Annotated in this window: 57 protein-coding genes and 3 pseudogenes (1 of these 60 cut by a window edge); 33 read left to right on the top strand and 27 right to left on the bottom strand. The window is 59.1% G+C overall.

Annotated features, from left to right (window positions below; genetic code table 11):
- Positions 1-134 precede the first annotated feature (134 nt).
- Positions 135-1250, top strand: a pseudogene (locus tag QQL78_RS19560) (tyrosine-type recombinase/integrase).
- 12 nt (positions 1251-1262) lie between these two features.
- On the opposite strand, the gene repC reads toward QQL78_RS19560, so the two are convergent.
- The 4 genes from repC to QQL78_RS19580 form a co-directional block, all read right to left on the bottom strand.
- Positions 1263-2543, bottom strand: a complete 1281-nt coding sequence (gene repC / locus QQL78_RS19565) for a plasmid replication protein RepC (protein WP_284376324.1) — start codon at positions 2541-2543, stop codon at positions 1263-1265.
- Positions 2544-2703: 160 nt separating this feature from the next.
- Positions 2704-3699 carry a plasmid partitioning protein RepB gene (gene repB, locus QQL78_RS19570; RefSeq protein ID WP_284376325.1) on the bottom strand — a complete coding sequence of 332 codons (996 nt, stop codon included), beginning with the start codon at positions 3697-3699 and terminating at the stop codon, positions 2704-2706.
- A 103-nt stretch (positions 3700-3802) separates the two neighbouring features.
- Complete coding sequence (gene repA, locus QQL78_RS19575; protein WP_284376326.1) at positions 3803-5014, bottom strand: plasmid partitioning protein RepA; 1212 nt, start codon at positions 5012-5014, stop codon at positions 3803-3805.
- A gap of 490 nt (positions 5015-5504) precedes the next feature.
- Positions 5505-5843 (bottom strand): DUF736 domain-containing protein, encoded by a 339-nt coding sequence (locus QQL78_RS19580; protein WP_284376327.1) that lies wholly within the window; start codon positions 5841-5843, stop codon positions 5505-5507.
- Between the two features lie 639 nt (positions 5844-6482).
- On the opposite strand from QQL78_RS19580, the gene QQL78_RS19585 reads away from it, so the two are divergent.
- On the top strand, positions 6483-6824 hold the full coding sequence (locus tag QQL78_RS19585) for a type II toxin-antitoxin system RelE/ParE family toxin (protein WP_284376329.1): 342 nt from the start codon (positions 6483-6485) through the stop codon (positions 6822-6824).
- Positions 6821-7114, top strand: a complete 294-nt coding sequence (locus QQL78_RS19590; RefSeq protein WP_284376330.1) for a helix-turn-helix domain-containing protein — start codon at positions 6821-6823, stop codon at positions 7112-7114. Before QQL78_RS19585 ends, QQL78_RS19590 begins: the two co-directional genes overlap by 4 nt.
- An 8-nt stretch (positions 7115-7122) precedes the next feature.
- Here the strand turns inward: QQL78_RS19590 and QQL78_RS19595 are convergent, their stop codons facing one another.
- The 17 genes and pseudogenes from QQL78_RS19595 to pcaC form a co-directional block, all read right to left on the bottom strand.
- Positions 7123-8034 carry a DUF2493 domain-containing protein gene (locus QQL78_RS19595; RefSeq protein ID WP_284376331.1) on the bottom strand — a complete coding sequence of 304 codons (912 nt, stop codon included), beginning with the start codon at positions 8032-8034 and terminating at the stop codon, positions 7123-7125.
- A gap of 298 nt (positions 8035-8332) precedes the next feature.
- Positions 8333-9379, bottom strand: coding sequence for a DUF7146 domain-containing protein (locus tag QQL78_RS19600; protein ID WP_284376333.1), 1047 nt, complete (start codon positions 9377-9379; stop codon positions 8333-8335).
- Positions 9376-13773, bottom strand: coding sequence for a strawberry notch-like NTP hydrolase domain-containing protein (locus QQL78_RS19605; RefSeq protein ID WP_284376334.1), 4398 nt, complete (start codon positions 13771-13773; stop codon positions 9376-9378). The genes QQL78_RS19600 and QQL78_RS19605 overlap by 4 nt, the downstream gene beginning before the upstream one ends.
- A gap of 513 nt (positions 13774-14286) precedes the next feature.
- A complete protein-coding gene (locus QQL78_RS19610; protein WP_284376335.1) occupies positions 14287-14922 on the bottom strand; it encodes a hypothetical protein in 636 nt (211 codons plus the stop codon).
- Between the two features lie 105 nt (positions 14923-15027).
- Positions 15028-15502, bottom strand: a pseudogene (locus QQL78_RS19615) (DUF6915 family protein).
- 1 nt (position 15503) lies between these two features.
- Positions 15504-15887 carry a DUF6878 family protein gene (locus tag QQL78_RS19620; protein ID WP_284376336.1) on the bottom strand — a complete coding sequence of 128 codons (384 nt, stop codon included), beginning with the start codon at positions 15885-15887 and terminating at the stop codon, positions 15504-15506.
- A gap of 79 nt (positions 15888-15966) precedes the next feature.
- A complete protein-coding gene (locus QQL78_RS19625; protein WP_284376338.1) occupies positions 15967-16263 on the bottom strand; it encodes a hypothetical protein in 297 nt (98 codons plus the stop codon).
- A gap of 116 nt (positions 16264-16379) precedes the next feature.
- Complete coding sequence (locus QQL78_RS19630; protein ID WP_284376340.1) at positions 16380-16760, bottom strand: DUF3768 domain-containing protein; 381 nt, start codon at positions 16758-16760, stop codon at positions 16380-16382.
- Positions 16761-16886: 126 nt separating this feature from the next.
- Positions 16887-19058, bottom strand: a complete 2172-nt coding sequence (locus QQL78_RS19635) for a ParB/RepB/Spo0J family partition protein (RefSeq protein ID WP_284376341.1) — start codon at positions 19056-19058, stop codon at positions 16887-16889.
- Between the two features lie 153 nt (positions 19059-19211).
- On the bottom strand, positions 19212-20264 hold the full coding sequence (locus tag QQL78_RS19640; RefSeq protein ID WP_138865781.1) for a 3-carboxy-cis,cis-muconate cycloisomerase: 1053 nt from the start codon (positions 20262-20264) through the stop codon (positions 19212-19214).
- Positions 20261-21046, bottom strand: a complete 786-nt coding sequence (gene pcaD / locus QQL78_RS19645; RefSeq protein ID WP_284376344.1) for a 3-oxoadipate enol-lactonase — start codon at positions 21044-21046, stop codon at positions 20261-20263. Before pcaD ends, QQL78_RS19640 begins: the two co-directional genes overlap by 4 nt.
- Positions 21046-21684 (bottom strand): CoA transferase subunit B, encoded by a 639-nt coding sequence (locus QQL78_RS19650; RefSeq protein ID WP_138865779.1) that lies wholly within the window; start codon positions 21682-21684, stop codon positions 21046-21048. The genes pcaD and QQL78_RS19650 overlap by 1 nt, the downstream gene beginning before the upstream one ends.
- A complete protein-coding gene (locus QQL78_RS19655) occupies positions 21684-22388 on the bottom strand; it encodes a CoA transferase subunit A (protein WP_284376347.1) in 705 nt (234 codons plus the stop codon). Before QQL78_RS19655 ends, QQL78_RS19650 begins: the two co-directional genes overlap by 1 nt.
- A complete protein-coding gene (locus tag QQL78_RS19660) occupies positions 22385-23224 on the bottom strand; it encodes a 3-oxoadipate:acetyl-CoA acetyltransferase (protein WP_284376349.1) in 840 nt (279 codons plus the stop codon). Before QQL78_RS19660 ends, QQL78_RS19655 begins: the two co-directional genes overlap by 4 nt.
- Positions 23217-23837 (bottom strand): protocatechuate 3,4-dioxygenase subunit alpha, encoded by a 621-nt coding sequence (gene pcaG, locus QQL78_RS19665; RefSeq protein WP_138865869.1) that lies wholly within the window; start codon positions 23835-23837, stop codon positions 23217-23219. The genes QQL78_RS19660 and pcaG overlap by 8 nt, the downstream gene beginning before the upstream one ends.
- 64 nt (positions 23838-23901) lie before the next feature.
- Positions 23902-24630: a protocatechuate 3,4-dioxygenase subunit beta gene (pcaH, locus tag QQL78_RS19670; protein WP_284376352.1), complete on the bottom strand. Its 729-nt coding sequence runs from the start codon at positions 24628-24630 to the stop codon at positions 23902-23904.
- Positions 24627-25010 carry a 4-carboxymuconolactone decarboxylase gene (pcaC, locus tag QQL78_RS19675; RefSeq protein WP_386259504.1) on the bottom strand — a complete coding sequence of 128 codons (384 nt, stop codon included), beginning with the start codon at positions 25008-25010 and terminating at the stop codon, positions 24627-24629. Before pcaC ends, pcaH begins: the two co-directional genes overlap by 4 nt.
- A gap of 47 nt (positions 25011-25057) precedes the next feature.
- On the opposite strand from pcaC, the gene QQL78_RS19680 reads away from it, so the two are divergent.
- Positions 25058-26056, top strand: a complete 999-nt coding sequence (locus tag QQL78_RS19680) for a LysR substrate-binding domain-containing protein (protein ID WP_284376354.1) — start codon at positions 25058-25060, stop codon at positions 26054-26056.
- 181 nt (positions 26057-26237) lie between these two features.
- Here the strand turns inward: QQL78_RS19680 and QQL78_RS19685 are convergent, their stop codons facing one another.
- The 4 genes and pseudogenes from QQL78_RS19685 to QQL78_RS19700 form a co-directional block, all read right to left on the bottom strand.
- Complete coding sequence (locus QQL78_RS19685; RefSeq protein ID WP_284376356.1) at positions 26238-27560, bottom strand: TRAP transporter large permease; 1323 nt, start codon at positions 27558-27560, stop codon at positions 26238-26240.
- A complete protein-coding gene (locus tag QQL78_RS19690) occupies positions 27557-28087 on the bottom strand; it encodes a TRAP transporter small permease (RefSeq protein ID WP_284376358.1) in 531 nt (176 codons plus the stop codon). Before QQL78_RS19690 ends, QQL78_RS19685 begins: the two co-directional genes overlap by 4 nt.
- A 134-nt stretch (positions 28088-28221) precedes the next feature.
- Positions 28222-29271, bottom strand: a complete 1050-nt coding sequence (locus tag QQL78_RS19695; protein WP_284376360.1) for a TRAP transporter substrate-binding protein — start codon at positions 29269-29271, stop codon at positions 28222-28224.
- A gap of 317 nt (positions 29272-29588) precedes the next feature.
- A pseudogene (locus QQL78_RS19700) lies at positions 29589-29980 on the bottom strand (IS66 family transposase); the annotation flags it as partial.
- 465 nt (positions 29981-30445) lie between these two features.
- On the opposite strand from QQL78_RS19700, the gene QQL78_RS19705 reads away from it, so the two are divergent.
- Positions 30446-31240: an IclR family transcriptional regulator domain-containing protein gene (locus QQL78_RS19705; RefSeq protein ID WP_138865864.1), complete on the top strand. Its 795-nt coding sequence runs from the start codon at positions 30446-30448 to the stop codon at positions 31238-31240.
- Positions 31241-31436: 196 nt separating this feature from the next.
- Positions 31437-32393: an IS5 family transposase gene (locus QQL78_RS19710; RefSeq protein WP_226562414.1), complete on the top strand. Its 957-nt coding sequence runs from the start codon at positions 31437-31439 to the stop codon at positions 32391-32393.
- A gap of 150 nt (positions 32394-32543) precedes the next feature.
- Here the strand turns inward: QQL78_RS19710 and QQL78_RS19715 are convergent, their stop codons facing one another.
- Positions 32544-33107, bottom strand: coding sequence for an NADPH-dependent FMN reductase (locus tag QQL78_RS19715; RefSeq protein WP_138865862.1), 564 nt, complete (start codon positions 33105-33107; stop codon positions 32544-32546).
- 231 nt (positions 33108-33338) lie between these two features.
- Between QQL78_RS19715 and QQL78_RS19720 the strand changes: the two genes are divergently transcribed.
- From QQL78_RS19720 to QQL78_RS19770, 12 genes are all read left to right on the top strand, one after another.
- A complete protein-coding gene (locus tag QQL78_RS19720; RefSeq protein ID WP_226562413.1) occupies positions 33339-34604 on the top strand; it encodes an aromatic ring-hydroxylating oxygenase subunit alpha in 1266 nt (421 codons plus the stop codon).
- Positions 34601-35086, top strand: coding sequence for an aromatic-ring-hydroxylating dioxygenase subunit beta (locus tag QQL78_RS19725; RefSeq protein WP_210236612.1), 486 nt, complete (start codon positions 34601-34603; stop codon positions 35084-35086). Before QQL78_RS19720 ends, QQL78_RS19725 begins: the two co-directional genes overlap by 4 nt.
- A gap of 86 nt (positions 35087-35172) precedes the next feature.
- Positions 35173-36060 (top strand): PdxA family dehydrogenase, encoded by an 888-nt coding sequence (locus QQL78_RS19730; protein WP_284376364.1) that lies wholly within the window; start codon positions 35173-35175, stop codon positions 36058-36060.
- Positions 36057-37073 carry a 2Fe-2S iron-sulfur cluster-binding protein gene (locus QQL78_RS19735; protein WP_138865859.1) on the top strand — a complete coding sequence of 339 codons (1017 nt, stop codon included), beginning with the start codon at positions 36057-36059 and terminating at the stop codon, positions 37071-37073. Before QQL78_RS19730 ends, QQL78_RS19735 begins: the two co-directional genes overlap by 4 nt.
- A 71-nt stretch (positions 37074-37144) precedes the next feature.
- Entirely contained in the window at positions 37145-38389 is a 1245-nt protein-coding gene (locus QQL78_RS19740) for a cytochrome P450 (RefSeq protein ID WP_138865858.1), read from the top strand.
- A gap of 11 nt (positions 38390-38400) precedes the next feature.
- Entirely contained in the window at positions 38401-38724 is a 324-nt protein-coding gene (locus QQL78_RS19745; protein ID WP_138865857.1) for a 2Fe-2S iron-sulfur cluster-binding protein, read from the top strand.
- A 39-nt stretch (positions 38725-38763) separates the two neighbouring features.
- Complete coding sequence (locus QQL78_RS19750) at positions 38764-39519, top strand: SDR family NAD(P)-dependent oxidoreductase (protein WP_138865856.1); 756 nt, start codon at positions 38764-38766, stop codon at positions 39517-39519.
- Positions 39516-40958 (top strand): NAD-dependent succinate-semialdehyde dehydrogenase, encoded by a 1443-nt coding sequence (locus QQL78_RS19755; protein WP_246057869.1) that lies wholly within the window; start codon positions 39516-39518, stop codon positions 40956-40958. Before QQL78_RS19750 ends, QQL78_RS19755 begins: the two co-directional genes overlap by 4 nt.
- Before the next feature lie 9 nt (positions 40959-40967).
- On the top strand, positions 40968-42188 hold the full coding sequence (locus tag QQL78_RS19760; RefSeq protein ID WP_284376375.1) for an NAD(P)/FAD-dependent oxidoreductase: 1221 nt from the start codon (positions 40968-40970) through the stop codon (positions 42186-42188).
- A gap of 47 nt (positions 42189-42235) precedes the next feature.
- The gene (locus QQL78_RS21725; RefSeq protein ID WP_386259501.1) at positions 42236-42916 is read left to right on the top strand and encodes an MOSC domain-containing protein; all 681 of its coding nucleotides are present in this window, start codon (positions 42236-42238) and stop codon (positions 42914-42916) included.
- A gap of 478 nt (positions 42917-43394) precedes the next feature.
- Positions 43395-43604, top strand: a complete 210-nt coding sequence (locus QQL78_RS19765) for a helix-turn-helix domain-containing protein (RefSeq protein ID WP_284376377.1) — start codon at positions 43395-43397, stop codon at positions 43602-43604.
- A gap of 76 nt (positions 43605-43680) precedes the next feature.
- On the top strand, positions 43681-43881 hold the full coding sequence (locus QQL78_RS19770) for a hypothetical protein (protein WP_284376468.1): 201 nt from the start codon (positions 43681-43683) through the stop codon (positions 43879-43881).
- Here QQL78_RS19770 and QQL78_RS19775 read toward each other — a convergent pair.
- Complete coding sequence (locus QQL78_RS19775; RefSeq protein ID WP_284376380.1) at positions 43875-44453, bottom strand: hypothetical protein; 579 nt, start codon at positions 44451-44453, stop codon at positions 43875-43877. The genes QQL78_RS19770 and QQL78_RS19775 overlap by 7 nt on opposite strands.
- Positions 44454-44585: 132 nt before the next feature.
- On the opposite strand from QQL78_RS19775, the gene QQL78_RS19780 reads away from it, so the two are divergent.
- From QQL78_RS19780 to QQL78_RS19850, 15 genes are all read left to right on the top strand, one after another.
- Complete coding sequence (locus tag QQL78_RS19780) at positions 44586-44900, top strand: hypothetical protein (protein ID WP_284376381.1); 315 nt, start codon at positions 44586-44588, stop codon at positions 44898-44900.
- A complete protein-coding gene (locus QQL78_RS19785; RefSeq protein WP_284376383.1) occupies positions 44860-45537 on the top strand; it encodes a lytic transglycosylase domain-containing protein in 678 nt (225 codons plus the stop codon). The genes QQL78_RS19780 and QQL78_RS19785 overlap by 41 nt, the downstream gene beginning before the upstream one ends.
- Before the next feature lie 17 nt (positions 45538-45554).
- Positions 45555-45836, top strand: a complete 282-nt coding sequence (locus QQL78_RS19790; protein WP_284376385.1) for a TrbC/VirB2 family protein — start codon at positions 45555-45557, stop codon at positions 45834-45836.
- 15 nt (positions 45837-45851) lie between these two features.
- Positions 45852-46130: a VirB3 family type IV secretion system protein gene (locus tag QQL78_RS19795; RefSeq protein ID WP_284376387.1), complete on the top strand. Its 279-nt coding sequence runs from the start codon at positions 45852-45854 to the stop codon at positions 46128-46130.
- A complete protein-coding gene (locus QQL78_RS19800) occupies positions 46069-48498 on the top strand; it encodes a VirB4 family type IV secretion/conjugal transfer ATPase (RefSeq protein WP_284376388.1) in 2430 nt (809 codons plus the stop codon). Before QQL78_RS19795 ends, QQL78_RS19800 begins: the two co-directional genes overlap by 62 nt.
- Entirely contained in the window at positions 48495-48704 is a 210-nt protein-coding gene (locus QQL78_RS19805) for a hypothetical protein (RefSeq protein WP_284376390.1), read from the top strand. Before QQL78_RS19800 ends, QQL78_RS19805 begins: the two co-directional genes overlap by 4 nt.
- A complete protein-coding gene (locus QQL78_RS19810; protein WP_284376392.1) occupies positions 48701-49813 on the top strand; it encodes a lytic transglycosylase domain-containing protein in 1113 nt (370 codons plus the stop codon). The genes QQL78_RS19805 and QQL78_RS19810 overlap by 4 nt, the downstream gene beginning before the upstream one ends.
- A complete protein-coding gene (locus QQL78_RS19815) occupies positions 49810-50577 on the top strand; it encodes a type IV secretion system protein (RefSeq protein WP_284376394.1) in 768 nt (255 codons plus the stop codon). Before QQL78_RS19810 ends, QQL78_RS19815 begins: the two co-directional genes overlap by 4 nt.
- A complete protein-coding gene (locus QQL78_RS19820; protein WP_284376395.1) occupies positions 50574-51008 on the top strand; it encodes a hypothetical protein in 435 nt (144 codons plus the stop codon). Before QQL78_RS19815 ends, QQL78_RS19820 begins: the two co-directional genes overlap by 4 nt.
- Positions 51009-52022 carry a TrbL/VirB6 family protein gene (locus QQL78_RS19825; protein WP_284376397.1) on the top strand — a complete coding sequence of 338 codons (1014 nt, stop codon included), beginning with the start codon at positions 51009-51011 and terminating at the stop codon, positions 52020-52022.
- A 17-nt stretch (positions 52023-52039) separates the two neighbouring features.
- The gene (locus QQL78_RS19830; RefSeq protein WP_284376399.1) at positions 52040-52720 is read left to right on the top strand and encodes a VirB8 family type IV secretion system protein; all 681 of its coding nucleotides are present in this window, start codon (positions 52040-52042) and stop codon (positions 52718-52720) included.
- A 5-nt stretch (positions 52721-52725) separates the two neighbouring features.
- Positions 52726-53448 carry a TrbG/VirB9 family P-type conjugative transfer protein gene (locus tag QQL78_RS19835; protein WP_284376401.1) on the top strand — a complete coding sequence of 241 codons (723 nt, stop codon included), beginning with the start codon at positions 52726-52728 and terminating at the stop codon, positions 53446-53448.
- A 2-nt stretch (positions 53449-53450) separates the two neighbouring features.
- Positions 53451-54875 carry a TraB/TrbI/VirB10 family type IV secretion system protein gene (locus QQL78_RS19840; RefSeq protein ID WP_284376402.1) on the top strand — a complete coding sequence of 475 codons (1425 nt, stop codon included), beginning with the start codon at positions 53451-53453 and terminating at the stop codon, positions 54873-54875.
- A 100-nt stretch (positions 54876-54975) separates the two neighbouring features.
- Positions 54976-55950: an ATPase, T2SS/T4P/T4SS family gene (locus QQL78_RS19845; protein ID WP_284376404.1), complete on the top strand. Its 975-nt coding sequence runs from the start codon at positions 54976-54978 to the stop codon at positions 55948-55950.
- Positions 55951-56124: 174 nt separating this feature from the next.
- On the top strand, positions 56125-56311 hold the 5' portion of the coding sequence (locus tag QQL78_RS19850) for a hypothetical protein (protein WP_284376406.1). It continues 365 nt past the right edge of the window; 187 of the gene's 552 nt are visible here — the first part of the coding sequence; its start codon is at positions 56125-56127; the stop codon falls past the right edge of the window.

Genomic DNA, 56311 nt, shown 5'->3' on the forward strand with positions numbered 1-56311 from the left:
TAAGTGTCTTATGTCCGATAATGAAACTATAATCCGGGAATGAAACAAGAACATGAACACAATAATATCAATACGTTAGTGTCCACTCATGGAACAAGAACGACACTCAAAATTAGCATATTTTCGGGGAATGAATGGACTCAGACAACGAGAATTCGATGTCATCGCACTCTGGTAAGTCTGATGATGCTCAAGGCGACGAGAGCCGTCAAGACAGAAGCGATGGGATCGCCCTGCCCGCGTATGTGGCGGGCTCAGGCACGCTCGATCACCTGGTCGATAGGGCCCGCGACTATGCGCGCGCGGCAGCGTCGGACAACACCCTGAAGGCTTATGCAAAGGACTGGACGCACTTCGCGCGCTGGTGCCGGATGAAAGGCGCGGAACCGCTGCCCCCTTCACCGGAAATGATCGGGCTCTATCTTGCGAATCTGGCGTCCGGATCGGGCCCCTCCCCTTCGCAGTCGGCATCCCGACCCCTATCGGTCAGCACCATCGACCGCCGCCTGTCGGGCCTCGCCTGGAACTACGCGCAACGGGGGTTTACTCTCGATCGCAAGAACCGGCACATCGCCACAGTGCTTGCCGGGATCAAGCGCAAACATGCGCGCCCGCCGATGCAAAAGGAAGCGATCCTGGCGGAAGACATCCTCGCGATGGTGGCCACCCTGCCCTATGATTTGCGCGGGCTCCGGGATCGCACAATCCTGCTGCTCGGCTACGCCGGAGGTCTGCGCCGCTCGGAAATCGTCAGCCTTGACGCCCATAAAGACGACACGCCGGATTCCGGCGGCTGAATCGAGATCCTGGAGAAGGGCGCGCTGCTGACGCTAAATGCAAAGACCGGCTGGCGCGAAGTCGAGATTGGCCGGGGATCGAAAGATCAGACCTGCCCCGTGCACGCGCTCGAGCAATGGCTGCACTTCGCGAAGATCGACTTCGGACCGGTCTTCGTGCGGACCTCCCGCGATGGAAAGAAATCCCTGAATGCGCGGCTGAACGACAAGCACGTCGCGCGCCTGATCAAGCGCACGGTTCTGGACGCGGGTATCCGGTCGGACCTGCCCGAGAAGGATCGCCTGGCGCTGTTCTCCGGCCACTCCCTGCGCGCCGGTCTCGCCAGTTCGGCCGAGGTCGATGAGCGCTACGTCCAGAAACAGCTCGGACACGCCTCGGCCGAGCTGACCCGCCGCTACCAGCGTCGCCGCGATCGGTTCCGGGTGAACCTGACCAAGGCCGCCGGTCTCTGACCCCCTGCTCCATCACGCCGCCTGCCCGCTGAGCCTGCCGTAGAAGCTGCGCTCGAGATGCAGCTCCCCTGCCCCGGCCTTCTCGACCATGCCGCGCAGATAGCCGCCCGGCGAGGAAACCTCACCCGCGCTGTGCTTCTCGAAGACGAGCGCAAACGCGGCCGTGGCCACCTGGGTGCCCATTCGGTCCTGCGCCACATTCCAGGCATGCTCCGAAATCCCGATCATCGGCCTGAGCTGCCCCGCAACCCGGTGCAAATCGCCCCAATCCTTCAGGAACCCGCCCATATTGCGCGCCCAGGATGCGAATTCGGGGCAGGCCTGCATGATTGTCGGCAGATCGAGCGCCGTTCGTTTCTTGCGCACTTCGGCCACCCAGTCTTCCAGATCCCTGTTAACCCGCTCTTCGGGTGGGGCATTGGGTACAACGGCCGCCGCTTCCTCTTTTTCAGAGGAATTACTAATTACAGGATTAAGTTGATTTGTAATTAGTATATGAGGTTCGGAAATGGCCCTCCTGGGGTTCATTTCTTGAGTCTTCTCCATGACTTGGGCATCATTATTACCGGTGTTCTCCACAGGTTTCACCACACCAGTCGCTTTGAGGTACGCCGCCTCGACACGCCCCTGAAGCTCCTTGAACCAGGTGAACAGCCGCGCAAGCTGTTCGGAGGCTTCGTGACGGCGCGGAAGTCGGTCCAGAAGCTCCTCGAAGAGCCCCGTGAATTGGCTCCAAGGCCCACGCAGCGCGTTGCTAATAGCCGCCTCGATCCGCGCACGGATCATCCGGCGCGCCACCGTGATCTGACGCTTCAGGCGCTGGCAGCGCTCGCGCTCGGCCTGCAACTCGGCTTGGAGATCCTCGAACTCCTCGACACGGGCCGAAAGCGGGGACAGATCGAAGCCGTAGGCCTCGACGATGCGCCCCTCGGCGTCCCTCCTGCCCCACCGCTTGCCATTAGGGCTATCCTGGAAGGAGATCACGCCAATCTCTGCCAGTCGCCGCGCGTGGCGTTTGAGTGCCGACAGGGAAAAGCCCGTCTGCTCCATCAGATAGGCGTTCGACGCCCAGACGATCGGACGCTGCCCCTCCTCCCAGTCCTGGGCCTGCGTGAAGGCCCCGAGCGTATCGAGGAGCATCATGTCGCCGGCTTTCAGGCCGATATGCGCGCCAACGCGCTTGAGCGCGACAAATGCCCGTGTTTTGGGTACTGCTACCCGTTCACCGGCTTGGGCAAGCTGCTCAGCAACCCCAAGACCCGGTGTCGGCTTGCGCCAACCTGTATGTTTCATGCCTGTATCTCACCTCCGGTTATGTGGAGGCAAAAGAAAGCCGTTCGCTCGAAAGCGTTCATCGTTGACAGTGATTCGTGGGAGAGGTATCTTCTAAGCGACCAAACTTTTCAGATTAGCTCTCAGGCCACGCTGCTTGGGGGCTTTTCTTTTGCCTAGATCATTGTTCCGACTGCTCCTCTTTTGTTGCGAGGAATTCACTGTAGAGCTGATCCAGTCGACCGGAGAGGAAGTCTCCGAACTCGGTTGAATCCTGTGCTGTCAGCGAAATACTGAATGCCCTTCCGGATCGGCCGATGACCCCTTTGATGCGGCCTTTGCCGGCGGTCCAGGTACGCTTCTTGGGTGCCATGCGCGTCTTTCCGCGCTTGGGTGTCCTGCCCGCCTCTGCCAGTCTGCTGTGCAGGAGCTCGAACCTTGCATCGCTATCCAGCTCGTGAAACCCTTCGAGTTTCAAGGCACCTTCAAGGACCTTTTGGTTCGCAGGCTCCGAAGCCAGCTTCTTGAAATCCTCCCAGCGGTCACGGCCAATCTGCTTGGCGGGACCGATCCGCTCAATCACATGCCTCGGGATGTTCTGCGCGACAGACAACATGCGCGACAACAGCGTTCCATCAATGGTCAGCGCCGACTGGATCACATCCTTCGCCTGCCCCATATCAAGGAGGCTTTTTGCGAATAGCGCCTTCTCGATGAATGAGAGATCCGCGCGCGCCGTGTTCTCTTGCCCTTGGGCGAGAATGTGCGCCACATCGTCCATTGGTTTGACGACAGCGCGAACCTTCCGGCCAAGGGCTGACGCCACGCGCACACGCCGATGGCCGAAGACGATCATATAGCGACCGTCTAGATCCGGGTGTGGGCGAAGTAGTACTGGAGTGTCCTGGCGACCAGCTGCAATCGACTCCTTCAGCTCGTTGAAGGCCTCGTCGTCGTCGCTGAGACGATCCGAGACGAAGGACACATCGATCAATTGGGGATCGATTTCGACGATGGTTTCCCCTTCGAGCAAGCGCTTCGAATTTTCGGCGAGACTGTCAATCGAGACCTTCATGGACTTTGATGCGCCACGCATCGCATAGCCTGATCGGCCAGAGTCCTTCGGTTGCTCGGAAGAACTGGCCATCACACTTTTCAGGAGGTCTTTACGAGCCATCAAGCTGTCTCCTTCTGGGCAATCATAGCCGTGAACACTCTCGACAAATGGCTGTCTGCACGGCTGTCAAAACTTTCAATCTGCACGGCTGTCAAAGACGTCGTCATTCGCGCCCCCATGCTTTGTGGATCAGCTCTGAAACCTCATCGTTCACGTCGTTCAGTGAAGTGATTGCCCGGTCATAAGTTGTGCGAACAAACTGGGAGCGCTCGACCTCGTAGAGCGTCTGTTTAGTAATCCCAGCGTCGGAGATCGCCGTGGATTTCAATACAGGCGCGGTAAGCATCTGGTTCGGGAACATCGCCTGCAGAAAGCCGACCATCTGCTTCTGAGGGCCATCAGTGGGTTCAAACCTGGTGACCAGATAGCGAAACCACTTCAGTCGCATGTTTGCGCCAGCGTCTCGTATTGTCTTCATGATTCCGCCAAGCATGAGCAGAAACTGACTCATCGACATAACGTCCAGCATCTGTGGGTGGACGGTGACGATGACTGACGACGAGGCTGTCAGTGCGGTCAACGTGAGATAGCCAAGCTGCGGTGGGCAATCGATCACCACGACATCATAGCGATCATCGACTTCGTCGAGCGCCTTAGAGATCCGAGTGAAGAAAAGCCGCCCCTCGTGGGGGTCGCTGCTCGTCAACGCAACGGGGGTATCATACTCATACTCTTGAAGTTCCAAACTTGCAGGCACGATATCAAGGTTAGGAAAGTTCGTTGGTCGGATTACTTCGGTAATTGGCTTGCGTTGATCATCGTAGCGGAGCGTCTCGTAGAGCGATGGAACATTATCGAGCTCCGGCTGAATACCATGCAGAGCTGTCAGTGATGCCTGCGGGTCAAGATCGATCGCCAGTACACGATGCCCTTTCAGCGCCAAATGCTGAGCCAGATGAGCCGCAGTAGTTGTCTTTCCAGACCCGCCTTTGAAGTTGACGACAGAAACTACGTGCAGTTCCTCACCTTCACGCCGATGGGGCACATACCGCCGCTTTCCAGGCCGACCATGCTTGTCCAAATACGCCCGCAGTTCGAGCATTTGCTCGGCTGAATAACTACGCCTTCCCGACGACGAGGTTTCGGGATCGGGCCCCTTACCTTCTAGGTGGAGCTTCTTGATTGTCGACTGCGTTACACCAAGGTAGTAGGCAACTTCCGCCAAGGAAAACTGACGTAGACCTTTTTGAGCGTCCGGAGGATACTGTTCTTGCCGCAACATGTTGAGGCGATCAGAGATCAGCTCCCCCTGTTGGAGAATGATCTCATCGAAGGGTTGATCCTTCGTATCAGCCTCAAAAGACCTTTCTCTCATCTGCCCGCCCTCTAAATATCGCTTTTTCAGCGAATTCGCTCTTTAAAGTGTCATCTACACGGAAAAATGAGTCTTCACAACGATTATTGCTCTGCTCGCAACTCTGACCCGCCTAGATGTTGACGTTAGGTGGCGTCGCAAAAGGTAGTGACCTAGTCACACCATAGCCCAACATCTAGATTTCCTCGCACGCGCGTGCCCACATTTGATCATGCAGTTCGCGCGACGTATACGCTTACAGTGTTGCTATTAAAGGCATTTATCGATTTGCACGGCTGTCAAACTGCCGATACTTTTCTGTAAGTTCGCTTTCCAATCGAGACGAGGGACCCTGTGGCTTGCGTCGTAAGTTTAAAAAACGTCGGCGGGACGAAGCTCTTAAGCCGAGCCAATTGTGGCAATCAAATCGCATCGGCGGAAGGCAGCCTGAAACACAGATATTAGTAGAAAGGATGGAAATCGGCCGGAGCAACCCGGCCGATTCTTTGGCTTAGGTGGCGTCTTTCGGCCCCCAGGGGATGACGGCTTGCAGGGACAGATCGTCCTGGTTCGCGGCCTTACCGAGGTTGGCGTTGAAGCCGTGGTCGCGGATGGTCAGCATGAAGTAGTCGGCGCCGGTCTCCTTGTTCTGCTTCTTCCAGATGCCACCGCACTCGACCAGCTTGCCGCGCGGGGAGCGGCCGAGGACGCGGTGCGTGGGGGCCATCGGATTCGTGCTCGCGACGGGTTCGACCGTGATGTCGAGATCAAAAGTCAGGGTCGAGATGGAGCCTACGCCCTTGGCGGTTTCGATGTCGGCGCTGGTGAATTTGATGCAGTTCGTGGTCATTGCTCTTCTCCTTGTTTGCGTTGCAATGATGGTCACCTTGCAGCTGGCCAAGGCCCGGCCACACCAAAGGCGAAGCGCAGCGGAGAGGGGCAGACGCCGGTCTTTTTTTGCTGCGCGCGGAATGGCCCGCAGGGTCAGGGGAAAAAGACCGGCGACAACCTTTGTGGACGGGACGACAGCTGCGACCAGCATGTCATGCAGCGCAGCACATCAAGAGAAGCGCCCTGGCCATGAAGGAAGGTGGGTGAACAGCCGAGGGAGAGGCCGTGAACCTTGGCTCACTTCTAAACTCACCGGAGATAAGACATAGCCCAGACGTCAAAGCCGCATCCCCCGGGATCATTGCCGCGCCCAATGTCCTCCCTGAAGCGCCCACGATTCGGACGAGTACTCGAGATGATCAGAGCGTGGAGCGAAAGGCCGGGCCGTCACGAGACATCGCAACAGTCCAATCTCACGAAATGACAACCCGGCTGGTAGGATCAATCTGCCTATGCGACGGCACATTTGGACAGTTACGCCGATAACAACTGACCGGGCATACCGGCAGGCTCTGGCAGCAGTTGCCGACTTGCTCTTCCGGCCCGCAAGCTATACGTCATTGACACATACGTCGCCGAAACCTATATGGGACTAAAGATGACACGATTGCAGACAGTGGTTGAACTGCCCGAATTCCAACGGCGCGCCAAGGCAATCATGTCGGACCAGGAGCGTGAGGCGGCGATCAACTTCATTGCCGCCAATCCGGAAGCGGGCATTTCTCTTGGTGGAGGGTTACGCAAAGTCCGCATCCCGAGAGAGGGGAGCGGCAAGAGTAGCGGCTTCAGGACGGTGTATGTCTTTGGCGGGACCCATATGCCGATCTTCCTTATCACGGTCTTCGCCAAGAATGAGAAAGCCATCCTGTCGAAGACCGAACAGGCCGCGGCGGTAGAGATGAGCAAGGCGCTTGTCGCGAAATATGGAGACGCAACATGAGTGCATTTGAATCCGTATCCAAGGGCCTAGAAGAGGCTCTGGCCTTCGCGAATGGCGACTTAGCAAGCGCGAAAGTGCATGAAGTTTCCGTGGCGGAGGTCGATGTCGCCGAAGTTCGGCAACGGACTGGCCTGTCCCAGGCAGAGTTCGCCAAGAGCATTGGCGTCGCGAAAGGCACGCTGCTGAACTGGGAACACGGGCGCCGGCAGCCGACAGGCCCGGCACAGGTTCTGCTGGCATTGATCGCAAAGAAGCCTTCTGTCGTGCAGGACCTTTTGCGCGGGGCGTGAACCGGGGCCTAAGCCCCGATCCTCTTGATGCGGATCCCGAGCTTGCGGGCCTTGTCGACGATGTTCTCGGTGATGCCCGAACCGGGGGTGGCGATCAGACCCTGCGGCATGGTCTCGAGCATCTTGTCGTTGCGCTTGAAGGGGGCGGCCTTGCCGTGGCTCTTCCAGTCGGGTTTGAAGACCACCTGGGTGACGCCACGGGTATCTGCCCAGCGGGCCGCGATCATCTCGGCGCCTTTGGGTGTGCCGCCGTGCAGGAGCACCATGTCCGGGTATTTCGTGTGGGTGGCATCGAGTACGGACCAGATCAAATCGTAGGCCTGATAGTCCCCGCCCGAGAAGGCGATCCGTGTGCCTTCGGGGCAGTGCACCTCGGTCTCCTTGCGGCGCTTGGCCGAGAGATAGGCGCGGCTGTCCACCACGGCGGAGGTGAGGCCGCGATGCGAGACCTTGGATCCGGTGCGGGGCAGCCAGGGTGAACCGGTGGCGGCCGAGAAGTGGTCCACGGCCAGATCGCGCATCTGCTCGAAGGCGTCGCGATGGTCCCAAAGCTTGAGCCCGATCAACTGGAGGCGCTCGAGTTCGACCGAGGCGACCTCGGAGCCGTCCTGGATTGCCAGACTTTCCCGGACCTCGAACTCATTGTCGTCGAGGAGCTTCTGGATATGGGTCAGCCGGCGATGGAAAATCGAGGTGAGCGACCAAAGCATCTCTTCGAGATTGTCTTCCAACTGGCTGCCGGTGAGAAGGCCGATGGTGGTGTCGAAAAGCGTCGCCATGGCGAGCTCGACCTCGTCGGGCTGGGGCAGGGGGCGATGATCGGTCTCGCCGGGCACGGGCGTTGCGCCGTGAAGTGCGAGGTGGTCGAGGATGGCGGAGGTCACGCCGGTCTCCTCTTGGATGTCTGTCTGATGGGGCATGGTCTGGTTCCTCTGTTTGATCTGACCCGATTTGGATGGGGCGATACCAGGACCGGCGGCGACCGGGCCGCATCCGTAAGGATCGGAGCGCAGCGGAGAATGCGCCGCGGGCCGGAAAATTGTCCCCGCGAGGAATGAGCCGCAGGCTCAGGGGAATTTTCTGGTTCGGGGCGCATTGCTGCCCGGGCGAGGGGCACTCAGCACCGACCCGCTGGTCCATCGCTCCCCTTTTCCAAACGGGATCAGATCGAACTAGTGGAACCGTTGCCCTGTCGGACATCCCCAGGGAGGGTGGCGGTCACCCGTCCTTGATCTCCAGACCTTGTACTCTCATGGCCTTGAGCAGAGAACGGCGCAGCGCATCTCTGCCAAATGCCCGCAGATCGTCGTTGAAATCGCCCATGGTCGGCACGAGATCACCACAGGCAATTCCAAGCGATTCCAGTTGGTTACGCAGTCTCTTTGATGCGATACGCCCAGCTTTGTCATTGTCCCGCGCGATCCAGATATGCTGGATCCCCGGCGGCGGGATGAAGAGGCTGAGATGGGTGGCGGTGAGACAGGAGGCGAGATCGAACTCGGGGAGAGCAGTGCCGACCGAGAGGGTGTTCTCGAGACCTTCGCCGACGATGAGTTCGGTGCGAGGCGAGCCGGACCAGAAGCGGGTGGCATGGCCGTGCAGCTGCCCAAGGATCCGTTTCGGACTTTCGATCTCGGCCAGGCCGCCGGTGGACGGGTCAAGGTAGGTGCGCGCGCATCCGGTGACCTGGCCGCGATTGTCGGTGATCTTTGCGAGCAGGGCAGGGGCCCTTCGCGGTGGATCGGCGTCGTCCTCGCCCTGCCGCAGAAAGACCCGCGGGTGATAGCGCAGGGCCGGACCAAGACGTGTGATTCCGCGACCGTGCAGATAGGTGGCGGCCAAGGTGCCAAGCACCGGCTTGCCCGCGGCGAAGAGTTTGCGCGCCTGGGCGATGCGTTTGGCGGAGGCTGTATCCGGGCGCTCAGCCCTGTGGGCTTCACGAGATACGACAGGGCAGGGGGCCTCGCCGAGAAAGGACCGGGCCTCCCTCAGCGTTTCCTTGAGCGTGACAGAACCAAGTCGCTCATGCAGCAGGTCGATCAGATCGCCATATTCACCCGTCGCATAGTCGGTCCAGGACCCAGCCTTGCGGCCACCTTGCGCGTGCAGCCGGATGGCGAGACTCTGACCCTTTGCGCCCGTGGTGTCGCCAACTTGCCAATAGTTGCCCTGCTTGCGCCCCTCGGGGAAATACTGGCGGCAGAAACTCTCGGCCCGGTCTGCCAGATCGGCCGAGAGGTCCGCGATACTGCGCCGCGCGCTCATGCTGCGGCATCCGCAGCGCTGGCGCCAACCGGATGTGCGGCGAGCACCCGTGCAAGAACGTCAATGCCGTCCACCGGGATGAACACCCGCGTCTTCCACTGGATCACCTCGGTGAAACAGCCCATCGCCTTCAGACCGGGCAGGGCCGTGCCCGACGCTCCGATGAGCTCGAGCCTCGGCTGCCCCATGACCACTGATCGGCGCAACTGATAGCCGCCGAGCAGGCTCAGGGTGGTTCTAGCCTCCATCACCGCGTCGAAGACCTCTTGCGGCGTCATCTCGATCTGACAATCAAGCCCGAGCCGCGCGTAGACGTTCAAGAGCTGCTCCTGGCTGACGAGACGGCCGATGGCGCGTTCCCCATCCTCGGTCTGCAGGCGATAGATGCGCATGTTGTCGGCGGGCAGCCGGTCCCAGATCGGCAGCAGCAACCCGCAGATCAGCGTGATCTTGGAGGTGGTGAACTCCGGCACCGCCTCGACCTCGGCCTGCCAAAGCTGTTCGAACATCGCATCATCAATCTCTTCCCAGTGCGATTTCGAGAAGTCGGAAAGCGCGAGGATCTCGGTCGCCATGGGTCGCAGCAGTTTCACCCGCAGGATCGGCACGCCGTCCTCATCCATGAAGGCCGGCGCCTTCACCATCAGGCCCGCGCGTTTGGAGGTCTTGTTCCAACAGAGCGTCGCGCCTTTTGTATCAGTGCAGATCTGTTTGACCCGGGGCAGGGTGAGCGGATCGTTTCGATCAGTCCGCTCCACGGTCAGGGCGGTGGCCGTCGCCCCCGTCACCTCATGCTCGAAGATGACATTGCGATCGACGATCTCGAATTTTTCGGCGCGCAGGGTTTCGAGGCCGACATCGAGCGTGCCCGCCTGGCGCGCGTCTTCGATGATGGCCGACAGAAACCCACCGAAGGCCTCGAAGATCGCGTCCTGCATGTCGATCCGGAGTGCCAGGCAGCGGTTCAGGAACTGCTGGATCGGCGGCAGGTTTTCCTTCATCGTGCCATCCGCCTCATCGAGCGTCAGACCGGTCATCTCCTGGAATTTCGCGTAGGAGCAGGCGTCGATCTTGCCCGCGCGCAGCTTGTAGAAGAACTGCCGCAGCGCCGCCCGGGCGTAGGGACTCTCGAGGTTATCTTCGGCGCGAAACATGTTCTGCCCGCCTGTCTCGCGCTGCCCCTTGGTGATGGCACCTAGCGTGTCGAGGCGGCGCGCGATGGTGGAGAGAAAGCGCTTCTCGCCCTTCACATTGGTCGCGACGGGTCGAAAGAGCGGCGGCTGCGCCTGGTTAGTCCGATTGGTGCGTCCCAGCCCCTGGATCGCATTGTCGGCCTTCCAGCCGGGCTCCAGCAGGTAGTGCACCCGGAGGCGCTGGTTCTTTGCTCCGAGATCGGCATGGTAGCTGCGCCCCGTGCCACCCGCATCGGAGAAGATCAGGATGCGCTTGGCATCATCCATGAAGGCCTGGGTTTCGCCGAGGTTGGAGGAGGCGGGGCGGTTCTCAACCTTGAGCCGTCCCTCGCGCGTCTTCACGATGCGCCGCTTGCGCCCCGTGACCTCGGCGGCCGCCTCCCCGCCTAAATGCCAAAGGATCTGGTCGAGGGCGCCCTGCACCGGGGCAAGGGCACCCAGGTGCTCGATCAGATCATCCCGCCGCCGCTCCGCCTCACGGCAGATAATCGGATTACCGTCGCCATCGAGGGCGGGACGCGAGCGCAGATCGCCATTCTCGTCCGTATAGGGCTCGAAGAGCTGCGTCGGGAAGCTGTGCATCAGGTAGTCCATGATGTTCTCCCTCGGCGTAAAATCGACCTGCAGGTCGTCCCAGTCCGAAGGCGGGATGTCTTCGAGGCGCCGTTCCATCACCGCCTCGCTGGTCGAGACCACCTGGATCACGGCCGAATGCCCCGCCGCCAGGTCCGCCTCAACGGCGCGGATCAGCGTGGGGCATTTCATGGCGGTGATGAGATGGTTGAAAAAGCGCTGCTTGTTGCTCTCGAAAGCCGAGCGCGCGGCGGATTTCGCCTGGGCATTCAACGTGCCGGTCTCGGAGGAAATACCCGAGGCCTGAAGCGCGGCCTCAAGGTTGTTGTGGATGATCTGATAGGCATCCGCGTAGCTATCGTAGATCGCGACCTGGGCGGGCGTCAGATCATGCACCAGCATCTCGTATTCGACCCCGGCATAGGAGAGGGACCGCGCCAGATAGAGCCCGAGCGCCTTCAGGTCGCGCGAGATCATCTCCATGGCGGCAATGCCACCGGCCTCCATCGCGGCGACAAACTCAGCACGCGTCACGAAGGGGAAATCCCCGGTGCCCCAAAGCCCGAGACGCGCAGCATAGGCGAGATTGCCGACGACCGTCGCGCCGGTGGCCGAGACATAGAGCACACGCGCATCAGGCAAGACGTTCTGCAGTGCGAGACCCGCAAGACCCTGCTGCGAGGCCTTCTTGTCGCCGCGGTCGGACTTTTCGCCGGTGGCATTCGCCATGGCGTGGCTTTCATCGAAAGCGATGACCCCATCGAACCCTTCGCCGAGCCAGGACGTCACCTGATCGAGGCGGGAGGCTTTGCCCTCGCGTTCAGCGGAGCGCAGCGTGGCATAGGTGATGAAAAGGATGCCTTCGGGAAGGCGGATGTCGCTCCCCTGGCGGAACTTCGAGAGCGACACGATATCGCTTTCGCGCCCGCCGAGCGCCATCCAGTCGCGCCGCGCGTCTTCAATGAGCTTGTCGCTTTTTGAGACCCAGACCGCGCGGCGGCGTCCCTGCAGCCAATTGTCGAGGATGATGCCCGCGACCTGACGTCCTTTGCCGCAGCCCGTGCCATCGCCCAGAAACCAGCCCTTGCGCAGGCGAAAGGCGCCCTCATCACCCTCGGCCGCCGCCATGAGCTGACCTTCGATCTCGCCGCGCTTGAACCAGCCCTTGAGATGCGTCTCGTGCGCGTTGCCCGCATAGATGACACTTTCGAGCTGCGGCGCGGAGAGAAGGCCGTCTGAAACGAGGCTCTTCGGCAGTATCGGCCGATAGGTCGGGACGGGCGGTGGCACCGAGGCCATGGCGGCGGATTGCACCAACGCGGTTGGGTGTTCCGCCGCGACGTCGATCTGGATCGCCTGAAGGTCATAGGCCTCGTAGACCGTGTCCTGCAGCGCACCTTCGGGGTCGCTCCAGGCTTTCGGCAGGTAGTCGAGTGGTGCCGTTTCGATGTCGTCGAACGGGTGTCTCGCGCGTTCTTCGGCGAGCGCACGTGTTTTCTTGCGGGCGGCGTTGCGAAGGGCGTGCAAGTTGGTGCGGGTCGAAGTGGTTGGAGCCGACAGGGCCGTACTGGTGGGGCAGTGCGGAGGGCTGCGGCGCTCGGGGCAGTGGGTCAGAACTGACGCGAGTAGATCGGCTGTGGTAGCGCAGATCGGATGATAGGTGGCCTCGATGTCGCCTGGCGCGGTCTCAGCTTCGTCGACCGCGCGCTTGTCGATCACCGTCAGCCGTGTGTCGATCGTGGTGCCATGCCGCGCGAAGACCTTGCCATCGATCGCGGCGGAAAACACCACATCGGCACTTGAGGTGATCCGCTGAAACGTCGATTGGAAGGATTTCGTGGAGGGGCGGAAGCTCTCGCCGGTGATGACAACAAGCCGCCCACAAGGCGCGAGGCGCGCCAGGGCGGAGAGCACATGTTGGCTGGTTGCCTGCCGGAATTTACCCTCGACATGGTTGGCCGCAGAAAACGGTGGGTTCATCACGATGACAGAGGGCGTGATCGACCGATCCAGCCGGTCGTCGATCGACGCGGCATCGTGATCCGAAATCACGGCATCTGGAAACAGCTGTCCCAATAGGGCGCGGCGGGTCTCAGCGAGCTCGTTCAGCGCCAGGCGAGCGCCTGCGATCCGGGCGAAGATCGCCAACATGCCTGTGCCGGCCGAGGGCTCGAGCATCCGGTCGTCATCCCGAAACCCCGCCACCTGCGCGACGATGGCCGCGAGCGGCAGAGGGGTCGAAAATTGTTGCAGTCGGACACTGTCTTCAGAGCGCCGCGTGTGTGACGGGGCCAGACCGGCGAGACGTTCGGTCATGCTGAGGAAGGCGTGCGGCGTGGCCGCCTGCCGCTGCATCAGCGCACCGTATCGCGTAAGCATCAGGATCTGAGCGACCTCTGCGGCCTCATAGGCGTCCTTCCAGACCCAGGCACCACTGGTGTCTCTGGCACCGAAAGCTTCTTCCATCGCGGCGCGCAGGGCGGCGGCGTCGATGGACGTGCCCGCCTCGAACAAGGGGACGAGGGTTCTCGCAGCCTGGATCAGGTTGTGGGCGAAGCACGAGGCTTCGTGCAGGGCAGAGGATTCCGGCTCGGGCGCAAGCGGGACGGAATGGGGGTGAGCGTTCATCGGCAATCTCCGGGGTTGAGGGTTGGCCCCGAGCCCCGAGCGCACTCTCTCACCCGGGAGGGGTCACCCCTCCCGCCCTGCCTCTCGCTCTTTCATGGGATTGCTTATCTCCGCTCAGGCAGCGGAAAGTTATCCACAGAATCTGGGGATGGAGCTGTGGGCACTACTACGCAAGCCCTTGTCAGTTTGAAGGAATAGCAGCTCGCCTAAGCATTGGGCGGTTTGCGGCCGGCGCATCCGAAACGGTTCGTCGTCGACCGATCGGCGGCCGTACGTACCCGGACAACCTTCAGGAAGAGCTTTGAAAAAGAAAAAGGCGGCATCCGGGAGGAGGTGGATGCCGCCGTTTGGCTTGGATCGGCTCAGGGAGGAGGAGAGAACCGATCACATTCGAAACATAGTGGTCATGCTGCGACCGCACAATAGCCGGGCCATGATATTTCTGCATTGCAGCAATGCGAGGCCGATTGGGATTCCCGCAATAAAGGGAGCGTATACCACCTGTGCCGGTTCCTAAGGGTGAGCCCGCTCTTGAGCGGCAGCGGACTCGCGTGTTTGACTCGGCAATGGTGCTGGCACCGCCCGGCGCGCCTCGAGCAGACAGTCCAGCTCATAGTCGCCGACAAACCCCCAGCAGGCGTCGACCTCCTCGCCGTCCCACTCGATGACATAGCCATAGACCCGCCCGGCAAGGTACGCATCGTAGCTGACGATTTCTGCGCGCAGGATGTCTTCAGCCTTTTCGCGCAGAGCCTTGGTGACGCGTTTCGCGCCAAACTCCTTCCGAACCGCCTCAAGCGTCACATAGACATAACCGACCTGGCCGGAATCCCACGGGCAGTGGAACCCGATGGTGTTCATCGCGAGGCCGGAGTGGTCATAGAGAAAGACGGGCAGCAGGATCGCCTTGCGCTCGGCGCGGTCGCGCAGCTGTTCCATCGAGAGATCACTATGATCCGAGACGCCCGCGATATCGCGCAGGAACGCCTCAGGGCTGTCGAACCGGTGCCCGTCGCCAAGCCGATAACGCCGGTGCCAGCAAATCAGCGTACCGAGGTTGCACCACTCGCGCGGGCTCTCAGAATCGGGGTCGTGGTAGATCTTGATGTTGTGGCCCTGGTGGACCTCCTCGTAAACGGGGTCATGCATGTCGATTGCCTTTCTTGAAACGCAATCGACCCGCCGAGCCTTTTGCGGCTCGAGCGGGTCGATTGGGACGTGGTCTGGTGATCGGTGAGTTTGCCTCCTAGCGATTCAGGCGGCGGCGCGGTTCTGGCGATGCTGGATGTGCTCGACCGAAACCTTCAGGAGCCAATCCTCAAAGCCGAGAATGGTCTGGTGATTGGCGACTGCTTCGATCCAGGCCGTGCGTGGATCGCGGCCGATTTGCGTCGGGTCGTTGTCGATCCGGCCATTGGCCATCCAAGGCTCCGGCTGAATGCGTCCGAGCCAGTCCGCCAGCGACGGGATACGCCCCTGGCAGTCCTCGCGCACATGCTGCTCACCGATCCAGCGGATCGGGACGACCCGGCCCGCGCTGTTGGTCAGGCTGTGGCCGAAGTGACGTTCGGCATCATAGATCCCGGCCGTATGATGGCGGTAGGCTCGGTGGACAAAGAGGGCCAGGTGCTCTTTCGATGAGTCACCAGTCGTGCACGAACTGATAGTCATCTGGAACACCGCCGAATTTTCGGGCCGAGCTTTCGGCGTGGTGGAGGGGGTGTGCCATGTCAGAGCCCCTCGTGTTCGGTGGTGTCGGTCACGATATAGCGGTTCGAGTGGCGGACATCGATCTTGTCCGCCTCAATCGCCCAGGTCAGTTCGCCATAGCCACCTTCGTTGTTCTCGAAGCCGGGGCTCAGCGCATAGGCGAAGTCCCAGCCGAAGTCTTCGACCCGGCGTCGCAGGCCTTCTGGCAGGGTGATCGTGTCAGGGCTCACGACGACATCCTCGACATTGCCGGAATCGCCGTAGCCTTCGTATTGCACCTCGATGCTCGTAACACCGAGCGCGCGCAGTTCTGTGAGAAGGGCTGCACGGGTCTCGACCCGCTGTTCGGCAGCACGTCTCTGAGATTCGAGCATCTGCGCGTAGAAATCAGTCTCTTGTGTCATGTCTTTGGTCCTTTGGAATTGAGGGAAGGGGAGGGCGACCGCTCAGCCAGGCCGCCCCGGAGGCTTCCTTTGGGGGGCTTCAGGCCGCCGCGGTGCCGCGTTTCTCGTTCGTGCGATCAACGAGGTTGAAATAGAGGTTCTCGGTCGCGCGCTTGAACCCGGGCGGTTTGCGAGGGGCGAGGCAGCGCACCGAGGCGCTGCAACTCTCGCCGTGCTCCATGGCGAACTGCGTCACCTGGTCGATCAGGTCATCCATGCCAGCGGCCTGGATGCGCTTTTCGGGGTAGCTCCCCAGCATCTGGAACTGGGTAACAACGAATGCGCCATCGCGATGCGCGGGATAGAGGGTGATCAGGTAGTCGAGTGTCTTGGCCATCTGAGGTCTCCTGTTGCGGGGGGGACGCGGGTATCGCGCCCCTTGAAACCCGCCAGCCCGAAAGGACCGCCCTTTGTGCAAGGGCGATCCGGGGCCGTGAGTAGGGATTGGAGGCGTCAGTACTCCGACGGGAGAAGCAGGGTCAGCACGCGACGCGTCTGTTCGGGATCGGAGGGCTCGGGCGAACCGTACGGATAATCGACGTCATACAAGTCGATCTTGAACCAGACCGTCGTGTCCTCAAACTCGATGACGCCCATCTCGTGCCATCCCTGCGGATCACTGTCGGCATTGAACCTGTCGAAGGCGGCGACACGTCGGGTCAATTCCAGTTGCGCATTGATCCCAAGCGCCGCGACTCCACGTGTCATCACGAACTGGCCCTGCGAGGCATCGGCGACCGGGGTAGTGCCGAGGATGGAGCGGCGAAACGCGTCATTCTGGGCGGCGATGAGTGCGGCTTCCCGAACGGGATCGAGGTCGAGTGTGGTGGTCATGGGGTGTCTCCGGGACGGGCCAGCCGATTTGATATCGGCTGTAGTCAACCCGCCAGTCGGAAAGGGCAGCCCTCGATGTGAGGACGGCCCTAGTTTCACGACGTAATCAGATCGGTGTTTGCTTCGTCAGGCCGCATCCCCGCTGAGAAAGGCGGGCAAGGACGACGGTTCATCGTTCTCCGCCTCGGCCAGACCGTCTGCGGCGGGCACGTCGTCTTCCTCCGCCTCGGACGCATCGCCAATCATTTTGGCTTCGGCCTCCGTCGCACCGGCAAACACCATCCCCTCGGGCAGCCAACGCGTAGTCTTTGCAGCCGTCGCGGCTTCGAAGCCTTCCGTTTCGCCCGCCGTTTCCGCGAAAGCCCGCTCCATCGCAGCCGCGATATCGCCCTTGCGCTCGCGATTGCGATCCTCGGCGTAGTCGTCTCCGATCAGCTTGCGTGCCGTGGCCACCGCATGACCCTTGTTGACCCGACCCCAGTAGTTTTGTGCCGTCGGGCGCCAGCAAGCCGCCACATCGACGTCGAGCCGCGCGCCGAACTCCTCGATGATCGGGGAGGGGCGATTGTCGGAGGAGAGCTGCGGCTTGACCGCGAGACCCGCCGCCCAGGCGAAAAGCGCCTGCTTGTCCGCGATAGGCAGCGCCGACATCGCCTGGAAGTCCTTGGGTTTCTCCAGCTTCATCCAGTCGGTGGCGAGGTCCTGTTCCAGCGCCTCGAGCATCTTCTGGGCAACGGTGTCCGCATGCAGCACCTCGCGGTTTTGCGCCTGGAAAGGCCGGATCGAGATGTCGAGCGCCTCGTTGTTGTAGGACCGCCCCAAAGCCTGTTCGCAGAGCGCGTAGAGCATCGCATCGAACGCCACCTCGAAATCCGCCGCCAGATGTGCCCTGAGGATGTGCTGGCGCGTCGCGCGCAGATCGTCGGCGAGGCTCGCCGAAATCCCGTCCGCTTTGCGCAAAGTCGCGGCCGGGTCGGAGCTCGGCACCGGCGTGGAGGAGGTCGGCGGCGTTACGTGTGGGCGGGCAGGGGAGGGCGCGCCATCTGCATCTGCGGTGGTCTCGTCGGGCTCGGGCGCGGCTGGAATATCCTCGGGCCGCACCAGACCCTTCTCGACACGCAGAGCCCCATCGTGACCGATGGTCAGAACCACGCCAGCGATAGCGCGATCTTCGTCCGCGTAAGGCAGCCGTTCGCGCTGCAGGGCTTCGATCTCGCGGAGGCGCGGCTCAATGGCGTAGTATTCTTCCGTTTCAGCGTCAGTCCAATCCTCGCCGTCATTCTGCGCCGCCAGTTCTTCCTCGCGCGCGATGAGACGTTCCTCCTCGGCCAGCAAATCCGGATCCGGCTCGACATCCTGCGGATAGACCCGCCCGAAACTACGAAACGCGCCGTAATCCACCGAGAGATGCACCTCGACCCATTTCCACGCCGTCTCGAAGGGTTTGGCCGCTGTCTGCAGCTTCTCGATGGCGAGGCGCTCCAGAAGGTCGGGGTTTTCCATATGGGCGCTGGCACGATCGTCGAAGAGATCGCGCAGCAAAACACCGCCCGCCGCCTCGTATGCTTCGATGCCGACAAAGCGCCCCAGGGCCGAATTCGCCGAATGCGCGGACTCAGTCAGCTGGCGTTTGATGCTTTGCGGATGGATGTGATAGCCGCCCTTTACCACGTTCCAGACCGCAAGTTGGCGATCATGATCGTCCGTCAGCGTGAAGGCCATGACGCATTCGAGGGTCAGATCACCGGCACGAAACTGCTCAATGATTTCGGGCGCGACACGGGCGAGTTTGAGCCGACGGCGCACCAGGTCGACGGAGACGCCGAATTTCAGGGCGATCTCGTCTTCGCTGCGCCCCTCGCCGATCATCTTGTCGAAAGCCTCGAACTGATCAGCGGGATGCATCGCCGCGCGCTGGAGGTTTTCCGTTGCGGAGGTGAGGACAGCATTGCGCTCGTCCTCGACGAGGCAGGGCACAGGATGATCGGCCGGGATGACGCCGTGATCGGCGAGCTGCTTCAACGCCTTGAGGCGACGGCCGCCAGCATCGACCGCAAAACGTGTCTCTGACAGCGCATGAACCACCAGGTTCTGCTTGATGCCGGTCTCGCGGATGCTGGCGAGGAGCTCTGCATCATCGCTGGCGCTTGCCGCAACCTTGCGGACGTTGAGCGGGCTCGGCTCCAGCTGGTTGAGCGGGATCATCCGGATGTCGGCAGCGCCGTCAGGCGTTGCCGGCCCGGCGGCATTGGTCTTCTTCGAGTTGGCGGGTTTCGGTCGGGTTGCGGTCTTGGCCATGGTCGGGATCCTTGTCACGCCGGACCCGGAAGAGACTCTCTCTATCCTTTCAAGCCCGGCACCCGGGCTTCCCTTTCTCTGGCTCTTTATTCGGCCTGGATGCTTTTTGTGTAAACTCTCGATACCCGCATAGGGTTTGAAATTTAGTTTGTTTCATGCCTTCCCAACAGCTCTGATTTGCGCGCATAATGCCTGTGAGGCTGTGAGCGCGCGGGCGGTTGTTACAGACATCTGCGGCAAGATCATCCATTCGAGCATCCATGCCGCACCGGAGCGTTCCTGTTCATGCACCAGCGCGTGATGCACCCCTGAAAGCTGGGTCGCGTTGAAACGCGCCAGCGTCATCAGAAGCTCTGCCAGAACTGGATTGGACTTATGCGGCATGGCCGAGGAGCCACCGCCTACCGTCAGCGTGACATCGTCGATGCCCTGTTGCGCCATCAGCGCCACGTCCTGTCCGATCTTGCCAAGGCTGCCAGTGATCAGCGACAGGCAACCGGCATAGGCCGCAACGCCCGAGCGGTCCGTGTGCCACACAGGGCCATCGATAAGCGTAAGTTCCTTTGCGATCTGCGCGGCAATTTGTGGCCCCGCTTCACCGAAATCGCCACGCGTTCCGACTGCGCCACCAAGCTGCAATCGCTCAACTTGTGGCCGCAAGCCCTCCAGAGCGGCGACATGGGATGCCAGCGGTTGCCGCCAGGACGCAAGGCGATCCGCGACGGTGATGGGCAGGGCAGCCTGCATACGAGTGCGGCCCATCAGGGCGTTTGTGCCTTGGGTTTGAGTCAGTCCGCCAAGCGTTGCATCGAGCTCTTTCAACCGGAGTTGCAACAGGTCGGTCAAGGTTTTTAGCGTTAGCGAGAGCGCGGTATCCATGACATCCTGCGAGGTGGCTCCGGTGTGAACGGCGGCACGATAATCGCCTGCCACAGCGCGCAGTTGCTTGACCAGATTTGGGATTGGCAAGCCATCGGTACCAGTACCCCGTGCGAGGCCTTGCAGGTCGATATCTGCGGTCTCGATGACCGAGGCCGCCGCCGCTCCGTGCCCTGACGGAACCAGTCCGCTCTGCTCCAGCGCACGTGCGAGGGCCGCTTCGAATGCGCGGAAATGATCCAATTGCGCCTCTGGCGACCAGAGGGCGGCAGCCTCGTCATCCCCAAACAGCCCACCCAGCCATGGGTGTTCGAACACCGAGATCATGGCAGGGCCGCCATATGGGTCTGGATGTCCCGTGCGAGCCTATCAGGGGCCTCAATGCAGGGCAGGTGGCCCACATTGTCGTAGCAGGTGAAACCTGCAGTGGGGATAAGCTGCGACAATGCCTGAACGAGATCGGGCGGGGTTGCCCGATCGTCAGTCCCCGCGACGCAGAGCGTCGGACAGGTGAGGCGCTGCGTCGCCTCCGTGAGGTCCGCGTCCCGGATGGCCGCACAGACCGCGCGATAGCCTGCCAACGGGGTGCGGGCCAGCATCATCCGGTACCCGGCTGTCGCCTGCGGATGATCGCGGCGGAAGGTTGGCGAGAACCAGCGTTCGATGATGCCGTCAGCCATCGCCTCCAGGCCGGTGGTGTCCAGCGCGGCGATCCTCTCCTCCCAACTCTCTGGCGTGCCGATCCGATGTGCGGTGTTGCAGAGCACCAATCCAGCGACCAGGTCCGACCGGGACGCTGCCAACGCCTGTGCGATCATGCCACCCACAGACACACCGCAGACCATTGCGCCTTCAAGAGAATTTGCTTCCATCAGTGCCGCAAGATCGGATGCGAATTCTTCCATGGTTCGCGCGCCGCCCTGAGACAGGCCATGCCCGGATTTGTCATAGGTCAGAACGGTCCACTCTGCAGGGAGGGCGGCAATCACGCGGTCCCAGATGCGCAGATCGGTGCCAAGCGAGTTGACAAACACGATCGGCACGCGCGCGGTCCCTGGGCGCAGGTCGAAATGGTGCACGCGGCCCTGGATCGTCAGAAAGTCAGACATCAGACAATGGTTGCCTCGGTCGCTGCGATCATGTCTTCGCGAGTCACGCCGGGGGCGAGTTCGACGATGTGAAGGCCCTTGTGCTCCACCTCGAGGACTCCAAGATTCGTGATGATCAGATCGACGACACCTTTTCCGGTGAGGGGCAGGGTACATTCCTTGAGCACCTTTGACTCGCCATGTTTGTTGGTGTGGTCCATCACGACGATGACGCGGCCTACGCCTGCGACAAGATCCATGGCGCCGCCCATGCCCTTGACCAGCTTTCCGGGGATCATCCAGTTCGCCAGGTCGCCGTTTTCGGCCACTTCCATGGCACCCAGCACGGCCGCCGCGATCTTGCCGCCGCGGATCATGCCGAAGGAGGTCGCACTGTCGAAATAGGACGTGCGCGCCAGTTCGGTGATGGTCTGTTTGCCAGCGTTGATCAGATCGGGGTCTTCCTCGCCCTCAAAGGGGAAGGGGCCCATGCCCAGCATGCCGTTTTCTGACTGAAGAGTGATGTCCTTGTCGCCGACGTAATTGGCGACCAGCGTCGGGATGCCGATGCCGAGATTCACATACATTCCGTCTTCGAGTTCCTGAGCCGCACGGGCGGCCATCTGGTTGCGGTCCCAACCTTTGACTTCACTCTGCATTATGCGTCCTCCCGCTTGCGCGTGGTTCGTTGTTCGATGCGTTTTTCATGCGCGCCCTGCACGATCCGGTGCACATAGATACCGGGCAGGTGGATATTGTCGGGGTCGAGGCTGCCGCGCGGCACGATCTCTTCCACCTCTGCGACACAGACACGTCCGCACATGGCGGCCGGCGGATTGAAGTTGCGCGCGGTCTTGCGGAAGACGAGGTTGCCGGTGTCGTCGGCCTTCCATGCTTTGACGATCGAAAGGTCGGCAAAAATGCCTTCCTCAAGGATGTAGTCCTCGCCGCCCCAGGTTTTTACTTCCTTGCCTTCGGCGATCACGGTGCCGACACCGGTCTTGGTGTAGAAGCCAGGGATGCCGCAACCGCCAGCACGCATGCGCTCGGCCAGGGTGCCCTGCGGGTTGAACTCAAGCTCCAGCTCGCCGCTGAGGTATTGGCGCATGAACTCGGCGTTCTCGCCGACATAGGAAGAGATCATCTTCCTGACTTGTCGGGTCTGCAAAAGGATTCCGATCCCGAAATCGTCGACGCCAGCGTTGTTGGAGGCGAAGGTGAGATCCTTCACGCCGCTCTCCTTGATGGCCTCCAACAGCAGTTCGGGGATGCCACAAAGGCCAAAGCCCCCAGCGGCAATCAGCATGTCATCGCGCAAAAGCCCGTCGAGGGCCTCGGATGCGGTGGCGTAGACTTTCTTCATGCGGCGACCTCCTTCAGTCCCAGTATCCTTCTGGCCTGGCTCCATGTGGCCACTGGGCGTTCGTATGTCTCGCAGAGCTCGACCACCCGGCGCACCAACGCTGCGTTAGATGGTGCCAGCGTGTTGCGATCAAGCCGTACATTGTCCTCAAGCCCCGTACGGGCATGACCGCCGGAGGACACGGCCCAGTCGTTCAGCGTCGATTGCTGGGCACCTATCCCGGCCGCGCACCAAGGTGTGGCTTCTCCAAAAAGTCGCTTGACGGTCTTGATGTAGAAATCGAACACGTCGCGGTCGACCGGCATGGCGTTTTTTACGCCCATGACGAACTGCACATAGGGTGTGTCCTTGATCCGCCCGTCGGCATGCATCTTCGCCGCCTGAAAGATGTGGCTCAGATCGAAGGCCTCGATCTCCGGCTTCACATCGTGCGCCTTCATCTCGGACGCGAGCCAGTCGACCAGATCGGGCGGGTTTTCATAGACCCGCGTGGGGAAGTTGTTCGACCCTACCGACAGGGACGCCATATCAGGTGCTAGCGGCAGCATGCCGCCGCGTGTGTGGCCTGCACCTGACCGACCGCCAGTGGAAAACTGGATGATCATGCCGGGGCAGTGTTTCTCCAACCCTTCTTTCAGGCGTGCGAACTTCTCGGGGTCGGAGGACGGCGTCTCGTCATCGTTGCGCACATGGGCATGAACGATGGAGGCACCGGCCTCGAAGGCTTCATGGGTGCTTTCGACTTGCTCGGCGACGGTTATGGGGACCGCCGGGTTGTTGGCCTTTGTCGGCAACGACCCGGTGATGGCGACACAGATGATGCAGGGATCAGACATCAAAGAACACCGTTTCGTTCTCACCCTGAAGCTGAATGTCAAAGCGGTAAGTGGGCAGGCCGTCCGTTTCACTGCGTTCGGCGATCAGGGTGGCGCGGCGGTGTTTCCATTCGATTAGATTTAAGACCGGGTCGGCGGTATTGGCTTGTGCCTCGTCTCCGAAGTACATTCGGGTGTTGAGCCCGATATTGATGCCGCGCGCGACAATCCAGAAGTTCAGGTGCGGGGCCTGTGTGCCCACGTTGCGGCCCTTGGTTGTCCCGGGCTTTACCGTTTCGAATGACCACTCACCCGTCTCGAAATCGGAAATGACCCGACCCCAGCCACGGAAGCCATCTTCGACGTCGCCACCGCCTTCGGGGTGGGCGTAGTGCCCCTCGGCATTGGCCTGCCATACTTCGAGCAGTACGTCTTTGATCGGTGCGCCCATGCCGTCGATCACGCGGCCTTCGACGCGGATGCGTTCGCCCTTCGCGTTCCGGCCGGTGATGTCGTGACCCAACTCCTGGCGGTAGATGTCAAATCCTGCGGCACCTGGTGCCAAGCCGATATGGACGTAGGGACCGGCGGTTTGGGAGGCGGATTCTTTCAGGTAGGCGAGTTCTTGAGGCATGTTTTTTCTCCTGTTGACGCGTTTCCGAACCGGAAAACCGGTTCCGACTTTTTCTGGAAACGCTTCAGTTCCCCTCCAGACGATTTTCAAAGAGTGTCGAGCGGCGACCGCGCAGCACGATGTCGAATTTGTAGGCAATACTGTCGAGCGGCACGGTCGCGTTCAGGTCGAGCTTGGCGGTGAGCTGCTCGACGGCGTCCGGGTCCGGGATCGTCTGCACGATTGGGCAGATTGGGATCAGTGGATCGCCTTCGAAATAGCACTGGGTGATGAGCCGCTGCACAAAGCCCGAGCCGAATACCGACACGTGAATGTGGGCGGGACGCCAGTTGTTGACCATGTTGCGCCAGGGGTAGGCACCGGGCTTGACCGTGCGGAAGAAGAAATATCCGTTCTCGTCGGTCAACGTGCGTCCGCAGCCGCCAAAGTTGGGATCGATCGGGGCAAGATAGGTGTCCTTCTTGTGGCGGTAGCGCCCGCCTGCATTGGCCTGCCAGATCTCGACCAGCGTGTAGGGGATGGGGCGGGCGTTCTCGTCCAGAACCCGGCCGTGCAGAATGATCCGCTCGCCGATCGGGCTTTCGCCGGCCTTTGCGTAGTTGGTCAGCAGGTCGTTGTCGCCGGCGTCGATGTCATTGTGGCCGAAGCGCGGTCCGGTGATTTCAGAGACGGAATTCTGCAACGAGATCATTGAGTAGCGCGGGCTGCGTGCCACGGACGTCTTGTAGTCCGGTGTAAAGGCCGGGGGCTGAATGCTCCGGTCGCGTTGGTAGAATTCTCCGGGCTGGGTCATGTCGTCTCCTCCATTTCGGCATAGGTCGCCTTGGCAAGCTTGATCGCGTGATTGGCTTTGGGCACACCGGCATAGATGGCGACATGCAGAAAGGCCTGGATGACGTCCTGCTTGCTCGCGCCGGTGTTGGCCGTCGCACGGATGTGCATCGGGATTTCCTCAAAATTGCCAGTCGCCGCCAGAAGCGCCAGCGTAAGCATCGAGCGTTCCCGGCGTGAGATCGTGTCATCGGCCCAGACCGTTCCCCAGGCCCCTTCGGTGATCAGGGTCTGAAACGGCAGATCGAAGGGCGTTTTGGTGGCCTCAGCACGGTCGACATGGGCATCGCCAAGCACAGAACGGCGGGTTTGCATGCCTCGATCAAAACGGTCGTCCAACATGTAATGCTCCTGTGCGTCAACTGTGGGGTCCAATTTACTTATAATTTTTGTTTTCGAATATTGATATTATTCGCCAAACTGATACCATTTTGATTATGAATTGGGATGCTCATCTCAGGCTGCGACACGTGCGTTGTTTTCTTGAAATCGCGCGCGCCGAAAGCGTTTCGGTTGCGGCAGACCGGCTCAACATCACACAACCAGCTGTCTCGCGGAGCTTGAGGGAGTTGGAGGATATTCTCGGGGCGCAATTGTTTGATCGCGCCGGACGGGGCTTGCGATTGAACGAAGCCGGACGGATGTTTCAAAGCCATGCAGCGGCCTCAATGACGGAACTCATGCGTGGGTATGATCGGCTGGTAAAGGAAGGGGGTGCGACGATCCGGCTTTCGGTGGGAGCCTTGCCGACCGCATCCACAGATCTGCTTCCCCGGGCGGCCCTTCGATTTCGCGAGGAAGCTCCGAATGTCCGGCTCCACATCCTGACCGGGCCAAACTGGCTGCTATTCAACCAGCTGCGCGACGGAACACTCGATCTTGTCGTAGGACGAATGCCGGAAGGCGAAACGTCATCAGGCGTGACATTCCAGCAGCTTTATATCGAAGATGTCGTGCTGGTTTGCCGCCCGGACCACCCAATCATTGCCGCGAGCAACCCCGAAGTGGAAATCAGACGATTCCCTCTTATTCTTCCGCCCAAGGGTGCCGTGATTTTCAGTACAGTTGACCGATATCTGTCCAGCATCGGTTTGCCCGAGATGCGCGGTGATATTGAAACCGTCGCGCTGCCTGCAGGAAGAAAGATTGTCCAGTCCTCCAACATGCTCTGGTTCATTTCGCGTGGGGTAGTGGCAGAGGAAGTGAGGCTGGGAACACTGATTACTGTGGACCTTGCCTCACCGCTCTTATCCGGGCCTGTGGGCATCAGCGTTTCGCGCTTCGCCCCGCTTAAGGTTGAACGGAATGTGCTCGCAGATTGCCTTAGAGCATCCACCGACGAGCTTGTCGCCCTCCAGATGCGCCCCGGATCGCAGCGTCACTGTTGATGCTGTGGCTTCGCGACGACGTTGAGGGGTCAATTGTGTCCGCCTTCCAAAGAGGACACAATCTATCACTAATAATGCGGTGCCGTTCAGTCAGATCGGACGCCTAAGAACTGCCTCGGAAACGCAAAGCGCGGTTGGGAAAAACAGTTTGCAGCAGTCCAACTTCAATCAGAGCTTCACGTCAGTATAGCAATCGCAAGAGAACCAACGTGATCGATGGGAACATGACCAAGATCGCTGTCCGAATCAAATCGGACATAATGAATGGGACGACACCCTTGAACGTCGACGAAAGTGGCGTCTCTTTCGCCATTGAATTGATCACAAAAAGGTTCATACCTACCGGCGGCGTTATCAACCCCACTTCGACAACAATGAGGACTAAGATTCCGAACCACAAAGCAAATTCCTCGGAACCCAATCCATAGTCGAGCACTGTAACAATCGGGAAAAAGATCGGGATGGTAAGTAGAATCATGGACAAGGAATCCATGACGCATCCTAGTACCAGGTAAATACACAGAATCAGAACCAGCACTGCCCACGGGTTTAATCCCAATTCTACGACCCAGTTTGCGAGCTCTACAGGAACATGGCTCAGCGCCAAGAAGCCATTATAGATACTAGCGCCGAAAACAATAAAGAAAATCATTGCGGTAGCTGACGCAGTCGAGAGAATTGATTCAATAAGAGTCTTCCAAGTAAGCCCACCATTAACGAGTGCAAGTAGCCCTGTTCCGGCTGCTCCGACCGCTGCCCCCTCAGTCGGCGTAAACCAACCGGAATAGATACCCCCTACAACTGCAAGAAATATTACAAGAACCGGCCAAACATCTAAAAGAGAACGAAACCTTTCTTTGTAGGGCGCACGTTCACGCGACCCTGCGGAATCGGGAAAGATCCGAACATAGATTGAGATAGCGATAATATAGCCAACCGCTGCAAGTAGCCCTGGTACAAACGCCGCGACGAATAGTTTTGCAATATTTTGCTCAGTCAGGATGGCATAAATAACAAGGACAAACGACGGAGGGATGAGAATTCCTAGTGTTCCGCCAGCCGCCAACGTACCAGTGGCCAGCTTTCCAGAGTATCCATATCGGCGTAGCTCTGGCAGGGCCACTTGACTCATTGTGGCTGCGGTGGCCAAAGACGATCCACAGATCGAACCAAAACCGGCACAAGCCCCGATAGCAGCCATCGCAACCCCGCCCTTCTTATGCCCCATCCAGGTTCCAGCCGCTTTGAACAGCGCTTGTGACATGCCGCCCAAAGTGGCGAACTGTCCCATAAGCAAAAACAAAGGCACAATCGATAGTGAATAACTGGAAAAAGTCGAGTACGTCTCATTTTTCATCTTGGACATGATGGGTAGCCAACTTCCGGTGACCAAGTATGATCCGACAAATCCAGCTATCAACATCGACAAGCCGATGGGAATACGTAGAAAAATCATGATCAGCAGAACAGGAAACGACCATATTCCGATTTCAAGGATACTCAATGAACTGCTCCTGAACCAAGGTTGGTGTTAGTTTTTCCGGTCAGCAACTCGACAGATCTGACTATCACGAGGTAAATCGCCACGACGCAGGCCACGACCATTGCGGAAAAACAGGCCGCATAAGGCCACCACGTTGGCATTTCAAGGATAAAGGTGGTGTCGCCATACTGGAGCTTGCTGGCCATTCCGTCCCATAGTTTCCAGGTCATAACGAATATGGCCAAAGCCATAAGTGTCTCAGCAATAAGATTGATCCAACGATTTATCCTTGCTGACAGAATATTGGTGAACAGATCGACGGTCGCATGCCCTCGTTGGACCTGACACCACGGGAGAAAAGCACACACAGCAAAGCCGACACCGGCCTCGACAAGCTCAAAATCTCCTTTGATAGGGCCCAGTCCGACACCAATCAGCGAGCGCCCAATAATGGACGTACATGTCAAAACAGTAATACCGAGCAAAACAATGCCACCTAGTATCGCCACTGTTTTCGCCAGTTGCTTAAAAAATCGATCTTTCGTCATTTACACCCCTCCCATCGGCGTAAATCTGAATTTCAAGAACCGGTTCACGGAGAAGGTCCGGTCGATCTCATATGCCGAGCGGCTGGAAACAGGTGCGGCGACGCACCTGTTTCCAATGCAACAGCTCATTGCTATTATTGCGCAGCGGAGTATTTCGCGATGAGCGCTTCCGCCTCGGCGATCAAGGCCTTCCCGTCATAGCCCCGTGCGTCCATATCCGCCGCCCAATTGTCATAGACAGGTTGTGCGGCGTTTCTCCAAATCGAGGTCTGCTCTTCATCAAGTACAATAATATTGTTTCCCATTTCGCGTGCAACTTCCCGGCTCGGAGCTGCATATTCTTCTTGAGTGACACCGGCCCAAGCAGAAAATTCAAACCCAGAGTTTTCATCGATCACTTTTTTTAGGTCATCGGGCAAGCTATCGTATGTCGCATTATTCATCGCGAATACAAAAGTTGCGGTGTAAAGTGCGTTGCCAGTGAACTCTGTATGATTATGTACAAGCTCGGGGACTTTCAAACTCAGCACGACCTCCCATGGCAGAGTTGCTGCATCAATGACGCCCTTAGATAGCGATTCTGGAACAGCCGGGACCGGCATTCCCACCGGCGTCGCACCCAACTCTTCAAGGAGCATGTTAACTGTCCGAGAAGCGCCACGAATCTTCATACCATTCAAATCGTCTAGAGTTTTGATAGGTTTGGAAGAATGAAACGACCCCGGTCCATGTGTCCAAACCCCCAAGACATGCATGTCTTTGAACTCTTCGTCCTTCATCTGGTTTTCGAACATTTCGTAGAAGGCGCGCGACCCGACTTCCGCATTTGGCAGAATAAAGGGCAATTCAAATACCTCGGTGCGCGGGAAACGACCTGGCGTATAACCGATTACTGTCCAGACAATATCGACTGCACCGTCTGTGACTTGTTCTATCAACTCAGGTGGTCGGCCTCCGAGTTGCATTGAAGGATAGCGTTCAATCTTGATTCGACCGCCAGAGTCCCTCTCCACGTTGTCAGCCCATACGTCCAGCACGTTTTTGGGCACGTGGGCCTGGGCAGGTAAAAACTGGTGCAATTTGAGGGTGAACTCTTGCGCCACAGCGCCAGTACCTGACACCAACGCTCCAGCCACCCCCACAACAGCCGCAAGTACAGCCGTCCTAAACGAAATTTTCTTCATGGTTCCTCCCAGTTTAACTTTGCACTTCGGCGACTGCCATTCGTGTCGACAACGCTCCGAGCGCCTTTTGCTATTGTTCGCTTTTCGAACACAGTATCTATACCGAACATTATTGATTCCGAGAACGGTTGTCAATGCAGTCAACCTGACAGGGATGTGGCTCAGTGATACGCTAAAGTGAGGACATGCTAAGCATTGCTGTACGGCTCTGGTATGCTTGGCAGAAGTGACTTCTAATATTAATAGTAAACTATTGATAAATAATATATAATTATCCGATTCAGTCCGCGGATCTAGACGTCGATGCGGTAGAGTTAGGCGTTCCGGCGCAGGCTCCCGGCTGCGATCTCAGATCCACCACGACCGAAAACCCTCAGCTTACAGCACGCGTGTGCCCAACTGTGCGCGACCGTGATCGGCGCGCCGCCCTTGCGCGAGGGGCGAGTCAGTCGGTCGTAGCCTGCATATCCGTCAAGCTCGGCATGGACCCCGAGGCGGCGTAGCTGTAAAGTGAAGATCCCGCTATGCGGGTTGTCGTCGCCTCGTTCCCTGTCATCACGCGCCAAGGCCCAGAAGTAGCCAGTCTTGGCCCGGTCACGGCCCGGGTTCAGGACAGGTGCCGCGGTCTCGCCATGAAGGGCTTTCCGGATGGCATAAGATGCTCGATTAGTCGATCAATCACAGGGCCGAGGTAGAAGGTTGCGGTGCCGTGCCCGAGTTGGATCACGACCGCGCTTTGAGTGATCGGGATCACCACCTCCTGCGCCGGCATCTCCGGCTTTGTCCTTTCTTGGCGGCCTTACGGACGACGAGGGGTGCGAAGACCTGATCGTCACTTTCGGCGGCGGGCAGAATCAGCTTGCTTTGATCGACCAGACACCACCATCTTGAAAGTGGGTTCGGATAAGTGGCATACCATTCTACCACGGAACACTTGCTTGCGGCCGGCTCCAACGTCCCGGCCTACGCGCGAGCCTTGGCGGCATCGGTCCACCGCCAATGACCCGGCGCGTAAAACTCGACGCCTAACGAGATGGGAACATCGCCTACTTTGCCATAGAGATGACGGAGAAGATGTGTTACTCCCCAAAAGCTTGGCATTCGGATTCTTGTTTTGCCTCAGACTTTTGAGTAGTTGTTTGAAGCTCGAACTCTAATAGGTAGACAAATCCCAATGACCGATGATGAAAGCTCCCCGCAACCTGCATCTTCGAAAGATCGCGCCCCAGAAGGCATGGCTGGCCTGGCCAAGGGCTTGGCGATTATCGAGGCCTTCGGGTCAAGTCATGAACATCTTACGGTCGCAAGCGCAGCGGCCGTCGCTGGGATCTCACGCGCCAGTGCGCGGCGATGTTTACTGACCCTTACGGATGCCGGATATCTATTTAGACAAGGGTCAAAGTATAGACCAACTCCTAGAATGCTGCGACTCGGCGCTGCCTACTACGAGTCTGCATCATTACCGCAACTGGCAGAAACATATCTCGAAGCAGCACGTGATAGGTTGAATGAATCAATCTCACTGGCAATTCTCGAGGACGGTTACGCTGTGTTTGTTGCCCGCGTCGAAGCGGAACGGATAATCTCTAGCCTCGCCAAATTGGGCGGTCGATTGCCAGCATACGCGTCTGCGACGGGTCGCGTACTGTTGGCAGCGCAATCTATAAAAACGCTCGACGAGTACTTGGACACAACTAAGCTTCTCAAACTCACGCCCGCAACAATAGTAGATAGAGAGCGGCTTCGCGAACGCATTGAAAAGGTAGGACACGATGGCTACGAAATTACTATCAACGAGTTGGAGGAAGGCATGGTTTCCATGGCTGTGCCTGTAATGGACAACCATCAGAATACAGTGGCTGCAATGAGTATGAGTGCCTCCAGTGCCAGAATTTCCACAAATCAATTGCGGAAGGATTTCCTACCAATTTTGCAAATTTTTGCGAGCAGGCTTTCGCAATCACTCTGAGCAGTCACTTTTGGAATTTCTGTTAGACGTCCTAGAACTTTCCAACCCATGGCAACTCACCTGAGACATGAGTCGGGTGTAAGACACAATCACACTGCCATTTTAGACAAACCCGGAATATTCATAGAAAGTCTGAAAAACCTCGCGCACTGAGCGGCATGGGGTAGAGTTGCGGGGACGATAGAGGTACCCGCCGATGCCCAAGCAGCCCGCCTTTCCAGGCCTCCGCCAATCGATGAAGAAGAAACAGACGCGGCGTGAGAAGTTCCTCGCGGAGATGGATGCGGTTGTGCCGTGGCTGCGGTTGTTGACGCTGATTGCTCCGCACTACTCGAAGGTCGGACCAAAGGGTGGACGGCCGCCGATGCCGCTGGAAACGATGCTGCGCATATACTTCCTCCAGAACTGGTATGCGCTCAGCGACCCGATGGCCGAGGAGATGCTGTATAACAGTGACGCCATGCGCCAGTTCGTGGGCATTGAGCTTGGGGACGACCGCATCCCGGACGAGACGACGATCCTGAATTTCCGCCACCTGCTGGAGACGCATCAGCTGACCGAAAAGCTGTTTGTCGAGGTGAACACTCACCTTGCCGATCAGGGTATCACGCTTCGCTCCGGCACATTGGTGGATGCGACGATCATCGATGCGCCGTCCTCGACCAAGAATGAGGCGAAGGCGCGCGATCCTGAGATGTCGTCGACAAAGAAGGGTAACGACTGGTATTTCGGAATGAAGGCGCATGTTGGCGTCGATGCTCAGAGCGGCATCGTGCACAGCTTGGAGACCACGACGGCCAAGACCCATGACAGCCAGGTCTGGGACGACCTTCCACACGGCAAAGAGACATCGGTCTGGGCTGGCAAGGGGTATATCAGCGCCACGCGAGAGACGGCATTCTCCGGGGTCGGCAAGTTCTGGGGTGTGATGCGCAAGGCACCAAGGGGCAGTGGACTGCACCCCATCAATGAAGACATCAACCGGATCATCGCCAAAGTGCGGGCCCGGGTTGAACATCCCTTCCGGGTGATCAAGCGCCAGTTTGGCTACATCAAGACCCGTTACCGTGGTCTCGCCAAGAACCGCGCGCAGCTCTTTACGCTATTCGCCCTAGACAACTTGTTTCTTGTTCGACGAAAGCTGATGGCATGAGGCGGACTCTGCCCAAAAACAGTGGCGTGGTGCCTCAGGGCTGCCGATTCTGTCGCTACGAGCCCAAAATCCGTCCCCGTCTGCAAAATCAAAACCCGATTGCCCGTAAATCGGGGCAGCCCAGACGGTAGATCAGACGTTCCTCATATCCTATCCAACAGCAGAGAGGAGTTTTGGAATGGCATTGTCAAGCAATTGCCTTTTTACGCTTTCTGTCAATTTTCCATCTTGCTGGAATGCACCCGCGGCGGTGCCAAGCCGGATGTGCTGAGAAATTACATTCGCTCCAAGAGTAACGAATAACTGTTGGAGAGCAGGATGCCCACGAACAGACCCGACTCCGCGCGAAGAAGCCCCGCAAATGGCAACAGGTTTGCTTTTGAACGCAGTGTCGTCCGGTCCACTTGTGAGCACTAACCATCCAATCAAATTTCGTAATATCGATGAATATGCGCCAGTGTATTCATCTGAACCTATGAAAAACCCATCATGTGCCCGCAGCAACTCGCGGAACTTGATCACTTGCTCCGGCACTTCGGCTGTTGTCGCGCTCGCCCCATCAACGTTCGGCGCATCAAAATCTGCAAGATCAACGAGCGTAACAGAGATCCTACTAGGCTCGCATGATTGCCCAAGTTCCGCCGCTGATTGCGCCAGTTTAGAATTGACCGATTCTTTTCGGCTACTTCCCGCGAAAAACAATAGCTTGCTCATATCCGGTCTCCAACATTTCTGGACAAGTTAGACATCTTTGGCGTTTCGGAGCGCAAAGCCCACTTAGGTCCGCCCTAGAGCCGACCTCCGGGTCGGTCTGTCTCGCCCATCGCGTCTCCCGCCCCAGTTCAAAGAGGTCTTGACACCAAAATATGCTCGTGTAAAGACTAAAAGTACGTTATTCGAAACTTGTTCGCTAATCGAACGTCAACATAAATGGGAGACACACTGGTGGCAACTCTTGAAGAAACTGAGGCAAAACGCCCAACGTGGTCCACTGAAGACGGGGCCTCGCGTGTTCCTTATTGGATTTTTCAGCGTCAAGATATTTTGGAAGCGGAGAATAGGAAGCTATTTCACGGCCCTGTGTGGAACTTCCTATGCTTAGAGGCCGAGCTCAGAGAGGCCGGAGACTTCGTGGCCGTTTCTGCCGGAGAAACTCCCGTCATCGTAACTCGCGATAAGGACGGAGAGTTGTATGCTTTCGAGAATCGCTGCGCGCATCGTGGTTCGTTGCTAGCCCTGGAAGATCGAGGAAACGTTAAAGACTTCACCTGCGTCTATCACGCATGGACACACAGTCTTCAGGGCGATTTGATCGGGGTTGCCTTCAAGGATGGAATCAAGGGCTGTGGTGGTATCGCCGATGATTTCAAAATGGAAAACCAGGGGCCTCGCAAAATGCGGGTGTCAGTCCTGCATGGGCTGGTCTTCGGAAGTTTCGACGAAAATGTTGATGACATCGAAGACTATCTCGGTGAAGCCGTCCTAGAGCGTATCGAGCGTGTTCTAGGTGGACGGAAACCGGTTGTCTTGGGGCGTTTCACCCAAATCCTTCCCAACAACTGGAAGCTTTACGTCGAAAACACTAAGGACAGTTACCATGCGAGCATCCTTCATACCTTCTTCACGACTTTCGAGCTTAATCGTCTGTCGCAAAAGGGTGGAATTATCGTCAATGAAACAGGTGGATGTCATGTCAGCTATTCGTGTGTGGATCACGGCGAGACGCTGGATGATGATCAGAAGAATGCCTACAAAGACGAGAATATTCGATCAGATTCCGATCTCAGTCTGACTGATATGTCGCTCTTGGCGAGCTTCAAGGAATACGACGATGATATTACTCTTCAAATCTTGTCCGTATTTCCGAACTTCGTTTTGCAACAGATCCAAAACTCGATTGCGGTACGTACGGTTCTGCCCAAGGGCACGGACAGTATGCATCTGAAATGGACCTATATCGGGTTCGAGGACGACACACCGGAGCAACGCAAAACGCGTCTGAAGCTGTCCAACCTGATCGGACCGGGCGGGTATGTTTCGATGGAAGATGGGTGTATCGGGAACTTCGTTCAACGCGGAACAAAGGGAGCGCCTGACGAGCGCGCTGTTCTCGCGATGGGCGGACATTCAATCGAGACAGGAACAGATCGCATTACAGAGGCCGCCATTCGTGGGTTCTGGACCGAATATCGTGGGAGGATGGGCCTGTGAACGACTTCAAGAAAATAGCAGAGCTGACAAACCTCATCGGGATGGTTCAGGCACGGTATGCCTACGCGATTGACGACGGTGATTTCTATGATTGGCCAACGTTCTTTGTCGATGACTGCTTTTATCAGATCACGTCTGCTGACAACTTTGCCCAGGGTCTGGAGGCCGGATTGATGTGGCTGGACAGCAAGGCGATGCTGCATGACCGCATTTTGTCGCTGCTGGAGGCAAATGTTTACGAACGGCATTCGTACCGGCACATTCTCGGACAACCTCATATTTCGAGCATTGAGGGTGACGAGGTAGAATCCGAAACCTCGTTCATGGTGGCAAGAATTACCCGTGAGGGCCCGACCGACCTGTATGCGACGGGGCGCTATGTTGATCGGTATAAAGTCACAGAAAGCGACGCGAAGATCATGAAGCGCATTGTCGTTCTTGACAGCAGCTATGTCGATACACTGCTCGGGTTTCCACTGTGACAAGCGCAAATACCAAGCCGGTGCTGGTAACCATTGGTGACCCCAATGGCATTGGTCCGGAAATTGCGGTCAAAGCAGCGGCGACATTGCACGAAGATCCTCGTTATCGGCCTGTTTTGCTGGGGGACGACTATATCGTTGCTCCCCTCGCAGACGCCCTCGGATTTGGCCTGCAAACCGATCGTTCCAAGTGGGGTAGCACGGCGAAAACGATCGATCTGTTTGTCATCAATGCAATGCCTCCTGCGAATTACGTACCCGGGACCGTTAATGCCGCTGCCGGGCGGGCCACCGTTTCCTATGTCGAAGCGGCCTTGGCGTTGCTTGCCGACGGAGCCGGTCGAGGAGTTATCGGGTGCCCCCATTCCGAAACGGCAGTAAATGCCTCTGGGCGTGTCTTTTCAGGTTATCCGAATTTGCTGTCGGAATTGTTGAAAACCGGGCCCGACAGCGTCTTCCTGATGTTGGTTGGCGGGGGGCTACGCGTCGTACACGTTACGCTTCACGAAGGGATCAACAGCGCGTTAAGGCGGTTAACCTCGGAACTGATTGAGAAGGCCGCGCTTGCCGCTGATTCCGCCCTGCGCGACTTGGGAGTGGCGAAACCGCGCGTTGGAGTGTTTGGAATCAATCCACATGCTGGCGAAAACGGCCTGTTCGGCGACGAGGACAACCGTATCGTCGCCCCTGCGATCCAAAAACTGCGGGAGCAAGGCGTCGATGCACACGGCCCCGAGGGCGCCGACACAATGCTGGCCCGTGACGGGTTCGATGCATATGTCGCGATGTATCACGATCAAGGGCATATTCCCGTCAAATTGCTGGCAGGGAGAAAAGCGTCGGCACTGTCGATCGGGGCTGACACCCTATTTTCCAGCGTTGGGCACGGCGCGGCCTTTGATATTGCGGGCAAAAACTGCGCAGACCCTGAGGCTGTCATTCGAGCAATAAAACTGGTTGGAGGGGCAAAATGATCTATCAAATCTCTGTCACAGGCGAAGACATCGCTTTTGAATGCACCGAGGATGAAACCGTTTTGGATGCGGCCGAACGTGCCGGCTTCGCGATCCCTTATTCTTGCCGAAAAGGCGTCTGTTCATCATGCGAAGGTGGTATTACATCCGGCGAGGCTGCCGTTCGTGGGCAGGGTACCTGCGTCGGGCCTGCCGAAGGTGTGTTTTTGTGCCAGGCCAGACCTCGCTCGGATCTTGAAATCGACCCGAAAAGTATCAAGAAAGTTGAACCCGTTTCTCGCAAGACATTCGAGGCCAAAGTTCGAAAAATTGGGCATCCCGCTTCTGACGTGTCAGTCATTAGTTTGAGGTTCCCAATTGGCAACCGATCCGTCTTTCAGGCTGGTCAGTACCTAAGTGTGCTAATGCCCGACGGCGATAGCAGAAACTACTCGATGGCCAATCCACCCCATCAGAACGATGGTATTGAATTGCACATTCGCCACGTTCCTGGCGGGAAGTTTTCTCAAACGGTTCTTGCCAACCTTGAAAAGGGGGCTGTTCTTTCCGTCGAGCTTCCTTTTGGCAATTTCACCTTGAATGAAGATACAGATAAGCCCGCGATCCTGATCGCAACGGGAACGGGATTTGCCCCGATCAAATCGATCGTCGAACACCAAATCAAGCAAGGTGGCTCGCGTCCAATTCATCTTTATTGGGGTGCGAACACCGAAGCCGATCTCTACCTGCGCTCTCTTCCAGACAAATGGGCCGAAAAGCACGAGTGGTTTACGTTTACGCCCGTTCTTTCGGATCCTCCGGACACATGGAATGGTCGGACCGGCTTCGTACATAAGGCGGTCCAATCGGACCATCCGGATATGTCGAGCCTAGAGGTTTATGCTTGTGGCGCCCCAATGATGATTGACGCCGCAAAAAAGGATTTTTGCGCCGCCTCCAAGCTCGACAAGGCGGCCTTCTACAGCGATGCGTTTGTGCCCTCGGGCGAACCAACAGGCGATATGCCTGCATAGGCAGAAGCCACAGGGACGAGCGTCACAACTTACAAGTTCGTCAAGGCTAATTTCCAAGGGAGGAGTATGCCGTGAAATTTCAACAGCAACCTGAGAGCAGATCTCAATCATATCCAGTACCGGTTGAAGGTGTTGCTTCGCTCGACTTTGACCCCTACGCATCAGAGGTGCTTAGGGATCCATATCCGCATTATGAAATGATGCGCGAGGCGGGGCCAATCGTCTGGCTGAAAAAATACGGGGTTTATGCGGTGACGCGGTACGATAGCGTACGCAAAGTGTTGACCGATCCGGAAACATATTGCTCCAGTGCCGGCGTCGGCCTTACCAATTTTCACACCGAAGAACCTTGGCGGCAACCAAGTATCATACTGGAAGTTGATCCGCCCGAGCATACCAAGACCAGAGCCGTCTTCACACGTATTCTTTCACCCCGCGCATTGAAAAAACTGACTTCCACATTCGAAGCTCAGGCGGAGCTGATGGTTGATCGGATGATTGAAAAGGGTGTTTGCGACGGCGTTAAGGACTTGGCAGACGCGTTCCCGATCAAAGTTTTTGGAGACGCGGTTGGTGTGCCAAAGGACGGACGGGAGCATCTTCTGCCCTATGGCGATATGGTCTTCAACGCGTTTGGCCCCGCCAATGATCGTTTCAAAGAATGCCTCGCAAATCTGGGGCCTGCGACGGAATGGATTACCAATGCTTGCCAACGCGAAAACCTGACTTCGGACGGATTTGGCGCAGAGCTTTATGCTGCAGCTGATGCGGGCGATATTTCGCATGAAGATGCGGGAATGCTCGTGCGCACAACTCTCTCGGCCGGATTGGACACGACAATTTTCACAATGGGGAACGCGCTCGTCAATCTGGGCCGCAACCCAGACCAATGGGCCGTGTTGCGCGATGACCCGAAAAGAGCGCGTGCGACAATTGAAGAAGTACTGCGCTATGACAGCACCTTCCACTCTTTCTATCGCACGACCACAACGGAAACCGAACTGGAAGGCGTTCCTTTGGCAAGGGAACAAAAGGTACTGGTTTTTGTTGCGTCAGCAAATCGCGATCCGCGTCATTGGGCGGATCCCGACCGCTTTGACGTATTGCGCAAAGCCACGGGCAACATGGGCTTCGGAGCAGGGATTCATGGCTGTGCAGGTCAAATGATTGCGCGGATGGAAGGCGAAATCGCTTTGCGAACTTTGGCATCCAAAGTCGAATCAATTGAACTGTTGGGGGAACCGATTCTGCATTTCAATAACACCGTACGCGGATACACCAGCATGCCAATGCGCGTTACGGCCAAAAAACACTAAGGGAGGGCGACATGCCTACGATCACCTATGAACTCGCCGACGGGACCAGAACGGATATCAAAGTGGATGTCGGAGCAAATGTAATGCGCACCGCCATTGACGCCGATATTCCCGGCATTGTGGCCGAATGCGGCGGAGCAGCGATGTGCGCAACCTGCCATGTATATCTTGAAAAGGATTCAGCCTCGGCATTCACCGCGATAAGCGACGTCGAGGAGGAAATGCTGGAGTGCGTTGCGGAAGATCGCCAGCCGGAAAGCCGACTGAGTTGCCAACTCTACGTTCCTGAAGGGATAGAGCAAGTCATTGTTCGGTTGCCCAAAACCCAAGGCTGAATGTTCTGCATTCCCGGTGAGAAAGAATAGGAAGACCCCATGAACACCAAGAAAAAAGTGGCGATTGTAACTGGTGGCGCAAGCGGTATTGGCTTTGCGTTCACGCGAAGCCTTGCTGACGCAGGATACGCCGTTGTCATCGCAGATATGGCCGGAGCGGATGAAGCTGCCAATAGACTTAAAAGCGAAGGCTTTGATGTGATCGGCGTTAAGGCCGATGTCGCTAACGTAGACGACACAAACGCGATGGTTGCCGCGGCGGTCGACAATTTTGGCGGCCTGGATTTGTTGGTGAACAATGCGGGTATTTTCACCTCGCTGAAGCTAAAGCCATTTGACCAAATTGAACCCGCTGAATGGATGAAAGTGATGGAGGTCAATACGCTCGGCCCATTTCTTTGTGCCAAAGCGGCGCTCCCAGAACTACGTAAGAGTACGGCCGGCAGGATCGTGAATATCGCGTCAACGTCGCAACTTAAAGGTGCTCCGTTCATGCTGCACTACACGTCTAGCAAAGGAGCTGTTGTGTCTTTTACCCGCGCCTTGGCGCGTGAATTGGGCAAAGACAACATTACAGTGAATGCTATTGCGCCTGGATTTACGCTCAGCGACGGAGTGCTTGCAACTGGCATGGAAGAAATCATGGGCGACGTGGTCAGGAAGTCCAGCCGCTCCATCCCGCGCGATCAGGTACCGGGTGATCTGACTGGCGCGCTGCTCTTTCTTGCCAGTGATGGCGCGGCATTCATTACCGGACAGACCGTCGCCGTAGATGGCGGGAGCTACTTCCTGTGACCCGGTCGTATGCTTCACTGTCCATGTATATTGACGGCCATTTCATAGGGGCCGATGATCGGGATGGAGAGCCGGTTTATAACCCGGCCAACGGACAAGTTGTCGGCCAGTTGCCCCATGCCATGCCCGAAGATCTGGATGCAGCCATTGCTGCGGCGGATCGTGCGTTCCAAACGTGGCGCTGGACGTCACCCTTAGAACGCAGCCGTATTCTGCGCAGCGTTGCGGGTATGATCCGAGATCGGGTCGAGGATATCGCCTATAGCCTCACAATGGATCAGGGCAAGCCGCTGACCGAAGCCAGAATGGAAGTCATGGGGGCCGCGGATCATGCAGAGTGGCACGCAGAGGAATGTCGCCGCATCTACGGGCGCGTCATCCCGCCGCGTGATCCAAGCGTCCGCCAGACTGTTATTCGCCAGCCTGTTGGCGTCTGTGCATCATTCTCGCCTTGGAATTATCCACTCAATCAGGCGCTTCGCAAAATCTGCGCCGCTTTGGGATCGGGATGTACGATTATCCTCAAGGCCTCCGAGGACGCACCAAGCGCCGTCGTTGCGCTGGCGCAAATGTTTCATGACGCGGGCTTGCCAGCGGGGTGCCTCAATGTCGTTTGGGGCGTGCCTGCTCAGATATCGGAGCATCTCATCAAGTCACCTAACGTGCGCAAAATCTCATTTACCGGGTCAATCCCCGTTGGAAAACATCTAGCGGCAATGGCTGGGGCGCATATGAAGCGCGTCACAATGGAACTGGGTGGGCATTCTCCGGTTCTGGTGTTCGATGATGCCGATATTGACAAGGCCGCGACCCTTTTGGCCGGTTATAAAGGGTTGAACGCAGGTCAAGTGTGTATGTCGCCAAGCCGGTTCTACGTCCATGAAAGCGTGGCCGAAGAATTTGGCGAAAAATTTTCCAAAGCCTTTGGAACGCGCGTAGTCGGAGACGGCATGGACAGTGCCACGACAATGGGCCCGCTAGCCCATAACCGACGTGTGAGCGCGATGACCGAGTTTGTTTCCGACGCAACCGCCAAAGGTGCAAGTATATTGACCGGCGGCAAGGCCATGTCAGGCCCAGGTAACTTCTTTCCGCCGACCGTGTTGATGAATACGCCTGACACGGCAAATATCATGCGCGAAGAACCTTTTGGACCGGTCGCTCCTATCACAACCTTCAGTGATGTGGATGAAGTGCTTTCCCGAGCAAACGCGTTGCCGTTCGGGCTTGCCTCCTATGTCTTCACCCAATCGCTCCGGACCTCGCACTATGTAGCCTCAAGGCTCGAAGCGGGCATGGTGAACGTCAACCACTTTGGCATCGCATTGCCAGAGACACCTTTGGGAGGCGTCAAGGACAGCGGTATGGGCAGCGAGGGCGGCAGCGAGACCTTTGACGCCTATCTTGCCACCAAGTTTATCTCCGAGACGACAGCATAGGAAACTGACATGAAAAAGAAGATACTCATTGTCGGTGCGGGGCAGGCCGCGTGCTCTCTTGCCGGAAAGTACAGACAGCAAGATAGCGAGGCTGCGATTACGATAGTGGGCGAAGAGCGTTATCTTCCCTATCAGCGCCCACCGTTGTCAAAAAAATATGTAACCGGGGAAATGAGTGTCGAGAGTTTGTTCCTTCGCCCCGAGGCTTGGTATCAAAAGAACGATATCTCCCTTCTCTCGGGCCACCGTGTCGTGCGTATTGTTAGAAAATCCAAGCAGGTCCAACTCGATGACGGGCGCGTTCTGGACTATGACAAGCTGGCCCTGACAACGGGCACGCGTCCCAGAGCCTTGCCAAACGAGATGGGCGGGGAGCTCAAAGGTGTCTATGTCGTTCGTGGCATCGACGATGCGAACGCTTTTGCAGCCGAAATTGCTTCGGGGCGGCGTGCCTTGGTGATCGGCGGCGGCTATATCGGGCTGGAAGCGGCCGCCGTGCTGAGAAATAAAGGTCTTCAGGTGCGGGTCGTCGAGATGGCCGACCGCATCTTGCAACGCGTTGCCTGCGCCGAAACATCAAACTACTTTCGACAGCTCCACCACGAAAACGGCGTGCAGATTGACGAAGCTCTTGGCGTAAAGCGTCTCGTCGGTAACAATGGCCGCGTGGCGGGCGCTGAGTTTTCTGACGGCAGCGCTATGGAAGTTGATTTCGTGATTGTTGGCGTCGGTGTCGTGGCCAATGACGACCTGGCCCGAGATGCCGACCTGAACGTGGATCAGGGAATCCTTGTCAATTCCTTCGGACAGACGAATGACAAAGACATTTACGCCGCTGGTGACTGCACGCGGTTTGAATATCTGGGCCAGATGGTGCGGCTGGAATCCGTTCAGAATGCAGTAGATCAGGCCGAGTCTACGGCATCGAATATGGCAGGGTTTGAAACTCCATATACTCCCTACCCATGGTTTTGGTCGGATCAATTCGATGTAAAGCTACAGATTGCAGGGCTAAATCAAAGTTATACGGACACCGTTACACGAGTTGGAACAAAACCCGGCAGCCTGTCTGTGTGGTATTTCGCAAAAGAGCGGCTGGTCTCCGTCGACGCGATGAATGATCCTCGGACATTCATGACCGCAAAGAAAATGTTCTCGTCAAATCAATTGGCGAGCGTCGAGCAGATCAGGGATCCTGACTTTGACCCAAGGTCCGTCTTGGGCGCATAACCAAGGCGATCCTTGGGCAAATCGCTTGTGGGAAGGTGAAGCATCATATGAAATCGGCTCTTGTTTCGGAAGTACGGATTGGAACACCGGTCCCATTCGGGCCAAACAACGCGAGCAGTGCTATCACTAAGAAAGCGGTTCTCGGAAAGGTTTGGCTGTCCCCTCTTGGGATAGAAGGCGACGTGCAGGCCGATCAAGAAAAACATGGCGGGCTTGACAAGGCGCTCCATCAATACTGCTCTGGTCATTATGAACACTGGAAACGGGTTTTACCAGGGACCAAGGATCTTAGTCCTGGCACGTTCGGAGAGAATATCGTTGCATGCGACCACGATGAGACCAACGTATGCCTCGGTGATTCCTTTCAGATTGGCGAGGCGGTTGTGCAGGTTTCACAACCACGACAACCTTGTTGGAAGCTTAACGTTCGGATCAGTCAACCCGGGTTTGCGAAACTTGTTCAGTCATCTGGTTTGACTGGCTGGTATTATAGAGTCTTGCAAACTGGGTGGGTGGCAGCAGGAGATGCGATTACTCTCATCGACAGGCCAAACCGAGAATGGCCTTTGCAAAGGGTTCATAAGACACTCTACCAAGCTCCATTGAATTTTGATCTTACTAGTGATCTGGGCTCAGTGAGAGAGCTTTCCGTTTCTTGGAAGAATTTGATTAGGTCCAGACTGAAGAATCGAGCCGTTGAAAGTTGGTCCTCTCGCCTCCGAGATTAGTGCTTAGACGCGGAGATCTAATCAGCAAACCAAACCGTTACTGCAAGTACTGCAAGTGTCCGTCGTCATATTAAATGGGACATGAGAGCGGTAATTGGCACATATCTCGGAATGGGAACAAGCAGAGAATTTTGACATATTTTGAATGCATATGATCATCAGTAGTGAATGAAGCTTTTGATTTGCATAATCCAGATTATGCGATTTTTGGATCGCCCCAAATTCCCGCGTAAAATTCGTCCTCTACCTCCTCCCTGTGGGCGAATTCCTGGCGGCACCGGTATTGCCGGTGCCGCCCTTTTCCGAAAGAGTAATTGAACGGCCCATTATGTTAGCGAGACGGATCATCCCGTGACCTGCGTATCGGCAGGCATCCCATTCCGGCGATCTCGCGCCGTTCCAAGAATTCTTCTCTGCACCCCTGAATGTAACATATATCGCGTGGCGATATTTCGCTCACCGTGTCCGTTTCGCGGGCATGAACTTGCGGGACCGTGTAGCACTGAACATCCAGGAATTGAGACGCGCCCGCGGCCTCAGCCAGGAGGAGCTTGCTCATCGGGCCGACGTGAGCCGCGGCCATATGGGCAAGGTCGAGAACGCCAAGTTCGCCGCCTCCCTCGACCTTCTCGAACGTATCGCCAAAGCACTGAACGTAGATCCAGAAGAGCTCTTCACAAAACGCTAGCCAGTATTTGCCAGCCCCGGATGCGTTCTCGATCGGAACGTACCAAGAGGTAGTCAAAAGGAGCGTAGTGAGTTTCATGGTTATGAGAAAGACAGGCTGGCCTTTCCAGGAAGGGTTTCTGAACGACGGGGTGCAGGAGCTTCACCTGTTCACCGATTACCGTTGGAATGATGGCTCGGTGAGTCGCCGCTGGCATGTCGATCCGGAACGCTTTGATGCAGGCCTTGCCGATCTGCGCCCGGTCTCCCTGAAGGCATCGGACGGTCCGGATCAGTAGGAGAACCACTCCGAGTGGCCCATGGTGCCCTCGTAGTCGCCGTATTCGACCATGATGCTTCGGGAATAGAAGTGCCAAAGCCCTCCACTGGTCGGATAGGCGATCTCCTGGCCGCTTTCCGAGACGAATGTCGCGGGCCATGGGGTGTGCGATCCGTAGACCCGCTGAATATACCGACAGGTCCGGTTCTCGCGATCGCAGGAGCGGATCGACCAGTCCCACTGACGCGACTCATCGCGCGGCTCGTAGGATCGCCCGGTGAACCAGATCACATGGGTTCGGTTCAGCCATTCGTATTCCGGCAGGTTGGTGTCGAGTTCACCCTCTCCGCCCGGCCCACCTAGCTCGACCGGCACATGCGCGAAGGTGCAAACCCCAAAAGGCGGCAAGCTCGGCCAGGGCGTGATGCGACGAATCATGGTGCGATAGGCGCGGGCACAGACGGCACTTGGTGGAAATCCACCCGCCATGCAGAGCATGATGGCGCAGTCGATGTCATAGGCCTGCGCCTTCAGTGGGGCCCCAAGAGCCCCAAACACCCCGATAATCGCCGCCATCGCCTGTCGCCTCATGTCACACTCCCGCAAAAGTTGCGGCGACTATCGCGCAATTTGTATTTTTCTGCAATATGTCGTATTGACTCCATATGACTTTATGGCCTTAGTGTCGTGAAGTAGAAGGGCTCTCAACGGGAGAGTCCAAACATGCCGATAGCGCGCAACCAGATCCTGATCACCATCGATGGTGTGAAAGACCTTCAAGAAGAAGGCATCGCGTTCCGCTGCCGGTATGAGCTCGTGGGGGTCACGGACGATGGCAAGCCGCGCTACCAGTGCATCTACCTTCGGATCGGCGAACCGGAAGCCATTCTGGTCTCGACCCGGATCACCCCACACGGGCCTGAGCCGCGGTATTTCAACATATGGCCGGGTCTCTTCAAGCATCATCTCGAGTTCGGTGACGGGCGCGATCTGCGCTTTGGTCCTGACTACAGCATCACCCTCGAGGAGCGCGGCTGACGTCATCGCCTTCGGCCGCGACGGCACGGCCCGGACCTCCGGTTGGACCTTCCACGGCGAGCGGCCTGCTTGGGCTGGTCTGGATGATAGCACTGAAGCCGATGTTGTTCTGGCCTCGCTGGACGCCACGCCGCCTTCCAGTCACAGCGGAATCCTTGCTCTAATCCGCGCCACCGCAAATCGCCACCAAGAGAACCGCGCCCTGCGCAAGGTTGGTCTGGATGCTGATGACTGGCAGACCTTGTTCCGCGCCCTGGTCGAGGCCGAAAGCAGCTATAACCCGACCGCCGTCAGTCCCAAGGGCGCCTATGGCCTCGGCCAGTTGATGCCGGACACGGCCCGTGCGCTCGGCGTTGATCCGCGCGACCCGTCCCAGAACCTCGACGGCGCAGCGCGCTATCTGCTCGCGCAGCTCGCCATGTTCAAGGACATCGACCTGGCGCTTGCGGCCTACAATGCCGGGCCGCACCGGGTGGTCGCGTATTCCGGCATCCCGCCCTTCAGCGAGACCAGCGACTATATTGCGCGCATCCACCGGAACAGGTCCCGGCTGGCGGGTACGCCTGTTTCCGCGCCGAACATCCGCGTCGCCGACCAGCTGCCTGCCCGCGCGCCGGTCCTTATCGAACTTCAATAAAACAAGGGAACTCCCGCATGCTTCGACATCGCCTCAGCCGCCTCTCGCATGCCGCCACAACCTTGGCGGTATTCGCAAGCCCCGCCCTCGCCCAAGACTTGTCACCCATCCAGACCATGTTGGAGACCGTCGAGGCCGCGTTGACCGGCCCCATCGGGATCGCGGTCGCCACGCTTGCCGTCATCGGCACCGGCTTCATGTGCATGATGGGACGGCTCAACTGGGGCTGGTTCGCCTCGGTCATCATCGGGATCGTGCTGATCTTCTCGGCCGGCACCATCGTTGACGGCTTCTCCTGAGGTTGGAGAATAGAGTTGGCCCAACAATCCCCCCTCTTTCTGGGTCTCGCCCGTCCGCCCAAGTATCTGGGTCTCCCCGTCGGATACCTGGTGGTGCTGGCGATCGGGGTCGTTTTGCCGTTCATCTGGACGAAGTCGATGGTCTTCTTCCTGATCGGTCTGGTCGCTTATCCGATCCTCTGGTTCGTCGCTGACCGGGAGCCGCATTTCTTCGAGGTGCTGCGCGTCTCCTATGGCTCAGTGCGCCCGACGAAGAATCGGGCACTGCACGGAGGGGACAGCTTTGGCGCTTGATGTAGGCACACTTTCCACTCACGGAACAGCCCTGCTCCAAGCGGGCGGCGGGGAGTTTGCGCGGGAGAGCTACCTCGCCGAGCACCTGCCGTATTTTGCTCTCGCCGGTGACAATGTCATGGTGCTGCGCGAGGGCGACCTCCTCGCCTCGCTGCGCCTCGATGGTCTGAACCCCATGACCACCGAGGATGCCCGGCTCGACGCGCTCAAACGCGCGGTTGCCGCCATCGTCGCCCAGACCGGCAACGCCTTCGGATTCTACATCCACCGGATTTCCGTGCCACAGGATCTGGGGATGCGCGCGGTCGAGGGCGACAATTTCGCCGCCGCGATCGATGCCCGCTGGCAGGCCCATGTCAAAGACCTGCGCCCGGCCAAGCGACAGCTCTATCTCAGCGTCATCCGGCGTCCCGATATCTCGGCGCGCATTCCGCTCCTGCGGGCGCTGGCCCGCAAGGCCTGGGTCAAAGACCGCGCGACGCGGATGCAGGAACTGAACGAGGTCATGGGCTTTTTCGAGGTGGCGCTTGCCTCCGCCAATCCCGTCCGGCTGACCCGCAGGGGCGGTGAATGGCTGGGCTATCTCAACACGCTGAACGCCGGCAGCTTCTCCCCCATCGCCTTTGGACAAAGCGCCCTGCCCCTCTCGCATACCTTGAGCAACTGTCGGGCAACCTTCGACGGCGACGTCGTCACCCTGACCGATGCCGTGACAGGTCGGGTCAAATACGGCGCGCTCTTCTCGATGAAGACCTATCCGGCCCTCACGGATGTCACGCTGCTCGATGCGCTCGACCTGCCGCTCGACATCGTGCTGACGAATTCCTTCAGCCCGATCCCCAACAACATCATGGCCGAGCGCATCCAGCGCATCATCCGCCAGATGCAAGCCTCGGACGATGCCGCCGTCTCTCTGCGGGAACAATTGGGACAAGCCGCCGACGACCAAGAGGCAGGACGCATCGCCTTTGGCGACCATCATTTGTCGATCGCGGTCTATGCGCCGGACCGCGACACGCTCGAACGCGCCGCCGCCCAGATCAAGCGCGTCGGCCAGGAGATCATGTCGGTGATCGTGCGTGAAAACATGGCGCTGAAAGCCACCTACTTCGCGCAGTCACCCGGCAATTTCGGCTACCGGGCGCGCAAGACGCCGATCTCCTCGATCAACTTCGCGGATTTTGCGGCCCTGCATGGCAGCGTCGAGGGGCGTAGTCCCGACCAATCGCCCTGGGGCCAGACGATCTCCGTGCTGCCCACGGTCGGCACTTCTGGGTATCGCTTCAATTTCCACGAGGCGGGCAGCCCCGGCAAAGAACCCACGGTCGGCCACACGCTCGTGCTGGGACGCACCGGCACCGGCAAGACGCTGACCACCGCTTTCCTCGCGGCGCAGGCGCAGCGGGTCGGCGCGCGGCTTTTCCTTTTCGACAAGGATCGCGGCCTCGAAATGGCGGTCCGCGCCCTCGGCGGACGCTATAACGAGATCCGGGCCGGTGTTCCCACGGGCCTGAACCCGCTCGCCACCGAGACAGACGAGCGCGGCCGAGCCTGGTTCTCGGACTGGCTGGCAACCCTTCTTACGCGGGGTGGCACGCTGACCGGCGAGCAATCCCGCCACATCCAGAGCGCGGTCGGCCAGAACGCCGATGCAGGCGCAGCCCTGCAACACTTCCTTAGTTTCGAGACCCTGTTCCAGTCGCTTGATGATGATGGCGAGCTGCAATCCCGCGTTGCCGAGTGGGCGCCAGGCGGGCGCTATGGCTGGGTCTTTGACGAGCCCGAACGCGGCGCGGGGCTCAAGCTCACGGGTGACATCGTCGGGTTTGACATGACCGAGATCCTCGATATGACGACCGAGCGCATGGCGGTGCTCTCCTACATCTTCCGCCAGATCGAACGCGTGGTCGAAGATCGCCACCCCACCATCATCGTGCTCGACGAAGCCTGGAAGCTGCTCGACGATCCCTACTTCGGGGCGCGGCTGGAAAACTGGCTGGTGACGCTGAGGAAGATGAACTGCGTCGTGATCATGATGACGCAATATCCAAGCCAGCTGCGCGACAGCCGCGTGGGCAAGACCATCGTCGAGACGGTGCCGACGCAGATCCTCTTCCCGAACGACCGCGCCACAATCTCCGATTACGATTTCCTCCGCGTCAATGCCAAGGAGGCCGCGCTCCTCGTCCAGCCCACCATTGGCCAGCGCATCGCGCTCGTGCGCTCGGCGGGCGACAGCGTCTTCGTCGATGCGGACCTCTCCGCACTTGGCGATCTCCTTCCCATCCTTGGCGGCGGCGCCACCGGCGAAGCGCGCGTGCCCGCCGATTGGCGCGCCAATCCCGATTTCTGGAGACATGTGATATGAGTTCGAAACCTCTCCTGGCGCTTTGCGCCGCCGCTAGCCTGCTCGCCGCTTGCGAAAAATACACCGAGAAAACCTCGCCTTGCTTTGGCCGAAACGGCCAGCCGCAGGTGACGCGGTCCGCGCTTTCCTTCTCAACCATGGGCGCACCGGTTCAGGAGGCGGCCAAGCCCGACTGCACCTTCGAACCCCTGCCCCGTCCGGAATGAACCGCGCCACGATCATATCCGCCGGGTTCTGGCTCGGCCTCGGTGCCATGCCCGCGCATGCCCAGGGCGTGCCGACGCAGGACAATTCCGCGATCGGACGCGCCATCGCGCGGGTGACGGCACTGGCCGAGGATCTGGGTGTCCAGCAGGACAAGGATCGCACGGAGACGACGCTCGCCGATGTCCAGGCCGACCAGTTGCGCGTCCTCGAGGAGATGACCGCCGCAATCACCGGCCCGGGTTTTGATATCCGCGCGCTCGAGGGCAATGCGGATTTCGGAGTGGCGGCGGTCTACCCGAACACCGACCCCAGCCCGATGAACAGCCGGCTCTTCGGCGAGGGCCGCGAGACGGTCGAGATGATGATCGTCGAGGTTGCGGGCGAATTCGCAGGCGCCCCCGGTGTGGCCCGCGCGGGTCTCTCGGCCACCCAGTGGCGCTGTCTCTTCCAGGCCCTGATCAAGCAGGAGAGCCGCTTCAACGTCGCAGCCGAAAGCCCGGTCGGGGCCTATGGCCTGACCCAGCTCATGCCGGGCACCGCCTCGGATCTCGGCGTCGACCGCTACGACGTGAAAGACAACCTCCGCGGCGGCGCGCGCTACATCACCACGCAACTCAACCGCTTCGGCAACATTCCCCATGCGCTGGCTGCCTATAACGCGGGGCCGGGCCGGGTCATTGAGTACGGCGGCGTGCCGCCCTTTGCCGAGACCCAAGGCTATGTGCGCAACATCTCCAAGTTCTACAACGAATACTTGGCCGTCGTGGGCGGTGCCGATGCGCTCGGCACGCTCTCGCCCTCGGACTTTGCGCTCGCCGAATATGCCAGCATCTCGGAGGCCGGCGTCTATTACGCCGCTGACAGTTCGGCCACGACCGAGCAGGTGATCAATCGCCTCCGCGCCATCATCCTGCAGATCGATGCCCAGCCCAATGCCAAGGCGGCCTGGGAGCTCAACACCTACGCCAAGGCCGAGATCGGCCGCATCCTCAATCTCCGCGTCCGGCTGATGGCCGCCAACCAGCAGCGCGAGGCGGCCTACGCGCAACACCTCGTCGTCGACCGGCTCGCCGAGCGCGACTTCATGCAGATGGGAGTTCCCGAATGAGACACCTTCTCCTGACCGCCGCGGCGGTCGCCACACTCGGGTTTGCCTCGCCCGCCACCGCTCAGGGAGTTCCGACCTTCGATGGCTCGCAACTCGGGCAGCTTGTGGCCCAACTCGAGCACATGGCGGAGGACCTGAACGTCCAGATGCAGCAGCTCGCTACGATGCGGCTGGAACTGGAAACCCAGCTGTCACAGCTCACGAACCTCGAGGCGCAACTGACCTCGCTGATCGAAGGCAGTGGGTTGGGAGAGCTCTTCGCCACGGTCGAAGAGTTCCGCGCGCTGCGTGGCAAGCTGGTGGCTCCTCTCAACACCGCGCAATCGCTGGCGAGCGGCGATTTCCTGAGCGGCTTCAATCCCGGGACGGAACTCACGGCCTCCGTCGAACGGGTGCTTTCGGGCAGCGGGTTTACTTCGGAACGCCTGGGGACACTCTCAAGCTCCGATCAACCCGCCGACAACCGCATTGCCGCCTCGGCCGGGGCCAGTGCCATGCTGTCGGTCGCCGCTCAGGAAAGCCACGAAGAGGCCGGGCAAAGCCTTGAGCGGCTCGAGACCATGGTCGGGCTCATTGATGATCAGGACGGGTTGAAGGCCGCCGTCGATCTCAACACCCGTGTCACCGCCGAGCTCGGGATCATCCTGACCCAGATCTGGCGGCTGGAAGCCGCGCAAGGCGTCAGTGCGGGCCAACTCGGCGTTGTCGATGCCGCAACCCTCGCGGATGAGCGCAAGTTCCGCTCGATGGCGGTGGATCCATGAGAAGGTCCAAACGCACCCCGAGCCGTTTCACGCTGATGGAAGCCGGACTTCTCGGCCTTTCACTTGTTATCCCGCTCGGCCTCCTTGTCTTGCCCGACGCGGCATCAGGTCAGGATCGGCCCTTCACCTCGATGGAAATCGAACGGGACGAAGCCGACGCCTGCCGTGTCCCGAAGCCGCCTGCCGATCTCGCCGAGACCGCCTACTTGCGCAATGGCTACCGCGCGATCCTGCGCATCCTGATCGCCGAAGAGGCGCTGGCCACAGAGAACTGCACCTGCCTGCTCGATCAGTTCACCTGGGATCAGGCTTTGGACGCCCTGCCCCGGTTCCAGACCTCGGACAATCCGCGTCTGCCCTTCAACGTGCTCGAGCTTTACGCGCAGGCCGATGCCCTTGAGGCCAAAGCTGCCGCAGGCTGTGCCGAGTAGATGGGGATCATTCGCGACATTCTGAGCGAGGTCGACGCCGCGGTGAACACCGTGGCGCAGGACGGCTTTGTCTCCTCGGCGGCCTCGGTCGGTAATGTCATCTCGGCGGGAGCGACGCTCCTTGTCGTCCTCCTCGGAATCAACGCCGTGATGCAACTCCGCCCCCTGCCCTTCGGCACCGGCTTTGCCTTCGGGATGAAGGTGGCCCTGGTGGGGATATTCGCGCAGAGTTGGGACAATTTCAGCGTGATCTATGACATCGTCACCCGGGTGCCTGACTCCGTCGGCGCTTCGATCCTGGCGCTCACCGGGTCAGGCGACGAGGCCGGTGTCTATGAGAGCCTCGACAACATGGTCGCACGCATCACCGCCTATGGCGACACGATTGGCGATCGCGCGGGCTGGGTTTTCGGCGCGGTCCTCGGCGCGATCTTCTTTGTCCTTTCCGCCGTCTTCGCTGCTGTCACCGCCGGGATCATCGCCTTCGCCCGCATCGTCTTCGCGCTGATGATCGTGATCGCCCCCTTCATGATCGTGGCCTCGCTTTTCAAGCCTACCCAGTCCCTCTTCGAGGCCTGGACCCGCGCCACCATCGGCTATGCGCTCATGCCGGTCGCGGCCGCCGGGGCCGCGGGCATCATCGTCGCCATCGCCGAAGCGATCGGCGACGCCTCCGCCGATCCGGGCGATGTCGAGACCGTCAGCCTCATCCTGCCCTTCCTCGTGATCCTGATCCTCAGCGCCGGAATCATGGCCTCGGTGCCCTACATCGCCTCCAACCTTACCGGCGTGGTGGGCATTGCCTCGAATGCCGTGGGTCTGACCGGCCTCGCACGTCAGGGCTTCGTGAACACGCGCCAGTATGGCACCGGCGCGACCTCCCGCCTCGTCACCGGCAAATCCCCCCACGAGCTGAACCAGATGGCCAATGCGGGCGTGGTGAAAACCGGCGAGTTGATCCGGCAAAGCCCCGGCGCGCTCCTTTCCGCCGCCAAGGCCTTCCGCAAACCCTGATGTGAAAGACGATTGACTTGAAGAAGCTTGTGACCAGTTCCCCCGCGCCCGATCGCGATGCTTTCGAGGCGGATTTCATCTACGGGCCAAGACGGCGCGAGCGTTTCGCATGGTTTGTCGCGGCCGCGGGCGTGCTGGTCGGCATCGCCGGTATGGTCGCGGGCGCGAGCCTCTTTCCGCTGAAAACGACCGAGACCTTCGTCGTCGTGGTCGACAAGGAAACCGGCGAGATGGACCGGGTCGCCGCCGTCCAGGCGCTGACCCTTTCCGAAAGCGACGCCATCATCCAGGCCAATCTCGTGGCCTATGTCGACGATCGAGAGACCTATGACCTGACCGATGGCGAGCAACGCATCAACTCGGTGCTCGACCGCTCGGATGGCGACGCCGCGCGCACGCTGCGCGATCTCTGGTCCTCTACCAACGAGGACTACCCGATCACCGTCTATGGGCGTGACGCCAAGATCGAGGTGGTGATCAAGTCGGTGAACCAGATCGAGCGCGGCGTGGCCCAGGTCCGTTTCACCCGCACGCTGCGGCGCCCCCGCGATACGCGCACCGTCACCCGGTCCTACGTCGCCACCGTTGGCTACGACTTCCAACCCGAAACCCGCCAGCGCCTTCAGGACGTCTGGGCCAACCCCTTGGGCTTCGTGGTGACCTCCTACCGCGTCGACGCCGAGACCCTGGAGAACTGACCAAGATGAAATCCCTGCCCGCGCTCCTCCTGGCGCTTGCCCTTCCTGTTGCCGCACTCGCCGAGGCCACCCCCCAAGGCGGCCCGCTCGACATCCGCATCCGCACCGCCGTCTACAATGAAAACCAGGTCTATCGGATCGAGACCGATCTCAGGCATTCGACGACGATCCATTTCGGAGCGGGGGAGCGGTTTGAAGCGGTGATCGTCGGCGACACCGAGAGCTTCCAGGTCGATCCAATCCCCGAGCTTGGCAATGTGCTCACGATCAAACCGCATGTGGCCAATGCCTCCACCAACATGACGGTGATCACCAACCGCCGCACCTATTCCTTCCATCTGCGCGAGGGCTCGATCCCGAACCGCACCGGCATGTTCTTCGAGGTGCGCTTTCGCTACCCCGAAGAAGAACGCCGCGCGACGGCGGCTACCCAGCCAAAGGGCCTCATAGCTCCGCGCAATTACAACTACCGCGTCTCAGGTGAGGGCGACTTCCGCCCCAGCCATATCTATGACGACGGGCGGTATACGTATTTCGTCTTCCCGGAAAACGGCCGCCAGCCCGCTCTTTTTAAAGCGGATGATCAGGGCCGTGAGCGCACGGTCAACTGGACGCAGGCAAACAACACCGTCCGGGTGCTCGGGGTGAACACCTACTGGACTTTGCGCATCGGCGACGAGGCGATCTGCGCCTGGCGCGACGAGAGCGCGATCTACGTGAGCAACTGACCATGGCCGATCAAACCCCTCCCGACCTGCAAGACCGCCTCGATCAGTTCAGCCAGCGCGGCAAATCCAAACGCCGGGGCAACAGCCTCGGGATTGGCGCGCTCGCGGCCGCCCTCGCCCTTGGCGGCGCCGGGGTCGCGTATTTCCTGGCGACCGGTCTTCGGACAAGTGACAGTGCGCTTGAAACCTCCGATGTCGAGACCTTCCAGGACCGCCGCCCCGGCACCGGTGGGCGGCTGGAGTTCCCGCCCGACGAGACCGAGCAACGGGTCAATGACGCGCTGATCGCCGTCGAGGAAGCGCTCGATGTGCCTGCGGCGCCTGCCCCTGAACCGAGCGCCGAGGTGCTGGCCGAGATCGCCAAGCTGCGCGAGGCCCTCGCCGCCAGCCAGGCCGCGCGGAACTCGGAAATCCAGTCCGCCGTTGCGGACCTGCGCGAAGCTTTCGACGAACAGAAGGCGGCCCTTGAAACAACGCTCGCCGCCAAGGAAACCGAGCTGGCCAACCTCCAACGGCAGACCGAGACCCGCATCGAAGGTCTGCAGGCCATGCTCGATGCCGAGCGGGCGCAGCGCGAGGGGCTCGAGGCAGAGCTAGACCGCGAAGGGTTGATTGCCGACCAGCGTCTTCTCGAAGAACGCCGTCGCCAGGAAGAGGAGCAGCGCCAACGCGAGGCCGAACGTGTCGCCGAGGAGCTTCTGACCGCGCAGATCAAAGCCCCCGCCGTGGTCTATGCCGACGGTCCACGGGATGGCCAAAGTGGCGCGGCGGTGGCCGATCCGGCGGCCCCCGGCACCCAAGGGCCAACCATCTCGGGCAATGAGCAGTTCTTGCAGAGTGCGCGACCGCTCGAGGTGCAGGAGGCGGCCCGTCTCACACATCCCGAACGAACGTTGACCCAAGGGTCCGTGATCCAGGCCGCACTCCAGACCGCCATCAATAGCGATCTGCCCGGCTCAGTCGTCGCGGTCGTCTCCGAGCCGGTCCCGGCGTTCTCCGGGGATCGGATCCTGATCCCCCGGGGGTCCCGCCTTTTTGGCCAATACCGATCCGGCGTCGAGATGCACCAGAAGCGCATCCTGATCCTCTGGACCCGCGTCCTGACACCGGACGGCACCTCGATGGAAATCGCCGCAGTCGGCGGGGACCAGCTCGGACGTTCTGGCTTCACCGGTCTTGTCGACACCAAGTTCGCCGAGCGCTTCGGCGGGGCGGCACTGATTTCCGTGATCGGGGCGGCACCGGCCGTGGCGGCGGAGAGTGCCAACAACGAAACCACCAGCATCGTTCTGGGCGATGTCGGTAGCGACCTGCAGGACGCAGTCGAATCGGTCATTGCCGATCAGGTCTCGATCGCGCCGACCATCTATGTCGATCAGGGTGCCTCGGTCACCGTGCTCGTGGATCGGGATGTGGTGATTTATTGATTAGGGGGTTTGTTTTCTTGATCGAAAAGGCTTGTCGAAAAACGCGTTCGAGCGGCAGCGAGAGGCAGCGATTTTCGACACTACATAAAACGAACACCCAATGACAGAAAGCCCAGCCTCATACCTCGAGCGCTATCTCGACCCGTTCCGCGACCTTCTGCGACGCGATGACGTGGTCGAGATCGCGATCAACCCGGATGGAAAGGTCTGGCTCGAGGTCGCGGGCGACGCCACCATGCGCCACGAGGGCCAGACCGTGGATCGCACCACCGCCCTCAACATGGCCCAGACCATCGTCGGCGATGCCAAGGCCCGCGTCTCAGAAAAGAACCCGCTCGTCTCCGGCAAGGTGGAATATGCAGGCCGTCCGCTTCGGGTCCAAGTTGCCGTGCCACCCGCCATCGATCGCGGCGCCTCGATCACCATCCGCCTCTTCGCTTCGGGCAGCGTCCGGGACTACGCTCCGGCATATCTCTTCGGAAAGGCCGTCTCGCTCGATTCGCTCCGCGCCGAGAAGATGAAGAACATTGCCAGTCTGGCAGAGGAGAGCCTTGGGGCGGCGCTGCAAACCCTGGTCGAGGCGCGGCTCAACGTCCTTGTCAGCGGCGGCACTTCGACCGGCAAGACCACCTTCGCAAGGCACCTACTGACCCATGTCAATGAGCACGAACGGCTGATCACCATCGAAGACGCCTTTGAGCTGTTCCCCGGCCAGCTGAACACCGTCGCGCTCCTGGCCGACCGCGGCGCTGGCTCACAACGCAGCGCCAACGCCCTCCTGCAGGCCTCCCTCCGCATGCGCCCCGACCGGATCATCGTCGGCGAGTTGCGCGGTGCCGAAGCCCTGACCTATCTCGAGGCGATCAACACCGGCCATGGCGGCTCGGTCTCCACAATCCACGCCGAAACCGCGGAACTCGCCATCGACCGGCTGGCAATTATGGTTCTGCAGGCCGGGACGCCGCTGACATTTGCCGAAGTGCGGGAATACATCCGGAAATCCATCGATGTGATCGTCCAGCTTGGGCGGGCCAACGGGAAGCGGGGGATTTCGGAGTTCTATCTGCCGGACTAGTGGCAAGTTGAGAACGGAATTTCAAGACAATTGACAAGAAGTACCGAGTAACAGAACCTATGCCAAGCTAATCAAGAGTACCATGTCGTGAAAAACACTGACCTGCCACAGTCCCCTTGGGCCGGAAACACTTCTAGGCCCATACTCGCGATATTTCAGTTACTGATATGGGTAATGTGGCTCTTAAGCTTGGTCGAATGGACAAAGCAGATCTTCCTGTGGGCAGGAAAACAAGATGACGCTGGGCTTCGACTTAGACGTTCGCTAGCAATTGATGTCTACGAGGTGGCAAAATGGACTGCGCTGATTGTCGCTGTCATTGGAACAAAAGATAGTTTGTTTTGGACGTGTCTGATTCCAT

The sequence above is a fragment of the Sulfitobacter pacificus genome (genome assembly GCF_030159975.1).
Classification (GTDB): domain Bacteria; phylum Pseudomonadota; class Alphaproteobacteria; order Rhodobacterales; family Rhodobacteraceae; genus Sulfitobacter; species Sulfitobacter pacificus.

What these genes read in the sequence shown, in the direction of transcription:
- repC (WP_284376324.1), bottom strand. Translation starts at nt 2,543, where the DNA reads ATGAAACATACAGGTTGGCGCAAGCCGACACCGGGTCTTGGGGTTGCT.
- repB (WP_284376325.1), bottom strand. Translation starts at nt 3,699, where the DNA reads ATGGCTCGTAAAGACCTCCTGAAAAGTGTGATGGCCAGTTCTTCCGAG.
- repA (WP_284376326.1), bottom strand. Translation starts at nt 5,014, where the DNA reads ATGAGAGAAAGGTCTTTTGAGGCTGATACGAAGGATCAACCCTTCGAT.
- QQL78_RS19580 (WP_284376327.1), bottom strand. Translation starts at nt 5,843, where the DNA reads ATGACCACGAACTGCATCAAATTCACCAGCGCCGACATCGAAACCGCC.
- QQL78_RS19585 (WP_284376329.1), top strand. Translation starts at nt 6,483, where the DNA reads ATGACACGATTGCAGACAGTGGTTGAACTGCCCGAATTCCAACGGCGC.
- QQL78_RS19590 (WP_284376330.1), top strand. Translation starts at nt 6,821, where the DNA reads ATGAGTGCATTTGAATCCGTATCCAAGGGCCTAGAAGAGGCTCTGGCC.
- QQL78_RS19595 (WP_284376331.1), bottom strand. Translation starts at nt 8,034, where the DNA reads ATGCCCCATCAGACAGACATCCAAGAGGAGACCGGCGTGACCTCCGCC.
- QQL78_RS19600 (WP_284376333.1), bottom strand. Translation starts at nt 9,379, where the DNA reads ATGAGCGCGCGGCGCAGTATCGCGGACCTCTCGGCCGATCTGGCAGAC.
- QQL78_RS19605 (WP_284376334.1), bottom strand. Translation starts at nt 13,773, where the DNA reads ATGAACGCTCACCCCCATTCCGTCCCGCTTGCGCCCGAGCCGGAATCC.
- QQL78_RS19610 (WP_284376335.1), bottom strand. Translation starts at nt 14,922, where the DNA reads ATGCATGACCCCGTTTACGAGGAGGTCCACCAGGGCCACAACATCAAG.
- QQL78_RS19620 (WP_284376336.1), bottom strand. Translation starts at nt 15,887, where the DNA reads ATGACACAAGAGACTGATTTCTACGCGCAGATGCTCGAATCTCAGAGA.
- QQL78_RS19625 (WP_284376338.1), bottom strand. Translation starts at nt 16,263, where the DNA reads ATGGCCAAGACACTCGACTACCTGATCACCCTCTATCCCGCGCATCGC.
- QQL78_RS19630 (WP_284376340.1), bottom strand. Translation starts at nt 16,760, where the DNA reads ATGACCACCACACTCGACCTCGATCCCGTTCGGGAAGCCGCACTCATC.
- QQL78_RS19635 (WP_284376341.1), bottom strand. Translation starts at nt 19,058, where the DNA reads ATGGCCAAGACCGCAACCCGACCGAAACCCGCCAACTCGAAGAAGACC.
- QQL78_RS19640 (WP_138865781.1), bottom strand. Translation starts at nt 20,264, where the DNA reads ATGATCTCGGTGTTCGAACACCCATGGCTGGGTGGGCTGTTTGGGGAT.
- pcaD (WP_284376344.1), bottom strand. Translation starts at nt 21,046, where the DNA reads ATGTCTGACTTTCTGACGATCCAGGGCCGCGTGCACCATTTCGACCTG.
- QQL78_RS19650 (WP_138865779.1), bottom strand. Translation starts at nt 21,684, where the DNA reads ATGCAGAGTGAAGTCAAAGGTTGGGACCGCAACCAGATGGCCGCCCGT.
- QQL78_RS19655 (WP_284376347.1), bottom strand. Translation starts at nt 22,388, where the DNA reads ATGAAGAAAGTCTACGCCACCGCATCCGAGGCCCTCGACGGGCTTTTG.
- QQL78_RS19660 (WP_284376349.1), bottom strand. Translation starts at nt 23,224, where the DNA reads ATGTCTGATCCCTGCATCATCTGTGTCGCCATCACCGGGTCGTTGCCG.
- pcaG (WP_138865869.1), bottom strand. Translation starts at nt 23,837, where the DNA reads ATGCCTCAAGAACTCGCCTACCTGAAAGAATCCGCCTCCCAAACCGCC.
- pcaH (WP_284376352.1), bottom strand. Translation starts at nt 24,630, where the DNA reads ATGACCCAGCCCGGAGAATTCTACCAACGCGACCGGAGCATTCAGCCC.
- pcaC (WP_386259504.1), bottom strand. Translation starts at nt 25,010, where the DNA reads ATGTTGGACGACCGTTTTGATCGAGGCATGCAAACCCGCCGTTCTGTG.
- QQL78_RS19690 (WP_284376358.1), bottom strand. Translation starts at nt 28,087, where the DNA reads ATGACGAAAGATCGATTTTTTAAGCAACTGGCGAAAACAGTGGCGATA.
- QQL78_RS19695 (WP_284376360.1), bottom strand. Translation starts at nt 29,271, where the DNA reads ATGAAGAAAATTTCGTTTAGGACGGCTGTACTTGCGGCTGTTGTGGGG.
- QQL78_RS19705 (WP_138865864.1), top strand. Translation starts at nt 30,446, where the DNA reads ATGACCGATGATGAAAGCTCCCCGCAACCTGCATCTTCGAAAGATCGC.
- QQL78_RS19710 (WP_226562414.1), top strand. Translation starts at nt 31,437, where the DNA reads ATGCCCAAGCAGCCCGCCTTTCCAGGCCTCCGCCAATCGATGAAGAAG.
- QQL78_RS19715 (WP_138865862.1), bottom strand. Translation starts at nt 33,107, where the DNA reads ATGAGCAAGCTATTGTTTTTCGCGGGAAGTAGCCGAAAAGAATCGGTC.
- QQL78_RS19735 (WP_138865859.1), top strand. Translation starts at nt 36,057, where the DNA reads ATGATCTATCAAATCTCTGTCACAGGCGAAGACATCGCTTTTGAATGC.
- QQL78_RS19745 (WP_138865857.1), top strand. Translation starts at nt 38,401, where the DNA reads ATGCCTACGATCACCTATGAACTCGCCGACGGGACCAGAACGGATATC.
- QQL78_RS19750 (WP_138865856.1), top strand. Translation starts at nt 38,764, where the DNA reads ATGAACACCAAGAAAAAAGTGGCGATTGTAACTGGTGGCGCAAGCGGT.
- QQL78_RS19760 (WP_284376375.1), top strand. Translation starts at nt 40,968, where the DNA reads ATGAAAAAGAAGATACTCATTGTCGGTGCGGGGCAGGCCGCGTGCTCT.
- QQL78_RS21725 (WP_386259501.1), top strand. Translation starts at nt 42,236, where the DNA reads ATGAAATCGGCTCTTGTTTCGGAAGTACGGATTGGAACACCGGTCCCA.
- QQL78_RS19765 (WP_284376377.1), top strand. Translation starts at nt 43,395, where the DNA reads ATGAACTTGCGGGACCGTGTAGCACTGAACATCCAGGAATTGAGACGC.
- QQL78_RS19770 (WP_284376468.1), top strand. Translation starts at nt 43,681, where the DNA reads ATGGTTATGAGAAAGACAGGCTGGCCTTTCCAGGAAGGGTTTCTGAAC.
- QQL78_RS19775 (WP_284376380.1), bottom strand. Translation starts at nt 44,453, where the DNA reads ATGAGGCGACAGGCGATGGCGGCGATTATCGGGGTGTTTGGGGCTCTT.
- QQL78_RS19780 (WP_284376381.1), top strand. Translation starts at nt 44,586, where the DNA reads ATGCCGATAGCGCGCAACCAGATCCTGATCACCATCGATGGTGTGAAA.
- QQL78_RS19790 (WP_284376385.1), top strand. Translation starts at nt 45,555, where the DNA reads ATGCTTCGACATCGCCTCAGCCGCCTCTCGCATGCCGCCACAACCTTG.
- QQL78_RS19800 (WP_284376388.1), top strand. Translation starts at nt 46,069, where the DNA reads ATGGCTCAGTGCGCCCGACGAAGAATCGGGCACTGCACGGAGGGGACA.
- QQL78_RS19805 (WP_284376390.1), top strand. Translation starts at nt 48,495, where the DNA reads ATGAGTTCGAAACCTCTCCTGGCGCTTTGCGCCGCCGCTAGCCTGCTC.
- QQL78_RS19810 (WP_284376392.1), top strand. Translation starts at nt 48,701, where the DNA reads ATGAACCGCGCCACGATCATATCCGCCGGGTTCTGGCTCGGCCTCGGT.
- QQL78_RS19815 (WP_284376394.1), top strand. Translation starts at nt 49,810, where the DNA reads ATGAGACACCTTCTCCTGACCGCCGCGGCGGTCGCCACACTCGGGTTT.
- QQL78_RS19820 (WP_284376395.1), top strand. Translation starts at nt 50,574, where the DNA reads ATGAGAAGGTCCAAACGCACCCCGAGCCGTTTCACGCTGATGGAAGCC.
- QQL78_RS19825 (WP_284376397.1), top strand. Translation starts at nt 51,009, where the DNA reads ATGGGGATCATTCGCGACATTCTGAGCGAGGTCGACGCCGCGGTGAAC.
- QQL78_RS19835 (WP_284376401.1), top strand. Translation starts at nt 52,726, where the DNA reads ATGAAATCCCTGCCCGCGCTCCTCCTGGCGCTTGCCCTTCCTGTTGCC.
- QQL78_RS19840 (WP_284376402.1), top strand. Translation starts at nt 53,451, where the DNA reads ATGGCCGATCAAACCCCTCCCGACCTGCAAGACCGCCTCGATCAGTTC.
- QQL78_RS19845 (WP_284376404.1), top strand. Translation starts at nt 54,976, where the DNA reads ATGACAGAAAGCCCAGCCTCATACCTCGAGCGCTATCTCGACCCGTTC.